General features: G+C 47.3%; 43 protein-coding genes and 1 tRNA gene (1 of these 44 running past the window's edge). 27 read left to right on the plus strand and 17 right to left on the minus strand.

What is annotated here, in order from left to right:
• Positions 1-585: 585 nt before the first annotated feature.
• From EIZ48_RS21065 to EIZ48_RS21075, 3 genes are all read left to right on the plus strand, one after another.
• Positions 586-1,776 (plus strand): potassium/proton antiporter, encoded by a 1,191-nt coding sequence (locus EIZ48_RS21065; protein ID WP_160655879.1) that lies wholly within the window; start codon positions 586-588, stop codon positions 1,774-1,776.
• Between the two features lie 189 nt (positions 1,777-1,965).
• Positions 1,966-3,150 (plus strand): maltose/maltodextrin ABC transporter substrate-binding protein MalE, encoded by a 1,185-nt coding sequence (gene malE / locus EIZ48_RS21070; RefSeq protein WP_160655882.1) that lies wholly within the window; start codon positions 1,966-1,968, stop codon positions 3,148-3,150.
• 150 nt (positions 3,151-3,300) lie between these two features.
• Complete coding sequence (locus EIZ48_RS21075) at positions 3,301-6,096, plus strand: amylo-alpha-1,6-glucosidase (RefSeq protein WP_160655885.1); 2,796 nt, start codon at positions 3,301-3,303, stop codon at positions 6,094-6,096.
• A gap of 268 nt (positions 6,097-6,364) precedes the next feature.
• Here EIZ48_RS21075 and EIZ48_RS21080 read toward each other — a convergent pair whose 3' ends face one another.
• The 3 genes from EIZ48_RS21080 to malK all read right to left on the minus strand — a co-directional run bounded on the left by EIZ48_RS21080 (position 6,365) and on the right by malK (position 8,810).
• A complete protein-coding gene (locus EIZ48_RS21080) occupies positions 6,365-6,544 on the minus strand; it encodes a hypothetical protein (protein ID WP_160655888.1) in 180 nt (59 codons plus the stop codon).
• Positions 6,545-6,726: 182 nt separating this feature from the next.
• A complete protein-coding gene (locus EIZ48_RS21085) occupies positions 6,727-7,602 on the minus strand; it encodes an alpha/beta hydrolase (protein WP_160655891.1) in 876 nt (291 codons plus the stop codon).
• A gap of 98 nt (positions 7,603-7,700) precedes the next feature.
• Entirely contained in the window at positions 7,701-8,810 is a 1,110-nt protein-coding gene (gene malK, locus EIZ48_RS21090; protein ID WP_160655894.1) for a maltose/maltodextrin ABC transporter ATP-binding protein MalK, read from the minus strand.
• A 629-nt stretch (positions 8,811-9,439) separates the two neighbouring features.
• On the opposite strand from malK, the gene malE (EIZ48_RS21095) reads away from it, so the two are divergent.
• The 3 genes from malE (EIZ48_RS21095) to malG all read left to right on the plus strand — a co-directional run bounded on the left by malE (EIZ48_RS21095) (position 9,440) and on the right by malG (position 13,165).
• On the plus strand, positions 9,440-10,621 hold the full coding sequence (gene malE / locus EIZ48_RS21095; protein WP_075766156.1) for a maltose/maltodextrin ABC transporter substrate-binding protein MalE: 1,182 nt from the start codon (positions 9,440-9,442) through the stop codon (positions 10,619-10,621).
• A 67-nt stretch (positions 10,622-10,688) separates the two neighbouring features.
• Positions 10,689-12,263: a maltose ABC transporter permease MalF gene (gene malF, locus EIZ48_RS21100; protein WP_160655896.1), complete on the plus strand. Its 1,575-nt coding sequence runs from the start codon at positions 10,689-10,691 to the stop codon at positions 12,261-12,263.
• Between the two features lie 11 nt (positions 12,264-12,274).
• Positions 12,275-13,165: a maltose ABC transporter permease MalG gene (gene malG, locus EIZ48_RS21105; RefSeq protein ID WP_160655899.1), complete on the plus strand. Its 891-nt coding sequence runs from the start codon at positions 12,275-12,277 to the stop codon at positions 13,163-13,165.
• Positions 13,166-13,708: 543 nt separating this feature from the next.
• Here the strand turns inward: malG and EIZ48_RS21110 are convergent.
• The 3 genes from EIZ48_RS21110 to EIZ48_RS21120 all read right to left on the minus strand — a co-directional run bounded on the left by EIZ48_RS21110 (position 13,709) and on the right by EIZ48_RS21120 (position 17,749).
• Positions 13,709-14,875: a GGDEF domain-containing protein gene (locus EIZ48_RS21110; RefSeq protein ID WP_240153047.1), complete on the minus strand. Its 1,167-nt coding sequence runs from the start codon at positions 14,873-14,875 to the stop codon at positions 13,709-13,711.
• A 162-nt stretch (positions 14,876-15,037) separates the two neighbouring features.
• The gene (locus tag EIZ48_RS21115; protein WP_160655904.1) at positions 15,038-15,595 is read right to left on the minus strand and encodes a DUF1415 domain-containing protein; all 558 of its coding nucleotides are present in this window, start codon (positions 15,593-15,595) and stop codon (positions 15,038-15,040) included.
• A gap of 144 nt (positions 15,596-15,739) precedes the next feature.
• Entirely contained in the window at positions 15,740-17,749 is a 2,010-nt protein-coding gene (locus tag EIZ48_RS21120; protein ID WP_160655907.1) for an exoribonuclease II, read from the minus strand.
• Positions 17,750-18,161: 412 nt separating this feature from the next.
• Here EIZ48_RS21120 and EIZ48_RS29970 point away from each other — a divergent pair, with 412 nt between their 5' ends.
• The 4 genes from EIZ48_RS29970 (at position 18,162) to EIZ48_RS21140 (ending at position 28,944) form a co-directional block, all read left to right on the plus strand.
• Positions 18,162-19,841 carry a diguanylate cyclase gene (locus EIZ48_RS29970; protein ID WP_160655925.1) on the plus strand — a complete coding sequence of 560 codons (1,680 nt, stop codon included), beginning with the start codon at positions 18,162-18,164 and terminating at the stop codon, positions 19,839-19,841.
• Positions 19,842-20,054: 213 nt separating this feature from the next.
• Positions 20,055-21,950, plus strand: a complete 1,896-nt coding sequence (locus EIZ48_RS21130) for a DEAD/DEAH box helicase (protein ID WP_160655948.1) — start codon at positions 20,055-20,057, stop codon at positions 21,948-21,950.
• Between the two features lie 340 nt (positions 21,951-22,290).
• A complete protein-coding gene (locus EIZ48_RS21135) occupies positions 22,291-22,896 on the plus strand; it encodes a class I SAM-dependent methyltransferase (RefSeq protein ID WP_160655951.1) in 606 nt (201 codons plus the stop codon).
• A 177-nt stretch (positions 22,897-23,073) separates the two neighbouring features.
• On the plus strand, positions 23,074-28,944 hold the full coding sequence (locus EIZ48_RS21140; protein ID WP_160655954.1) for a non-ribosomal peptide synthetase: 5,871 nt from the start codon (positions 23,074-23,076) through the stop codon (positions 28,942-28,944).
• Between the two features lie 29 nt (positions 28,945-28,973).
• Here EIZ48_RS21140 and EIZ48_RS21145 read toward each other — a convergent pair whose 3' ends face one another.
• Positions 28,974-29,930 carry a LysR family transcriptional regulator gene (locus tag EIZ48_RS21145; protein ID WP_160655957.1) on the minus strand — a complete coding sequence of 319 codons (957 nt, stop codon included), beginning with the start codon at positions 29,928-29,930 and terminating at the stop codon, positions 28,974-28,976.
• Between the two features lie 266 nt (positions 29,931-30,196).
• On the opposite strand from EIZ48_RS21145, the gene fabG reads away from it, so the two are divergent.
• The 3 genes from fabG to EIZ48_RS21160 all read left to right on the plus strand — a co-directional run bounded on the left by fabG (position 30,197) and on the right by EIZ48_RS21160 (position 32,864).
• Positions 30,197-30,931, plus strand: coding sequence for a 3-oxoacyl-ACP reductase FabG (gene fabG, locus EIZ48_RS21150; protein WP_160656124.1), 735 nt, complete (start codon positions 30,197-30,199; stop codon positions 30,929-30,931).
• A 470-nt stretch (positions 30,932-31,401) separates the two neighbouring features.
• Positions 31,402-31,611 (plus strand): transcription antiterminator/RNA stability regulator CspE, encoded by a 210-nt coding sequence (cspE, locus tag EIZ48_RS21155; RefSeq protein WP_075766136.1) that lies wholly within the window; start codon positions 31,402-31,404, stop codon positions 31,609-31,611.
• A 383-nt stretch (positions 31,612-31,994) separates the two neighbouring features.
• The gene (locus EIZ48_RS21160) at positions 31,995-32,864 is read left to right on the plus strand and encodes an SDR family oxidoreductase (RefSeq protein WP_160655960.1); all 870 of its coding nucleotides are present in this window, start codon (positions 31,995-31,997) and stop codon (positions 32,862-32,864) included.
• Positions 32,865-32,962: 98 nt separating this feature from the next.
• Here EIZ48_RS21160 and EIZ48_RS21165 read toward each other — a convergent pair whose 3' ends face one another.
• The 6 genes from EIZ48_RS21165 to rbsD form a co-directional block, all read right to left on the minus strand.
• On the minus strand, positions 32,963-33,967 hold the full coding sequence (locus EIZ48_RS21165) for a substrate-binding domain-containing protein (RefSeq protein WP_160655965.1): 1,005 nt from the start codon (positions 33,965-33,967) through the stop codon (positions 32,963-32,965).
• A 91-nt stretch (positions 33,968-34,058) separates the two neighbouring features.
• Positions 34,059-34,976 carry a ribokinase gene (gene rbsK / locus EIZ48_RS21170; protein WP_160655968.1) on the minus strand — a complete coding sequence of 306 codons (918 nt, stop codon included), beginning with the start codon at positions 34,974-34,976 and terminating at the stop codon, positions 34,059-34,061.
• Between the two features lie 180 nt (positions 34,977-35,156).
• Positions 35,157-36,035 (minus strand): ribose ABC transporter substrate-binding protein RbsB, encoded by an 879-nt coding sequence (gene rbsB / locus EIZ48_RS21175; protein ID WP_075766128.1) that lies wholly within the window; start codon positions 36,033-36,035, stop codon positions 35,157-35,159.
• Positions 36,036-36,116: 81 nt separating this feature from the next.
• Positions 36,117-37,100, minus strand: a complete 984-nt coding sequence (rbsC, locus tag EIZ48_RS21180; protein ID WP_075766126.1) for a ribose ABC transporter permease — start codon at positions 37,098-37,100, stop codon at positions 36,117-36,119.
• A complete protein-coding gene (rbsA, locus tag EIZ48_RS21185; protein WP_160655971.1) occupies positions 37,097-38,602 on the minus strand; it encodes a ribose ABC transporter ATP-binding protein RbsA in 1,506 nt (501 codons plus the stop codon). The genes rbsC and rbsA overlap by 4 nt, the downstream gene beginning before the upstream one ends.
• Positions 38,603-38,636: 34 nt before the next feature.
• Entirely contained in the window at positions 38,637-39,056 is a 420-nt protein-coding gene (gene rbsD / locus EIZ48_RS21190; protein ID WP_160655974.1) for a D-ribose pyranase, read from the minus strand.
• A gap of 397 nt (positions 39,057-39,453) precedes the next feature.
• Between rbsD and EIZ48_RS21195 the strand changes: the two genes are divergently transcribed.
• Positions 39,454-39,699 carry a hypothetical protein gene (locus tag EIZ48_RS21195; protein ID WP_160655977.1) on the plus strand — a complete coding sequence of 82 codons (246 nt, stop codon included), beginning with the start codon at positions 39,454-39,456 and terminating at the stop codon, positions 39,697-39,699.
• On the opposite strand, the gene EIZ48_RS21200 is transcribed toward EIZ48_RS21195, so the two are convergent.
• Positions 39,696-40,484 carry a TOBE domain-containing protein gene (locus EIZ48_RS21200; protein ID WP_192928674.1) on the minus strand — a complete coding sequence of 263 codons (789 nt, stop codon included), beginning with the start codon at positions 40,482-40,484 and terminating at the stop codon, positions 39,696-39,698. The genes EIZ48_RS21195 and EIZ48_RS21200 overlap by 4 nt on opposite strands.
• Before the next feature lie 125 nt (positions 40,485-40,609).
• On the opposite strand from EIZ48_RS21200, the gene EIZ48_RS21205 reads away from it, so the two are divergent.
• Positions 40,610-40,981: a DsrE/DsrF/TusD sulfur relay family protein gene (locus EIZ48_RS21205; RefSeq protein ID WP_369127485.1), complete on the plus strand. Its 372-nt coding sequence runs from the start codon at positions 40,610-40,612 to the stop codon at positions 40,979-40,981.
• Between the two features lie 45 nt (positions 40,982-41,026).
• Positions 41,027-41,530, plus strand: coding sequence for a peptide deformylase (gene def / locus EIZ48_RS21210; RefSeq protein WP_160655980.1), 504 nt, complete (start codon positions 41,027-41,029; stop codon positions 41,528-41,530).
• 113 nt (positions 41,531-41,643) lie between these two features.
• On the opposite strand, the gene EIZ48_RS21215 is transcribed toward def, so the two are convergent.
• Both EIZ48_RS21215 and EIZ48_RS21220 read right to left on the minus strand, forming a co-directional pair.
• A complete protein-coding gene (locus tag EIZ48_RS21215; RefSeq protein WP_160655983.1) occupies positions 41,644-43,119 on the minus strand; it encodes an oligopeptide:H+ symporter in 1,476 nt (491 codons plus the stop codon).
• Between the two features lie 28 nt (positions 43,120-43,147).
• Positions 43,148-44,545 carry an aminopeptidase gene (locus tag EIZ48_RS21220; protein WP_160655985.1) on the minus strand — a complete coding sequence of 466 codons (1,398 nt, stop codon included), beginning with the start codon at positions 44,543-44,545 and terminating at the stop codon, positions 43,148-43,150.
• A 965-nt stretch (positions 44,546-45,510) separates the two neighbouring features.
• On the opposite strand from EIZ48_RS21220, the gene trxB reads away from it, so the two are divergent.
• The 9 genes from trxB (at position 45,511) to grdB (ending at position 54,939) form a co-directional block, all read left to right on the plus strand.
• Positions 45,511-46,722 (plus strand): thioredoxin-disulfide reductase, encoded by a 1,212-nt coding sequence (trxB, locus tag EIZ48_RS21225; protein WP_075766112.1) that lies wholly within the window; start codon positions 45,511-45,513, stop codon positions 46,720-46,722.
• 10 nt (positions 46,723-46,732) lie between these two features.
• The gene (gene trxA, locus EIZ48_RS21230; RefSeq protein WP_075766110.1) at positions 46,733-47,059 is read left to right on the plus strand and encodes a thioredoxin TrxA; all 327 of its coding nucleotides are present in this window, start codon (positions 46,733-46,735) and stop codon (positions 47,057-47,059) included.
• A gap of 156 nt (positions 47,060-47,215) precedes the next feature.
• Positions 47,216-47,683, plus strand: coding sequence for a glycine/sarcosine/betaine reductase complex selenoprotein A (gene grdA, locus EIZ48_RS21235; RefSeq protein WP_160655988.1), 468 nt, complete (start codon positions 47,216-47,218; stop codon positions 47,681-47,683).
• A gap of 14 nt (positions 47,684-47,697) precedes the next feature.
• Positions 47,698-48,162, plus strand: a complete 465-nt coding sequence (gene grdA / locus EIZ48_RS21240; RefSeq protein ID WP_089153690.1) for a glycine/sarcosine/betaine reductase complex selenoprotein A — start codon at positions 47,698-47,700, stop codon at positions 48,160-48,162.
• Between the two features lie 72 nt (positions 48,163-48,234).
• Positions 48,235-49,767, plus strand: coding sequence for a glycine/sarcosine/betaine reductase complex component C subunit beta (gene grdC / locus EIZ48_RS21245; RefSeq protein WP_160655994.1), 1,533 nt, complete (start codon positions 48,235-48,237; stop codon positions 49,765-49,767).
• A 12-nt stretch (positions 49,768-49,779) separates the two neighbouring features.
• Complete coding sequence (gene grdD, locus EIZ48_RS21250; protein ID WP_160655996.1) at positions 49,780-50,943, plus strand: glycine/sarcosine/betaine reductase complex component C subunit alpha; 1,164 nt, start codon at positions 49,780-49,782, stop codon at positions 50,941-50,943.
• 176 nt (positions 50,944-51,119) lie between these two features.
• A complete protein-coding gene (selD, locus tag EIZ48_RS21255) occupies positions 51,120-52,166 on the plus strand; it encodes a selenide, water dikinase SelD (RefSeq protein WP_160655999.1) in 1,047 nt (348 codons plus the stop codon).
• A 167-nt stretch (positions 52,167-52,333) separates the two neighbouring features.
• Positions 52,334-53,626, plus strand: coding sequence for a glycine/sarcosine/betaine reductase component B subunit (locus EIZ48_RS21260; RefSeq protein WP_160656002.1), 1,293 nt, complete (start codon positions 52,334-52,336; stop codon positions 53,624-53,626).
• A 14-nt stretch (positions 53,627-53,640) separates the two neighbouring features.
• Entirely contained in the window at positions 53,641-54,939 is a 1,299-nt protein-coding gene (gene grdB / locus EIZ48_RS21265; RefSeq protein ID WP_083651928.1) for a glycine reductase complex selenoprotein B, read from the plus strand.
• Between the two features lie 470 nt (positions 54,940-55,409).
• Here grdB and EIZ48_RS21270 read toward each other — a convergent pair whose 3' ends face one another.
• Positions 55,410-55,835, minus strand: a complete 426-nt coding sequence (locus tag EIZ48_RS21270; protein ID WP_160656005.1) for a GrdX family protein — start codon at positions 55,833-55,835, stop codon at positions 55,410-55,412.
• A gap of 386 nt (positions 55,836-56,221) precedes the next feature.
• Here EIZ48_RS21270 and EIZ48_RS21275 point away from each other — a divergent pair.
• Together EIZ48_RS21275 and selA are read left to right on the plus strand one after the other, a co-directional pair.
• A tRNA-Sec gene (locus EIZ48_RS21275) sits at positions 56,222-56,313 on the plus strand.
• Between the two features lie 324 nt (positions 56,314-56,637).
• On the plus strand, positions 56,638-57,671 hold the 5' portion of the coding sequence (gene selA, locus EIZ48_RS21280; RefSeq protein WP_160656007.1) for an L-seryl-tRNA(Sec) selenium transferase. It continues 334 nt past the right edge of the window; only the first 1,034 of its 1,368 coding nucleotides appear in the window; it begins with the start codon at positions 56,638-56,640; its stop codon lies off the right edge, out of view.

Below are 57,671 nucleotides of genomic sequence, written 5' to 3' on the forward strand. Positions count from 1 at the left end.
TACCCAAGCTACCTCAAGATGCTCGTTTCAGCGAGAATTACTTGGCTTGTAGGCTAGGCACCGATTAGAAAATCTAGTGGCTCTAAATTAATAATCGGTAACAACGCATAGAAGCCAAGTAAACTCGCCCTTTGGGAGTGAGCCAGCGACCCCATTTCTGTGTCAAATAACGTTGAAAGGGAAAGCCATTCCTACCGTCATTTTCCTTGAACTGAGCTCGCTGGTCTCACTCTGAATCCTGCATCTTGAGGTAGCTTGGGTATACTGAGTACCGTGAAGTAATAAAACATATTATTATTTGGTTTCTGGGTATTTTATTGGTCTAAGTCCTTTTTTGTTTGCAAAATGTGTCTGCATGCCTTTTGTCTGTTGATCTTAATGAGCTAACTCATTACTTTTAAATGGCAGATTAGAGCGTGTCAGTCTAAGCTTTTATGAATTTGGCTGTATTTAGTTGAATCACCCCTGAATTAAATGCGATTTACGGTGCTTTCTTTAAATTGCTTCAGTCTTTGTTTGTCTTATAGCTGAATTATCGCTGCCTCTAGGTTATTTTCGTTCAGGGAACATTTTAGGAGTGTTGTATTGAGTACAGAGTTCACAATGTTGGGAATGGCCGTATTAACGGCAATAGGTATTTTGCTTCATCAGCCTTCAAAAACCCTTGGGTTGCCTTCCTTGTTGATATTTATTGGCGTCGGTCTGCTGTTTGGCAACGGCGAGTTCGATTTTGTGTACGATGATCTTGAGCTGACGTCTTTTATTGGATCTCTGGCTCTTAATGTCATTGTGTTTGTCGGAGGGCTAAATACCTCTAAGTCCAGTATTCTCGTTGCCTATAAAGAGGGGGGAATGCTGTCAACGGCTGGGGTCGTATTGACCACGGGTATTCTGGGCGGGCTTCTGTACTTTGTGCTGGATTTTGATCTTCTGACCTGCATGTTATTTGCCGCCGTCGTATCGTCTACCGATGCCGCCGCGGTGTTTTCTATTCTCGAATCGAAAAAGCTCAAGCTAAAAGAAAGTACCGATACCGTTCTTGAGTTTGAATCGGCCACCAATGACCCCGTTGCACTGTTACTGGTAGTGATCCTGACCGGGATGATTGTCAGTACCGGGCAGTCGATGGGAGCAGCCGACATTGGCATTAAACTGGTCCAGCAAATCGTCGTGGGGATCGGTGCTGGTTATCTGGTCGGGCTGGGGGGCGTGACCTTACTAAATAAAATCAAGCTTGAAGAATACGGGTTGATCCCGGTATTTATCTTGGCCTGTTTTGTCATTGCTGCTTACGGTAGTGATGTACTGGGCGGAAATATCTTGATCGCCTCCTATGTTTCCGGTGTCGTGATAGGCAATGGATTGAGACGGGGCAAGGAAGTAAGTAAACACTTCTTTAATAGTCTCTCATGGCTGGCGCAGGCATTGATGTTCATTATTCTTGGTTTGCAGTTTTTCCCCAAGGCGCTTATTGGTGACGTATGGATAGCCATTATTCCTGCATTGATCTTGATGTTAGTTGCTCGTCCACTGGCGGTCTTTATTAGCTTTTTGCCATTCAGGGCGGTCAGCACCAAGAAGAAATTCTTTATTTCTGCCATCGGGCTGAAAGGTGCGACACCCATTGTCTTTGCCTTGATCCCGGCGGCTGAAGGTGTCGCAGGGGCACTGCAAATGATGCATATGGTTTTCTTTATTGTGTTGATATCTGTGATTGTTCAGGGATGGGCGATTGAACCTTTGGCAAATAAGCTAGGGCTGAATCAAAAAGAGTAATCAGGTTTTTTATCGGTTAAGCAGGCGGCGGAGGATTACCTTCGCCGTTTGCGTTTTTGTCCAACAAAATGTGTTCAGTTTCACATAGTTGAGCAAAACAGGGTGGGGGCGTAGGGAGGGGGATGATGCTCATCTGCATGGGGGGGAGGAGAATGCCCCTGTTCACAAAAATTACAACGGAAATCGACTATGAAACGTGTTCTGAAAACTCTGACTCTTTGTTCTCTTACAACTGCGCTAGCATTTCCAATGGCAGCCTCTGCCATGCAGGAAGGTGAAATCCTGATTTGGATTAACGGCGATAAAGGTTATGACGGCCTTGCTGAAGTTGGCCGTAAGTTCGAAGAAGATACCGGCGTCAAAGTTAACGTTCAGTACCCTGAGTCTCTGGAAGCGAAATTCCAGCAAGTAGCAGCAACAGGTGGCGGTCCGGACATCATCTTCTGGGCTCATGACCGTTTTGGCGGATACGCTAAATCAGGCCTGTTGGCTGAAGTTAAACCTTCTGCAGAGTTTAAGGACAAGTTTGTCGATTTCAGCTGGGATGCGGTGACGTACGATGGCAAGCTGGTTGGCTACCCAATGGCTGTTGAGTCTCCATCTCTGATTTATAATAAAGACCTGCTTCCTGAGCCACCAAAGACATGGGAAGAGCTGTATGCCATTGAGAAGCAAATGCAGGCAAAAGGCAAGAAAGCTATCATGTGGGATGTGAAGAACGCTTACTTCACATGGCCGATGATTTCTGCCAACGGTGGTTATGCGTTTAAGAAAACCGAATCAGGCTTCGATGGCAAGCAGGTTGGTGTGAACAGCGACGCGGGTATTGCTGGTCTGAGCTTCCTGGTTGACTTGGCGAAGAAAAATGTTATTTCACCGGATATGGATTACGCGGTCTCTGAATCTGAATTCAACAAAGGTAATGTCGCGATGACCATCAATGGTCCATGGTCGTGGGGTAACCTTGAAAAATCAAACCTAAACTACGGTGTTGCTGTACTGCCGACGCTTAACGGTGGTGCTTCTAACCCATTCGTTGGTGTACTGAGTGCCGGTATCAACGCCGCTAGCCCGAACCAGGACCTGTCTGTTGAGTTCCTTGAGAATTACCTGCTAACCAACGAAGGCCTGAAGATGGTTAATGATGACAAGCCTCTTGGTGCGGTAACGCTGAAATCATTCCAGAATATCCTGGCTAAAGACAGCCGTATTGCGGCTACGATGACCAATGCCCAAAACGGTGAAATCATGCCTAACATTCCTGAAATGACGGCTTACTGGTTCGCTGAAGGTGCAGCTATCGAAAATGCACTGCTTGGTCGTCAGACAGTTAAAGAAGCGTTGGATACCGCGGCTTCTCAGATTAACAAGTAAGACGATTGTGAGCCTCTAATATGGCAATAGCAACGTTATAGCAATCAAATCAATGCGCAGCCTAGTCTGCGCATTGTGCTATCTGAATAAGACATTTCTGCATTTGATATCAAGTAAAAACGATATATCGCTTATTGATAAGGAATATATGTGAACGGGTTAGAACAAGCTCCGTATAAAGAACAGTTGTACGTAAAGGGGACGTTTAATGGCTGGGGAGATGATACTCCAATGGCCTATATGGGCGAGGGATGCTATCAGGCGGTCATTTGTCTGTCGGCAGATCAGCACAGCTTTAAGGTTTCGGATCAGCAAGGCAGTGAACAGCTGACTTTTTCTGCTGACAAATACAAGGCAGTATCATGCTTTGTCGATCAGTCTCAGCCGTTAATCGCAGCCAAAGGGATCGGCAATGATCTGTCATTCCTGGCCCCTGAGACCGGCCTTTATACTGTTTCGTTGACCGTGACGGCAGGTAAGCCTTCTTTGTTGATTGCGAAGGGCGGCGAAAATCGAGATGCCGAGCCGAGCCGTGATTTGGTTCAGGCTGATTTTTCCATCGTGGCAGAATCGGGTTCATTACAGGCGAAGCCCGAGCCAGTATTGGCTCCTGATGCATTGTTCGAACAACTGGCTATCACCGCCGATAGCAGTGTCCCGTTTGTTTTTGGCGATAATGTTGATGGTTATTTTGAAGGTGTCACCCATGGGTTTGTGGCAGCCGGTAAATACCGCCATAAACAAGGTTGGTATCTGGGGACATTTGCGTCTTTTGTCGATGGAAAGATTAATGACAAGAACGTTGCACCCGAAGCGGCGATTTTCCCTTATGGCGTCACTCATCATTATGACAATGGGGCTTCAGATACCTTTACGTTGCTGACCCAGCAGCGTGCAGCGGCAATCAAAGCTTGTTCAGAGCACGCGGCGAAACTGGCGATTGCGCCGCAGCTGAATCTTGCGATCAATGCTTCGACGGCCACCTGTTTTGATAACGGCGTGGTGTATGCGCTTGATCCGGCGCTGAGACAGGACAACACCCCGTCATTTATCGCGGTGACTGCCAACCGGGCTTTCCGCTTCAAGGAGTCAACGTTTGCAGATCTTCCTGCTTTGAACGATGTGGTGCACCTAAGTGGCAGCCATGTTAAACCTGTGATTGAAACCCTTGAAAAAGAAACCAGTCTTACGCTTTATCTGACATTTGCAGAAACGGAAGCAGAGGCGGTCGCACAGGCCAATAAGCTGTTGGAGCAGGACGGTTATACCCGCCACCAGCAAAAAACTTATAACATGTTGACGCAGTCGTACCTTTGGACATCGGACCTCGAGTATAACCGCGCGCTGATGTGGGCCAAGGCGTCAGGCAAGGTGTTTGTTTCCAACGAGTTTGGCAAAGGGATCTGGGCCGGATTACCGTGGTTTAAAGACTGCTGGGGCCGCGACTCCTTCATTGCCTTGCCGGGTATTACATTGGTTAACGGGGATTTTGATGATGCAAAAACCATCATCGATAACTTTGCCTCGATGCAGCTGACAGACGAGCAAAGCATCAACTATGGTCGGATCCCTAACCGGGTGACCAGTCTGACCAATATGATTTACAACACCACGGACGGTACACCTTGGATGGTGAGGGAGGTGTGGGATTATCTGAGGTACAGTGGTGATCTTGAGTATGCCAAATCGATTTATCCGGTAGTCCAAACTTATATCGACGGTATCGAGAAAAATTACCTTGATGAGCACGGCCTGATGACACACCGGGATCCCGATACCTGGATGGATGCCAAACTAGAAGGCAAGCTGCCGTGGTCTGCCCGGGGCAACCGTGCCAACGACATTCAGGCGTTGTGGTACACCAGCCTGAAGGTAGCTGTAGAGCTGGCAAGGCTGAATGACGATCTGGAATCAGCGTTGCATTATCGCACGCTTGCCGATAAGGTGCAGTCGAGCTTCCAGGCAATGTTCTGGGATGAGAGCAAAGAGCTGCTGGCAGATCGTTTGCGGGAAGATAACAGCCGTGACTTGCAGATACGTCCTAATCAGCTGATGACATTGACCGTACCGTTTGACGGTGGCCTGGTTGATAAAACAACCGGGGCGAAGGTGGTGAAAAATGCGGTGACTGAACTGCTGTTCCCGTGGGGGATCACGTCACTTTCTCAGTATGATCCCGACTTTCATCCTTATCACGCGAACCGTGAGGAATATCATAAGGATGCCGCCTATCATAACGGCACAATCTGGGGCTGGAATGCGGGCTTTACGGTTTCAAGCTTAATCGCTTACGGCTATGCTGACTTTGCTTACCAGCTGACCAAGGATCTGTCGCGACAGATCTTGTCTATCGGTCATCGAGGAACAATGAGCGAGAACCTGGATGCGTTTTTGGATACCGAAGGTGAAGTGACGACGACAGGTACCTATGCTCAGGCATGGTCTGTTTCCGAGTTTACCCGTAACGGCTATCAGGATTATATGGGCTTTGCTCCGAACTTAATGGCTGATAGAGTGACACTGTCACCTTGTCTGCCGTCGACGTGGCACTCAGCCCATGCGTTATTGCGCTTTGGTACTGATAATGCGCTGAACGTCGCTATTGATCGCACCGAAGGGGGCGTAGAGAGCTACCAGTTGAGTTATACACATGCATCCGGCGAATTGCTTGAGCTGCTCCTAACGGCTGATAACAAGGCTAAATACCGGCTTGAACTCGAGCTGGGGGAGGAGCCGGTTAATGTACGTTTTGACCCATTAGCCATTGAAGCCGAAGTAAACGGCAAATGTATGGCGCTGGTTTGTGTTCAGCCTAGCTACCAGGACCAAATGGGCCATCTGAGGTTCGCCAAGCCTGATCTTACGATCGGGTTCCCTGTGTTAAAAGGGCAGCACGTTTTGCAAAAATACGTAGAGGATAGTGGTCTCGTCAAGGCGGGAGACTAGTCATACGCCCCCATGATTACAGAGCCCCATGGTTCCCATAGTTACAGAGAGTAGTTACTGAGCCATAGTTATTGAACCATTGTTACCGAGCATGGTTCTAGCCGGTGCTTAGTTGGGGGAAGTCAAAAGGCGCAGCTTTATTAGCTGCGCCTTTCGTTTATGGAGTTGATGCTGAGCTAATCATACCGGTGAGGGTATCTAGCTTGGCTATAGGTTACTGGTATGCATAAGGTGCTGGGCACCGCTTGAAAGCCGGGTATGCCATTGTTTACTCATCGATAAATACTTTCCCTTCTATTGAATAGGGCTCGTTATCGTCATAGAGGTGTGAGTTTCCCTTGAGCCTTTTGACTTTTGCTTCAAGCGCTTTTGCCTCCTGGTAATTGCCTTCCTGATAAGCCATATAGATTAGCTGCTCGATATCTTCAATTCTGTCGTGGCTGCTCATGTAATGATCCTCCATCAAAGATACATCCAGATATCTTTACCGGTGTTATTTGGACCGGGTGTAATTTATTCCGGGTCATTATTTGCTCGTGTGTGCCTTGCGGCGCCAACAACCCCAGACTGTTTAAGTTTAGGTGTGAAGCGGGTTCCCCTCCACCAATTTACTGTTGAAAGGGCTCAGGTTCAGCGTGCAGAAAGTTGCCTCACCATATCAGGGAAACGCTGTGCCCAGGCACTTTCACTGTGCACGGCATCTTGTTCAACAGTAAGGCTACAGCTTAGCATGTTGCTTTTGTCCTGAAGCAACTGGTGAATACGCTTGGCACCGTTAAAATAGACAGAGGGAAATGCTGCAATCGAGTGGTCGCTGGTTTCTTCGGTGCCAATATCCATATAGATATTCAGCGGCAATAAGACAGCCGTTTGCTGGATAAAGTTTTCTATTGGTTTGTCGGCAAACCAGAACGCTGGTGAAAACACACCGGCATTGGCAAAGCTTTGCTGATAGCGAAGGGCAATGTATAAGCTGATCAGCCCGCCCATTGAGCTGCCGGCAACCGTCGTATATTCCCGTTCTTTTCGGGTACGGTAATGCTGGTCGATATAGGGCTTGAGGGTGTCGGCGATAAAAGCACCATAGGCTTCACCTTCGCCGCCGAGTGTGAGCTTGAAGTCATTCCATCCATCGAGCCCTGAGTCCAGCTCACAGGGCCATGGCGAGTATTCATTCATCCGTCCGAAGCCATTATGTAGCGGACTGTTATCGACAGCGACAATGATGACGCCATCCGTTTCACCGTTAGCCTGCATATGATCAAGTTGCTCGCCAGCCTGCCAACTCATGCCTGAAATACAAAGCTCCGGCTCGAAGACATTCTGCCCGTCATGCATATAGATGACCGGGTATCGCTTGCTGCTGGTTGCGTAGTCTTCAGGCAGGTAAATACGTACAAGTCGGCGGCGGTTGAGCTGAGGTATGTCAAACTCTTTTAGCAAGATCATGCGACTAGGATCATAGCTCTTTACTCGGGCATCGAAAGGGCTGGTGTGTGGTGTCATCGCGGGCTCCAACAATTGCTTAGTTTGTGTAACTGACAGGTACAAAAAAGCGCTGTTAGAATTTAACAGCGCTTTTGTCTAGGGGGAAAGAGTTTGGCTTATACGCCCGGCTCTTTGTATAGACGACGACAAGCTTTACCGTCGCTGTGGAACAGGTGACAGCGGTGGGCAGGAATACCCACCTTAAATTTGTCACCTGCTTCGAGATCTAGTGTATCCGGACGGCGGTAGATAAAGTCAGCATCCATATGCTCAAGGTGCAAGTAAGCTTGAGTCTCATAGCCTAGTTTTTCGATGACCTGTATCTTACCTTCGACACACACATCACCTTCTTCACAAGATACCAGATGCTCTGGGCGAATACCCAGTGACATACGATCACCCTTGTTAACAGTGCTGCCGTCAACCGGGATCCAGAATGTGTTTCCGTCGCCCATCTGGACCATTACACGTTCATCTTCGACCTGCTCAACGTTCACGCTCATGAAGTTCATTTTCGGTGAGCCGATAAACCCTGCAACAAAACGGTTCTGTGGGTAGTGGTAGAGTTCAAGAGGCTTACCAACCTGAGATACATAACCACCATCAAGAACAACGATTTTCTCTGCCATGGTCATGGCTTCAATCTGATCGTGTGTTACGTAGATCATGGTACAGCCAAGTTGTTTGTGTAGCTTGGCAATCTCGATACGCATCTGTACACGAAGAGCGGCATCAAGGTTAGATAGCGGCTCATCAAGCAGGAAGACATCTGGTTGGGAGACAAGCGTACGGCCGATTGCAACACGCTGACGCTGACCACCAGAAAGCGCCTTAGGCTGGCGATCCAGCAGGTGACCAAGCTGAAGAATGTCAGCAGCATGATCAACACGCTTTTTGATTTCTTTCTTGTCAGCCTTAGCCAGTTTCATACCGAACGACATGTTGTCGAACAGGTTAAGGTGCGGGTACAAAGCATAAGATTGGAATACCATGCCGACACCGCGCTCAGAAGGAGGAACATCGTTCATTCGCTCCTCACCGATGTACAGGTCACCTGATGTAATATCTTCCAAACCTGCGATACAACGAAGAAGGGTAGACTTGCCGCAGCCTGATGGCCCTACAAATACAACGAATTCGCCTTCGGCAATATCGAGATCAACATTTTTGGAAATCAGGTTATCTCCATATGCTTTACATACATTTCGTAAAGTGACACTCGTCATCGAGCCTATTCCTCTAAGTTTGTTGTAGCCTGTAAGGCGTGTTCATACGGCATGATATTCATGCCTGGCCTTACGGGTAAAGAATTTTTAGGTGTAGTGAAGAAAAAAATGGGTAGCGTGAGTATCACTCAGGCAGTGGAATGAATTGCTACCCTGACCAAATCCACCTTACTTACTTCCCCAAGAAGTAAGGCGGTGCTGTCGTTTCCAATTAAAGTGGTTACTACTAAAAAGTCAAAACTGCGAAATAGAACAGTAAAAGTCTCTTCATCTACCCCGTTGGGTATGAGGCTATTCTCACCCACCTGTCACGGTGAAACATCCTCCTTTGTCAGAATTAAAAAGGGGGATGAGGGGGGGAGGAGTGTTTAGATCACACTTTGATATTCCTGTTGCTGATGTGGGTATTTAATCGAAGTACTATGTGCGTTGCATCACATTCAGGTGTCTTTTTTAGATCTGCGTCACTAAGCCGGACGACGCAGATCACGCTTTTAAATCTCAGGGTCAGGGGGCGTAGGGCACAGGATGATGCCGAGTGCTGATTCCTGATAGATGATACAACCTGCAAATTGTGCTGCAGAGTGTCTCTGCGGTACGACATATAACAATCATGAAGGATGTTAAAAATGAAGAAAGTCCTCAGCACTGTAGCTTTTTGTACCCTTGCCGCACTTGGCTCTGTAAATGCACATGCCGCGATTGAAGAAGGTCAACTTACTATCTGGATCAATGGCGACAAAGGTTATAACGGCCTGGCTGAAGTTGGTAAGCAGTTTGAAGAAGACACAGGTGTTAAAGTAACGGTTGCTTTCCCTGATGGTCTGTCTGAGAAGTTCCCTCAGGTTGCTGCAGCAGGTGATGGTCCGGATATCGTATTCTGGGCACACGACCGTTTTGGCGGCTATGCTAAATCTGGTCTGTTGGCTGAAATTAAGCCATCTAAAGAAGTAAAAGACAAAATCATTGACTTCACTTGGGATGCTGTCCAGTACGACGGTAAGTACATCGGCTACCCAGTTGCTGTTGAAGCACTTTCTCTGATTTATAACAAGGATCTTGTTCCAAACCCACCTAAGAACTGGGAAGACGTTGAAGCACTAGACAAGAAGCTTCAGAAAGATGGCAAGAAAGCTATCATGTGGAACCTGAAAGAACCGTACTTCACATGGCCGCTACTATCGGCTGATGGCGGTTATGCGTTCAAGTTCACTGCGAGCGGATACGACGTGAAAGATGTGGGTGTGAATAACGCTGGCGCGAAACGTGGTATGAACTTCATCAAGTCTTTGGTAGACAAGAAAGTCATCTCGCCAGATATGGACTACAGCGTATCTGAAGCTGAGTTCAACAAAGGTAATGTGGCAATGACTATCAACGGCCCATGGTCTTGGGGCAACGTTGAGAAGTCTGGTATCAACTACGGTGTAACTGTTCTGCCTAAGCTGAACGGTAGCCCATCTAAGCCGTTTGTCGGCATCCTGACTGCGGGTATCAGCTCTGCATCGCCAAACCAGGATCTAGCGGTTGAGTTCATCGAGAACTACCTACTGACTGACGAAGGTCTGGGTAAAGTTAATGATGACAAGCCTCTTGGTGCGGTAGCTCTGAAATCATTCCAGAAGAAGCTAGACAAAGATGTTCGCATTGCAGCCACTATGGATAACGCAATGAACGGTGAAATCATGCCGAACGTTCCACAGATGGCAGCATTCTGGTACGCCCAGGGTAATGCAATCAAGAACGTTGTTGATGGCCGTCAGGACATTAATGGTGCGCTAGACGAAGCTGCGGGCCACATGCTTAAGTAATACCTTTTTGCGGGGAGGGGTAACTCTCCCCATTTTATTGTCATTTTTTTGCTAGCAAGGAGCTGAGATGCAGTCAGTTCAAGGTGCAGGACTTTTGGAACCACAACAGGAAAGTCCTAAATTAAATTATCGCAAGTGGCTGAAATGGTCGCTTCTGGGCATGATCGGCGCAGTTAATGGTTATGCTACCGTATTAATGTATGCACAAGGTGAAATGCCTTTTGCACTTCTTACCGTTGTCCTAACCGCACTTGCTCTTTATATTTTTGGAAGCAACAAAACTTACGCCCACCGTTACATCTTCCCTGGTATTGCAGGGATGCTTATTTTCATTATTTTCCCATTGGTGTATACCGTTGGGCTTGCTTTTACTAACTACAGTGCATCGAACCAGCTAACACTGGAAAGAACACAGGCTGTTCTGGAGCAGAGAAGCTTCCAGTCTGGTGAGAGTTACCGCTTTGATTTGTACAAAGTGGATAACGGCCACCAGTTGGTAATCAAGGCGAACGGTGAACTGCTGGCTTCTGACGTTTTTGACCTTGCCGCTCCGAGAGAGGACGCGATGAGCCTGCGCGCTGTTGACAGCGTTCAGGGTGAGAAAGAGAAGATCAAGGCGATCGTTCAAAACCGAGCCAGCTTGTCAAAAGTTGAATTGGTTATGCCAGGCGGCCATGAGATCAGAATGAGTGGCTTGCGTAAGTTTGCAGCCGACACTCCTCTGTTTACGCTGCAGGAAGACGGCCTGACTATGCTGAACAATCAAACTCAGCAGCTGTATAAGCCGAACATGGAGGTAGGTTTCTACCAGCCTGTCGACGCTGACGGCAACTTTGTCGGCAAGACTATCTCTCCGGGATTTGCTGTCGGTGTTGGTACCGCTAACTTCGAGCGAGTGATGACGGATGATGGTATTAAAGAACCTTTTATCGGTATCTTTATCTGGACTGTTGTTTTTGCTTTCCTGGCGGTCGCTTTAACACTGGCCTTAGGTATGGTACTAGCGTGTCTCGTTCAGTGGGAGCCATTGAAAGGCAGCAGTATTTATCGCGTACTTCTAATTCTTCCTTATGCGGTACCGGCGTTCATTTCCATTCTGATATTCAAGGGTTTATTTAACCAGAGCTTTGGTGAGATAAACTTGTTCCTTGAAGCTATATTCGGTATTAAGCCATCGTGGTTCTCTGATCCTATTATGGCAAGGGTCATGGTGGTGCTGGTCAATACCTGGTTGGGTTTCCCTTACATGATGATCTTGTGTATGGGCTTGTTGAAATCTATTCCGTCTGATTTATACGAGGCCTCTGCGATTGATGGCGCGGGTCCGATTCAGAACTTCTTCAACATTACACTACCGATGTTGATCAAGCCGCTGACACCGCTACTTATTGCGAGTTTCGCATTTAACTTCAATAACTTTGTAATGATTCAGCTACTGACTGCTGGTGGTCCGAACATGGTGGGTACTTCAGAACCTGCTGGATATACGGATCTGCTCGTAAGCTATACCTACCGTATCGCTTTCGAAGGCGGCGGCGGTCAGGACTTTGGTCTTGCTGGTGCAATCGCGACAATTATTTTCTTACTGGTGGGTGGTATGGCACTACTTAATCTTCGATTCACTAAGCTTTCACAGGACTAAGGAGAGACGTTATGGCTATGGTTCCATCAAAGTCATTGAAGTACAGGGTATGGGCAACACATATCGGCTTATGTATTTTCTTATCAATGATTATCTTTCCGTTGTTAATGATCATTGCGATTTCATTCCGTGAAGGTAACTTTGCCGGTGGTGAGATAATTCCAACTCATCCAACATTGGATCACTGGCGTCTGGCATTAGGTTTTGCGGTAACTAACAGTGACGGTACGGTAACACCACCGCCATTCCCTGTACTGCTGTGGCTGTGGAATACCGTGAAAGTTGCAGGTATTACCTCAATTATCATTGTTGCACTGTCGACAACCAGTGCTTATGCATTTGCCCGTATGCGTTTTAAAGGTAAAGACACCATCCTTAAAGGGATGATGATTTTCCAGATGTTCCCAGCTGTTCTGGCTCTGGTTGCCCTATACGCATTGTTTGACCGTTTAGGCCAGTACATTCCGTTCATGGGACTGAATACGCATGGTGGTTTGATTTTCTCTTACCTGGGGGGTATCGCTCTTCACGTCTGGACTATCAAGGGCTACTTTGAAACGATTGACGTTTCACTTGAAGAGGCAGCAGCACTTGATGGCGCAACGCCTTGGCAAGCATTCCGTTATGTTCTGCTTCCACTATCAGTGCCAATTCTAGCGGTAGTATTCATTCTGTCGTTCATCGGTCTGGTTGGAGAAGTACCTGTAGCATCGTTGCTACTAACGGATGTGGAGAATTACACCCTGGCAGTAGGTATGCAGCAGTACTTGTATCCTCAGAACTACCTGTGGGGCGATTTCGCGGCAGCTGCGGTACTATCAGCAATTCCAATTACTATCGTGTTCTTGCTGGCTCAGAAGTTCCTTGTAGGTGGCTTGACAGCTGGTGGCGTGAAAGGTTAACTGGTTATCATATAACAACAAAAGGCCTGTCTTCGGACAGGTCTTTTTTTATCTCTTAAGAAAGTCGCTGATTATCTACCCTTCCCGCATTTCAATTGCTCTCGTTCCAGGAAATAAACATCAAATACGATAATGCCGAAGGATAAGAGGATATCTCAATTCACTGCATTTTTAGTTTTAAAGCGCGGCATTGGCTGCTAGTATAATGCGCATAAGGTATTAATTTTCCTCGTGAGCTTATTGTCAGTTATTGGTCTGGGCTCGGGTGATTAGATTTCCACGGGAAGCTCTGAGATGAGAGTGCTTTCTGGTAAGTATTAAGAATAACAATAACGCTCATTTTGCTTATGGTGAGCGACTCCCAAGTGCAGTACCTGACAATGGTTTGGCCGCCGATCTGTTAGGGCTCTCTGTACTTAACCTTATATTGGCGTTGCTGCATAGCTGGACTTATTCTTCTGCTAGCAATAGGAAAAGATAAGTTTTATTGGTAACCGATACCCGATGATTTCATCGGGTTTTTTATTTCTGGTGAGAAGGTTGTTACTGACTGACTTTATTACGGCCTGATTTTTTGGCTTTATACAGTGCCTCATCGGCAGCCTTAAGAACGGCGGCAGGGTTGTGATCGGGAAAGCTGTCGGCAAGGCCGATACTCACTGTGACGGTAACAGTCTCCTGTTTAGACTGCTTTTTCCGCATTTTTACGCCTTTCTGGTTGTTTGAAGGCCGATCATCGTATTGGCGAATGACCATCTCATAGTTGGCAATATCTTGCCTGAGCTGATCGAGATGATCGATACACTCGTTACTTTCTTTCCCTTTAAATAGCACGGTGAACTCTTCTCCGCCATAGCGGAATACCTCAGCACCGCCTCTTACTCGCTGCATAAACTGGGCAACTAGCCGTAAAACATCATCACCTGTTTTATGTCCGTGTGTGTCATTGAATTTCTTGAAGTGGTCAACATCAAGCATCGCCAGCGTATAGGTTCGACCTAGGTGCTTGAGCTCAGTTTCTAGCGCGCGGCGGCCGGGGATCCCCGTTAACTGGTCGACATAGGCCAGTTCATGGCTACAGGTGATGAGGTTAAGCAGCAGCAGTACTGCTGCGACCGAGAAGGCCGTTGATGATATGAAGTCCTGGTCAAACGCACTGAAGGTGATACCGGCAAACAGCAGGCTGGTAAAGATGGCCTGATCGTAGCCATGATTACGTTTGAGGATAGCAGAGCCGCAGGCAAGTCCAACGCTCAGATAAAGCAAGATCAGCAGCACAGGGAGAGGGGAGATATCTGGCAGTGCATAGAGGTAGCTATCCCATAGCCCGCTGAGGTCCTGCCCGGCAAAATGATTAACAACCAACGCCCCCCAGGCAAGCTGGCAGACGAGAAAGATTAGGTAGCCCGTGCCAAAGCGGGAAAATAGCCGTCGTTCCGGGAGCAGGTGAAGTTGTAGCAGATTCAACGGCAGCAGGGTAGCCAGCAACACGTAGATAATACGTGTTTGGTTATCTGAGAGCGGAGACTGCAGATAGTTCTGGATGATGTAAAAGGCAACCATCATCAGTAAGGCTGTCAGCGCTGTTTTCCCCTGATTGAAGGGCTGACTCAAAAGAATAACGAGGCTTAGCAATACGTAAGGCAGTACCAGCAATAACCCGCGGTAAGGGGAAAAGCTAACCAGTACCGACTCTAATGAGAATATCATTAAAACAGCAAGTATTAACGGCAGTCCGAAGCGAACGCCTGCGCTTCTAAATATTGCAAATGAAATCGATGGCATTACAACCTGTTTCTCTAATTAGGGCACATTATCACGAATCGAATAATCATCGTCCTTTGGTTATCTATTTATCGTAACTAAATTGAATTACTTGATAAGAAAAGGAAATAATTTTCGAATCTGTTCCGGGGACAAACCTTCTACGCACTCAATATTTCGCTCCGGTATACCTTCCGGATCCGGGTAGTGTTTCAGCACTTTTTCCATGCTGGCTTCACGGATCAGGTGAAAGATCGGGTATGGAGAGCGATTGGTGAGGTTTTCGGCATCGTCCGGCTGGGTTCCATAGAAACAATAATCTGGGTGGAAGCTAGCAATTTGGTAGGTCCCTTCTTTTCCTGTCTGGATGATCAGGGCGTCGACCAGATCGAGAAATTGGTTGTAGTCATCAAAATGTTCAAACAGGTTTGGGGCTACAACTAGTGTGGTTTCAAGCTCTTCGGCCGATGTGTCGTCAAGGGTGACGATCTGCTGGTAGATATCTTCCAGTAGCTGCTCTTCTGATTTGGTTTCACAAACATGGATCTTGATCTGCTTGTTGCGGTTTGGCTTGGCGGCAAAAGGGCATAGATTGAGGCCTATGACTACGTCTTCCAGCCATTGTTGAACATGTTGAATAACGTCTGATTTTACTGCTTCTGACATTGCTGACTCGATGTACTGCTTAAAATAATTATGGGCTAAGAGTAACAAGATTGAGCCAGAAAGAAAGCGGTATAGGAGGTCGGCTTGGGTATAGATATAAAAAAGGGCCAGTAACGACTGACCCTTTGCACGATGAAAAAGGAATTATGCTTCTTCTTCCGACGGCTGAGCGGTGTTCTCGCCTTCGGCAACCGGAGCCGGGAACTCTTTCAGCGGCTTGGCAACCAGCTGGCGGGTTACACTACGCACTTCTGTCAGTTTCACTTCGAAAGAGTCACCGAGCTGATACTCTTTGACCTTATCGATGTTGATGATACCCAGATCACTGTTACATTCGATGCGCTGCTTGTTATCAAGGATAAGCGGAGCCGGGATGAATGCGGCAGCACCGTTCTCCAACAAGCGTACGCGCATACCAGCGCGGTTGATGTCAAAGATTTCGGCAGTAAAGACGGTTTCTTCCTTCACTGCATCTTTAAGCAGGCGTACGTATAGCCAATCTGATACATCACGCTCGGCCATACGATGGTGGCGGCGGTGAGTGGCAATCTCTTCACCAACAGAGTCATCCGGGGTCTGAGTCGGCTCGGTACCCGAAATCACTGCTTTAAGCAGGCGATGGTTAATCATGTCACCGTACTTACGGATCGGGGATGTCCATGTCGCGTACACATCGAGTCCCATTGCATAATGAGGAGCAGGCTTGTTGCCTACTTCACTGTATGCCTGGAACTTGCGAAGGCGGTTATCGAGATACGGCGTCTCCTGGGCATTTAACCAGCGACGCAGGGCACTGAAACCTTCCAGCAAAGTCAGTTCTTCTTTCTCGAACGGCGCTTCTGCGTTATTCAGGAAGTCCATTGCGGCATCCAGTTTTTCTGGATTGAAGCCATTGTGGTAGTTGAAGACACCCATGCCGAACTTCTCTTGCAGCACACGGCCGGCGCAAATATTCGCCGTGATCATCGCTTCTTCGATCATTCGGTTCGCGGTACGACGAGGATCGGTATGAATGGCAACCACGTCGTTATCTTCGCTAAGCTCAAAGCGATAGTCCGGACGATCCGGGAATACAACGGCGTTGTTGGCCCGCCACTCGCTGCGCGCGTTGGCAAAGCCATGCAGTGCATTGATCTGCTCCGCGATGATAGCGTTTGGTGCCCAGCCCTCGCACTGACCGTGTTCGATCAGATCTGATACTTTGTCATAAGCCAATCTAGCCTGAGACTTAATCCATGCCGCAAAGAAGGTAATATCGTCTTGGATAACACCATCTGCATTAATGGTCACACGGCAACAGATCGCCGGGCGTTTCTCGTTTTCGATCAGTGAGCAGAGTTCGTCACTCAGCTCTCTTGGAAGCATCGGGATGTTTCTACCCGGCAGGTAGATGGTAAAGCCGCGCTGGCGTGCTTCGTCATCCATTTTATCGCCAACGGAGATGTAAGATGTCGGATCGGCAATAGCAATCGTGATCTCAAAGCTGCCATCATCTTTGGCGACAGTATAGAGAGCATCATCCATATCTTTGGTGGATTCACCGTCGATAGTAATGAAAGGCAGATCAGTAAGATCCTGGCGTTCCAGCTCTTCGTCGAGCATGCTCCAGCTGTCTTGAGGGGCTGGCTCGGCGTTCGGTAGCTCATGACGGGCCAGTGTTACCCACCATGGCGCAATTTTGTCGTTGCTGTCAGTGATTTTTTCTTTGATTTCACAAAAGAAGGTTTTGTTGTCGCCGACCAATGGATGTCGGGTCAAGTTAGCGACAACCCAGTCGCCTTCTTTCAATAGTTCCGGATTGAGGCCTTTGATGGTGCGTGCTTTGATCGCATCTTTTAGTTGCGGGTGATCCGGTACTACATTCAGGCGGTCGCGGATCAGTTTTACACGGCCAATAAAGCGAGTCATGAACTGTTCAACCAGCTCCTGAGGCTCAGCAACTTCCCGCTCTTTTTCAGTACGGATTACTGCCACAACACGGTCGCCGTGCATGACATTTTTCATATAAGTTGGCGGAATGAAGAAGCTTTCTTTGTTGTCTGTTTCCAGGAAGCCAAAGCCACGGTCTGTTGCTTTGATATTGCCTTCTTTTTTCGGAAGGGTTTCCTGAATTTGTTTTTTAAGCTGTGCTAATAATGGATTGTCTTGAAACATTATGCCCGGTCTCAGATTGTGAACGAACACACTATAAGGCCTTCATGCGCTAAAACCAAGCGCTATACCCGCCATGCTCCTACCAAATACTGTATTTCGGGAAAGTTTTAACGAGCCTGAGGCTGCAAGACCATTCACTTTGCCTACTCTCTACTGAGAGTCAGGATATATCTGGAAATGTATGACTAATAATCCGACATTTGGGGTAAAACTGACTGTTTTGTTATAGGCCGAAGGATAATTCGCCTAATGGGCTGATATTCGGTTGGTTCTAAGTGTATCGAGTCACAGTCCTGGAAATAATGGTTACACCATTTGTTACTTTCTGGTAATTAAGGTACTTGTTATAAAGAAAAGATGTGTTCAGCACACCAGTCACCCGAGGAAGGTTCGCGTAGTTATGGTTGTAAGAGTGAAAAAGACGTTTGATCAGCTCGTGGATGTGCTGGCTCGTGAGGCAGACATGGAGCAGTGGTGCCGATGTTTGTTATCGACCTTAAGCCGTGAGCTTAAATTTAGCTATATTACACTGATGGTCGAGCAAAATTACCAGACAAAAGTGCTGTCGAGCTTAGTGGATGAAGACTTTAAGTACTACCTCACCACGCTTTCCCTTGATGACTACAACGGTGTACCGAAAAAGCTGCTGAAACAGGCCAAAGACCAAGGGCGGTTTGTTAGCGCGTATGTTGATAAGCCGTATAAAGCGATCTGGCGAGAAAGTGATAGTGAATGGTTTCAGCTGCTATTGCCGATCACGATGCATGGTAGCAACATTGGGTTTATTTATGCAGAAACTCAGGAACCCCACTTTTTCGAAGCGAATGAAGACTACCTCAATAGCCTGTTGCTAATACTCGCATCAGATATCAGTGCCCGTGTGCTGCGAAAGGAGTCGCTCGATCACCACCTGACCCGGCGTAGTGTTGAAGCCGAGCTGGAGGTTCGGAAACACTCAATCAGTGAATACTTGTCATTATTGAGACGTTTGCAGGAGCTGACACTGGCCTTGTCGAAAGCGAGCGATCTCGATCAGCTCTATCACGATGCCATTATGCTGGGAAGGACGAACCTGTCCATTGACCGGATGGCGATCTTCCTGACTGACTTGAGCAAGAACACGATGCAGGGAACGTATGGCACGGATCCGGACGGTAACCTTGTGCAGCGTTTTGATTTTACCAGCCCCATTCCGGATCACCCCTTGGTGAATGAAGCGCTGAGCCGTAAAGATCATGTCGTCGTAAAAGAAAATGCGCCCCTCTATTTTGGTACCCAGCAGGTTGGCACGGGCTGGAATGCGATGATTGCGATGTGGAACGGCGATGAATGTATCGGCTGGTTGGCGGCAGACAACCTGATAAACCAGCGTGGGTTAACCGAGCACCAGAAAGAGATACTCAAGTTGTTTGGTGTTGCATTGGGACAGCAAATAGTTATTAAACGCAACCATGAGCAACTTACCAGCTTAAATGCTCAGCTGGAAGAGCGGGTGTTAAAGCGAACAACCGAGCTACGGGAAACCAACCGGGCACTTGGCGATGTCAACCGGCGCTTGGAACAATGGTCAATGCAGGATGGATTGACAGGCGTCGCCAACCGGCGCTTGTTTGATTTGACGCTTGCTCGCGACTGGAAGAAAGCCCTTGAGAATCAAGAGCCACTCAGTTTGATCATGATAGATGTCGATCATTTTAAGCTATTTAATGATACTTACGGACATCTGGAAGGGGATCATTGCTTAAGAAAAATCGCTATTTCTCTGGAAAAGCTGATGGAAGCGTATAAAGAATCACTCTTTACTCGCTATGGTGGTGAGGAGTTCGCCTGTTTGTTGCCAAATACGGATACACAAGGAGCAAGGGCCGTCGCGGCTGAGCTGCAGGCGGCTGTTGGTCAGTTGGCACTTACCCACGAAGGTGTTGATAAAGGGAAGGTCACAATCAGTCTTGGCTACCATACGCTCACTCCAGATGGGCTATCCGAGGCTGACAGATTGATCGAGGGGGCTGATCGCGCCTTATATATGGCCAAGAAATGCGGCAGAGATCAGTTTTATCAATGGGATGAACAAAATGTAGACCCTAAATAATGTGAAACATGTTTAACTGACAAGCTTATTGTTCAATAAATAGGTTTTTGAAAGTTAATTTGTGACAACGCTCAATTTTTTCTGGCATTTTATCGAGTAATAGCGCACAATGCGCGCCTCAAATCGTCGAGGCCCATGCTTGTGGTTGCTGTTGCAGAACCGTTTAAAGTTAAAGGGGCCCCGCTTAAAGTTAGATTACATATTGGGATCCCAATGCAAGAATCTGTTACAGAATTTCGCCAGTTAGAACTGGCCGACACACTACTATCCGCACTTGACTCAATGGGCTTCGTTGCGCCGACCCCTATTCAGGCGGCGTCAATTCCTCTTCTACTAACTGGTACCGATGCGCTAGGTAAAGCTCAGACAGGTACTGGTAAAACAGCAGCGTTCTCTCTACCGCTACTGAACAAGCTTGACCTAGGTCAGCACAAGCCACAGGCAATCGTTATGGCTCCGACCCGTGAGCTTGCGATTCAGGTGGCTGCAGAAATTAAAACGCTAGGCCAGAACATCAAGGGCCTGAAGGTACTGGAAATCTACGGTGGTGCATCTATCGTTGATCAGATGCGTGCGCTTAAGTCTGGTGCTCACATCGTTGTTGGTACTCCAGGTCGTGTAAAAGATCTAATTACTCGTGACCGTCTGCACCTTGACGAAGTACACACTTTTGTACTTGATGAAGCTGATGAAATGCTAAAAATGGGTTTCGTTGACGACGTTACCTGGATCATGGAGCAAGCACCAGAGTCAGCACAGCGCGTACTGTTCTCTGCAACTATGCCTCCAATGGTTAAAGAGATTGTTGACCGTTTCCTTCGCAGCCCGGCTCGTATCGACGTTGCAGGTGAAAACCGCACTGTTTCTCAGGTAGAGCAGCAGTTCTGGGTAGTGAAAGGTGTCGAGAAAGACGAAGCAATGAGCCGTCTTCTTGAAACTCAAGAAACTGATGCGTCAATCGTATTCGTACGTACTCGTCAAGATACCGAGCGCCTGGCTGACTGGCTATCTGCACGCGGCTTCAAAGCGGCTGCACTACACGGTGATATCCCTCAGTCGCTACGTGAGCGTACTGTTGACCATATCAAGAAAGGCGTTATCGATATCCTGGTTGCAACTGATGTTGTCGCGCGTGGTCTTGATGTGCCGCGTATTACGCACGTATTCAACTACGATATCCCGTTCGACGTTGAGTCGTATATTCACCGCATCGGTCGTACAGGTCGTGCTGGACGTACAGGTAAAGCTATCTTGCTTGTTCGTACAAACCAGATCCGTATGCTGCGTACTATCGAGCGCGTAACTAAATCTCGCATGGAAGAAATTCAGCTTCCGCTACGTGATGCGGTTGCCGAAGCTCGTCTGAACCGTCTTGGTCAGGAGCTTGCTGCTCAGAAAGAGCAAACAAGTGTAGAAGCGTTTGTTGAGCTTGTAGAAAAGCTACAAGAAACAATCGAAGTTGATGCGGCAACGCTAGCGGCTATGCTGCTTCAGCGTCAGCAGGGTAACCGTCCGCTGTTCTACAAAGGCCCGGACCCAATGATTGCTGCTATCGAGCGTGACAAGCAGCGTCGTGAGCGTCGTCGTGACGACCGAGGTGGTGAACGCGGTGAGCGTCGTGAACGTCGTTCATACAACAATGCTGACTGGGATACTTACCAGCTTCAGGTTGGCCGCGAGCAAGGTGTACAGGTTAAAGATATCGTTGGTGCTATTGCGAACGAACTAGGCCTGAGCAAAGAGTTCATCGGTGCTATCAAGCTAGCGCCAGAGCACACTTATGTTCAGCTTCCTAAGAAGATGACTGCAGAAGTGTCTGCTCAGCTTAAGAAGCTACGCATTCGCCAAAACGACGTGAAAGCTGTTGTTGTCGAAGGCGAGGTACTTCGTGAGCACCGTCGTGGTGGCGGTGGTGGTCGTGACGGCAACCGTGGTGGCTACCGTGGTAACCGTGATGGCAACCGTGAAGGTGGTCGTGGTCGTCGTGAAGGCGAGCGTCGCTTTGATCGCAACCGTGGTGGCGACAACCGTGGTAGCTTCCGTGGTGAACGCAACCATGGTTCAGCAGACCGTCCACGCCGTGACCGTAAGCCTCGTTACGAAGCTTAATCACTAGCGTATTAAAGAAAACCGGGCTTTTGGCCCGGTTTTTTGTATTTGTGGAAAATGAAAGTGGCAGTTCTCCTTTTGCTAATGCTTTCGTACAGAAGATGACCCTCTCAACGCTTTAATTTCCTGGTTGTTACAAGCTGATGAAAATAACAAGGAAATATTGTTATTTTGATTGTTTGCTAATTGTATGCAGTTAATTAGCAATAATTTTAGCTTATCAATAATTTTCATTGTTTGCATGAAATGACTCGCAAATATATAAAACTGTCAAATCAATCGATAGTGAATTGTGCATAATTGAATGCTCATACGGATTATATTTAACATTGGTGGAGTCATGAAAATTAAAGAATTCATTCAGACATTATTCGGTATGAGAGGTTTTCAGCCGGAACAAAAAACATGGGAAGAACAATATAAAAACAATCAGTGGAATCATCTTCATCAATTAGATGAGTTAGCACACTACAATGTTATTCGTGGTTATATAAATTTCTTTAAACCTAACGCTGATATTTTAGATGTAGGTTGTGGCGAAGGTGTCCTTAATCGAGAACTGAGCTCGTCGGACTATAACTATTATAAAGGCATTGATTTTTCAGATACGGCAATAGAGAACGCCAGGTCTAACAGGGAGGATGAGAAAACCTTCTTTGAGCAAGCCGATGCGCATGCCTACCAGCCGGATAGAAAGTACGACTGTATTGTTTTTTGTGAGAGCCTTAACTGCATAAATAACCCGGACAAGCTTGTTGAACGTTTGACAGAACACTTAAAGCCAGATGGGGTTGTCATCATATCATTGTTCAAGCAACTTTGGATTGACAAAATAATGTGGAACAAGGTTCAAACCAGTTTTGAAATTATCGACAAAACCACAGTTAAAAATGGAAAGGGAAGTGCTTGGCAATGCAAAGTGTTAAAACCTACTAATAATAGTTAAAGCATTATGGCTTCGTGCTTATCTTATATTTGTATTGGATGATGGCGTTTAAGTTTATCTGTTGCGAGGCCAATGTATTCTTTTTAATAATAACTATTAATTGCTTGACGGTATTTTTTAATTAGTGGTATTGGCGTTAATAGTTAATTTCCGGTAAAGGTAATAAAGGGAGTTGACGTGAGTAAGTCGGAATTATCCAATATCAATGAACATCACCTTGATGGTGATGTCTTTCTTTTGCATCCAGCTCAAGAGACGGTTTATTTTGATCAGCAACTTCATCCTGATAACCCAATGTACAATATCGGTGGATATCAGGTCATAGAAAACGCCTATGACCTTAAAACAATGCGTCAGGCATGGCATTATCTCTATGAGAAAGTAGATGCGCTGAGGTATTCATTGACTTCAAGCGATGATCACTTACCCCGCCAATATATCCTAGACTCTTCGTCAGACCGTGTTGCTGTGGAGTACTATGATTTTTCGGAATCGTTATCACCACATGATTGTGCCGTACACTGGGTCCGTGAGCAGTTCGACACGCCTATGGATGTTATTAATGGTGAAAGACATCAAGTTGCCTTATTGAAAGTTGAAGAAAAGAGATACTACTTAGTCTTGCGGTTTCATCATCTCTTTATCGACGGGCTAGGTGTCTACCGCTTGTTTGAGCGGTTCCACCAGGTGTACGATTGTCTTCGTCACGATAAGTCGCTTTTGTGGCTGGACTATCTGCCTCAATATCGTGAGCAAGTCAGTAATATGCGGGAGTTTCTGGACTCTTCACGCTATCAAAGGAGCAAGGAATACTGGCAGCGATTGTTAGATAGCAACGAAGTGACTCGCCTTCCCCGGTATTATCAAGAAGCGGGTAGCGGTGAGTCTCGCTGTGAATTGGCTGCCTGCCTGTCCCGTCATCTGGAGCACTATTGTGAGGATCAGGGCATTAGCCTGCTGGCTTTGCTAACTGGCGTTGTGAGTATTTATTTCGGGCGAACTCTCGGAAAAGAAGATGTCGTGTTGGGCACCGCAGTCCATGGCCGTACCAATAAAAAGAGTCAGCAAGTAATTGGGATGTTTTCGAATATTATTCCGATGGTTTGCAATATTTTACCGGGCGAGCGTTTTAACGACTATGCCCGTCAGGTCGCCGGACAACTGACTAAAAGCTTTCGCCACAGTCGTTTCCCGGCTAGCCATATAGCCCGCCTGTCAGATAATGAAGGCGGACACCTGTCAGACATTCATGTGCTATATGAAAAGTTTGAAAATAGCCCTCAGGGCAGCAATGTCCCTCACGGCGCGGTTCCCATCCCTGATACTGACCACTCGATGGATATTATTTCGATAAGTAGCCGGTATGATATTCAGCCACTGCAAATTCGGTTAATAGATTTCCAGAGTAATCATAAGCTTGCCCTAAGAGTTAACTACCTCAACCAATGTTTTGATCATCAGGAGATAGCCCAGTTTATCTCTAGAGTGATCAACATGCTTAAAGTCGTCGTGGCTGACGAAAATGTCAGGGTTGAAGATATCCCCTTGCTACTCAATTCTGATATTGAGTTTGAGCTTAACAAACAGCCGCTGGTAACGGGGGCATTGCATCAGTATTACTGTCTGCACCAACTTGTCGAGTGTCATGCGAAGGCGACGCCAATGAATACAGCTTTGATTGTCGAGGGGGAGCGTCTTTCATATGATGAGCTGAATAAAAAAGCCAATCAGTTGGCAAGACGGATCAGAGATACGTATCAAGCAGCAGGCGAACCACTATCACCCGATACCTTGATAGGCCTTTGCATTGAGCGCAGTATCGACATGGTAGTGAGTATACTGGCTGTGCTCAAGGCCGGCGGTGCCTATTTGCCAATCGACCCTAAAGCGCCGGTTGAGCGTACCCAGTTCATGCTCGAAGATGCCCGGACCGCCCTGGTGCTAACCCAACGAATCCAGTTTGGCAGACTGGATGGTATCATTTCTTCGCTTAATCACCCGCCGCTGCTGATTGCGGTTGATGACGTCACTGGCTGTGAATTTTCCGATGATAATTTATCTTCTAAGGTCAATAGCTCTCATCTTGCTTACGTAATTTATACCTCTGGGACTTCAGGGCAGCCAAAAGGCGTGTTGCAAACCCACCAGAATGTTATGCGCTTGTTTGAAGCAACAAGGAATGACTACCAGTTCAATGCTGATGATGTCTGGGTTTTATATCATGCTTACACGTTTGACTTCAGCGTTTGGGAACTATGGGGAGCGTTATTAAACGGTGGTGCCTTGTTCATTCCGACGGCAGGTATGGTTCGCGATTTACCGGCTTTTATTGAGGCCTGTGCGCAGTATCAGGTGTCGGTTCTTAACCAGACGCCAGCTGCTTTTTACTCGTTTGCCGGGCAGGTAACGCGGTCTAGCTTACTATGGCCACAACTGCGGTATGTGATTTTTGGCGGAGATAAGCTCAACCTTGCACAGTTAGTCCCGTGGTGGCAGCAATACGGCGACAAGCACCCACAGCTCGTCAATATGTATGGTATTACCGAAACGACAGTTCATGTTACCTATAAACCATTGCGTTTAAGCGATGTCCACGGGGTATCACATATTGGCCGCCCGCTCCTGGACATGCGTTGTTATGTCCTTGACGACAACTTGCAGCCCGTCCCGCCGGGTACGCCGGGCGAGCTCTATGTCGGCGGAGCCGGTGTAGCCAGAGGTTACCTGAACCGGCCGGCGTTAACGGCCGAGCGGTTTGTCGAGAATCCATACGCAACCGGGCAGGAACGCCGTTTGGGTTATGATCGGATCTACAAATCGGGCGATCTGGTTCGCAGGCTGTCTGACGGCAATCTTGCGTATCTGGGGCGAAATGATTTTCAGGTGAAGATCCGAGGATATCGTATTGAGCTGGGAGAAGTTGAGGCGGCTCTGGTCGCCTTGCCTGAGATCACGCAGGCGGTGGTTATCGACCGTGAACGTGACGGACACAAATATCTGGCGGCCTATTTGGTCTTTGAACCTTCGTGTTTACAGAACGCTGTTGAGCTGCAAGTTACGTTGGCCACTGTACTTCCCGACTATATGATACCGGCCACTTTCTCTGTTATTGATGCAATTCCGCTTACTCAAAACGGTAAGCTTGATAGGCAACGTTTACCAGAGCCTGAGTTTATCGATAAGGGCAGTTATCTGGCTCCCCGCTCTATGCTGGAAGATCAGTTATGCAGAATCTTCCAGCAAGTGTTAGGGATAGAAAAAATAGGTATACGGGACAATTTCTTTCATATCGGTGGAGATTCGATTATCGCTATCGAGCTGGTTTCAGTGATCCGTCGGGAAGGATTACGCGTAACCACGAAGGATATTTTTGATGCACCAACCATCGCCCAGCTTGCCGTGAGGATCTGTCGAAGCGATGTTGAGAGAGAGGTGATCACGGAGCAGGGTGAGCTTGTGGGCGAGTTTGGCCTGCTGCCTATTCAGCAGCAGTTTTTTGACAAATCGCTTGCCCGACCACATCACTGGAATCAGGCATTTATCGTTGATATTCCGACTGCGATTGAGGGGACAGTTCTCGCTCAAGTGATCGAGAGGTTAATTGCCCAGCATGATGTGTTGCGATGCCGCTTTAATCAAGGTACCGATGGAACCTATCGGCAAGTCTTTTTGTCGGTGTCCGAGGTGGCGGTGACGCCTTTCAAATTAGATACATCATCGCTGAGTGATGATGAGTTAGAAGATAAGCTAACTTCTATTCAAAGCAAGCTGAATTACTCGACAGGGCCGTTATGGCAGGTTGCTCATTTAACCGGATACAGTGATGGAGTAAATCGGTTATGGTTTGCCTTCCACCATCTCATTATTGATGCGGTGTCTTGGCGTATTCTGGTTGATGATATTCGGTATATGTTAAGCGGAGGGCAGCTTGGAGATAAAACAAGTAGCTATCGCCAGTGGGTGGCAGAGATAGCCGATTACGCGACTTGTCATAAGGATGAGGTTAACTATTGGCAGTCAGTGTTGGATGATCTGGTGGTCAGAACAGCCTCCAATGAACTCAACCAATACAGGTTGTCATTGTCTGAAGGTATGACGGCATCGCTGCTGAGAGAGGCAAACTCCGGCTATAAGACAGAAATCAATGATCTCTTATTGAGTGCGTTGGCGATAGCGCTGAACCATATTTTCAATACTCCTGTCTGTCACATTGTCCTTGAAGCTCATGGTCGGGAAGGGGCTGATACCTCTTTTGATGTGAGTAGAACGGTAGGGTGGTTTACGACCCTCTATCCTGTACGCCTGAAGGACAAAGGCGATATTGGGGCAACGATTATTGGGATCAAGCAGATGCTAAGAGCGATCCCGAATAAAGGCGTTGGCTACGGCGCTCTGTGGCAGAGTGGCAAAGACCTCGGCGGCCCACTGCCTGACATCAGCTTTAACTACTTTGGTCAGTTCAATAATCGTCAGAGTGATACCGGGAACGCCGGATGGACTATCCGCTCGGAAGGCTGCGGCCAGACAATTGCCAAACTGAATTGTAAACCAGCCTTGCTGGATATCAACAGTGTGATAAGTGATGGTGTCCTCGAGTTCAGGATAGAGTCTGGCTTGGCTGATGGACAGGGAGAGATTTTTGTTCAAGCCCTAGAAAAGGCACTGATTGATGTTATCGAGCATGCGAAATCAGTTGATGCGCCTATGCCTGTAATCGATGAAGCGAATACCCGGTTGAGCGAAGGCTATAAGTTGCCTGGAAACCGCCAGTGGTATTTCCAGCGAACGAAGGAGCTAGAGTGCTGGGGGCCGTGTGCACTGTTTGAGTTTAGTGGTAATGAGAACTATAGCCAGCAGATACAACAGGTGGTAGAAGCGGTTGTGAATCATCATCAAGGCTTGAGGATCAATATTATCGATGATGGTGATAATAGGCTCGAAAGGGTAAGACCAAGTGCTCGCTTTGAATGTTTCGATTATTTAGATTGCGCGGCTATGTCAGAGGAAGAATTTGAAAGCGTGTTGGCGCAATGTCGGCATGGCCTCGACTTTTCTCAGTCATTGCTTCGCTTTCTGTATTGCGACCGCGGAGCGGACAGGCAGGATCAGCTTTATGTTGTTATTCATCATTTGACGATGGATCGCTATTCATTGGGCATTTTCTTCCGTGACCTGATAACTACCCTTGAGCGCATTACACAAGGTCAAGCGCCCGCCTTGGGTCGGGCAGGTTCAAGCTTCGGTGATTGGGTGGAAGAAAGTTCTCGCTGGTTAAGCAGTAATGAAGCCAGCGATAGTCTGCAATTTTGGCGGGCAAAGCTTGAGCAGCAGGTTGTACCCTTGCCAACTGACTACCCATTTAGCCATCAGGCAAACAATATAGGGACCCGCAGGGAGCTTGAGTATGTGCTGTCCAGAGAGGCAAGCAGAAGACTCAAGAAACGGGCGGCCTCTTACGAGCTTAATGAGTACTTCTTTGCGATTACGGCAATTACCAAGGGACTCTCCGAGTGGTGTAACGGAGGGCAAGTTTGTTTTGAGGAAGTGCTGGTCGGGAGAGAACATTTCGACAACTTGGATTTATCGGACACGGTAGGCTGGCTAAATGACTACCTGCCAATTTTTGTCACGCCAGATCCGGCTAAAACGGGTGTGGAGTTTGTACAATCAGTTCGTGAGCAGGTAATGGCGTGTAAGCAATTTGGCAAAGGGTTTAGCGAGCTTAAGTATAATCGAGACACGCAGTCCGAGGGCAGCATTGCAGGGCTGATTCAACCTGAAATTGATATTAACTTTATTCCGGAAACCTTATCGATTGATCAAGGTGTATTGGATCATCGTCTTATTAAGCTTGTCCGTTACGATGAAATGATTGGCCAGGAAAGGGAGGCAATGCACAAGCTGTCGTGTACTGTTTCATTTGCAGAGGAAAAGCTGGTATTTACCTGGGAGTATGGGGAATTGATATATAACTCAGCAACGGTTGAAAAGTTAGCAGCATCTTGCGCCGAGCATTTGCTGGCGCTAGTGGCGTCAAGTTGTACCTAACGCATTAGGGAGTGTTTATTATCCTACCCCTATTCAGCTACCAAAGTGGGTTGCTGGGTATGTCTATAAGCACTCCATTTTTTTTCCTTTTCAATTTCACCGACTCGTTGGATAAGGTAATCCTTAAAGTTCGCACAGCGTGCTGGCATATATTTTCTTGGTTTGAAGTAAAGGTTCAGTTCAAACTCACTACTGACATAGTTTTTTAATACGGGAACCAAATTGCCTTTCGCTATTTCTGAACCTATCAGGCTATAGGGCAAATAGGCGATACCACCATGGGCCAGGGCAATATTTCTTAATACTTCGCTATCATCGGCTTCAACGGTCTGAGATATTTCGACTGAGTTATATTCACCGTCTTGTTCAAAGATCCACTTGTTACCCCCAACCAGAGTAGTCGCGTACAGGCACAAGTGCTGGGTAAGATCATTGGGTACAGTCGGCTCGCCAAATTGCTTGATATATTCCGGTGAGCAGCAGGCCGTCAATGGCTCACGCAACAAGGAACGCTTAACCAGCAAACTGTCCTTGTCCTGAAAGCCGCGATAGGTCGCATTGGCTCGTATTGCAAAGTCGACATCATGGACGTGATCAACTTCAAAAGCGGTTTCGAGCACGACAAAGTTAACGGACGGATGTTCCTGCAGGTATTCACCGATGATTTGGCTCAGATAGTGCTTGGCAAACAAAGGAGTACTTGCAATTTTGATCGTCCCCTTATCGCCGTTGCTCAAGTTTTGGACTTCATTGAAAACATCATCAATTTCAGTATGAATAAGACTGAAGCGATCATAAAGACGCTGACCTGCCTGTGTCGGGCTTATTTTTCTTGTCGTGCGCTTTAATAAGCTTACTCCCATATTCTCTTCAAGTTCGTTTAACCAGCGACTGGCAGCAGATGCAGAGATTCCATTTTTTTTGGCCGCTTCGCTGATGGAGCCTGAACGTATCACATGAAGAAAAAAGACAACCTTGTCTAACATTTCCTTTCCTGATTAATAATTAGCCACATACAATTTATAGCAAACTACGCCATTGGAAACCAATGAAATAGAGATGACACAAAGATTACAGGGTTATTTCCTTTATTCGCAAATGTGAATTGCAACAATGTTGGTAATAATTTTTCATCATTCATCTAAGATATGTAGACATGAAGTGAATTAGTGGTGATTGTGTTTCCCAGCACGCTAATTGGAACCATTTTTTGTATTCATACCTGTTATTGGTATTAAGGATGAGGGAAATGATGTTAAAAGATAAGATCTGCGTTGTTACCGGTGGTGCGCAAGGAATTGGGCGTTGTATTGTTGAAACCTTTGCGTCTAACGATGCAAAGATGGTATTCGCTTGCGATATGAATGCCGCGGTTATGGCAGAACTTGAGTCTCAGTATACAAATGTACGTGCTGTTGAGCTAAATGTGTGTGACCGTTCGAGCATTGCCAACTTTGTCGAGAAAGTGAAAGCAGAGTTTGGTCATATAGATGTATTGGTAAATAACGCGGGTATTACTCGTGATAATTTGATTGATAAAATGACTGAGGATGACTGGGATCTAGTATCAGACGTTAACCTCAAAGGTGTTTTCAATATGACCCAGGCTGTTGCACCTGTCATGATGGAAGTTGGGGCTGGTTCGATTATTAGCATGTCTTCTGTTGTGGGGACAGACGGTAATGTCGGACAGAGTAACTATGCGGCCACCAAAGGCGGCGTGATAGCCATGACTAAAGGCTGGTCGAAAGAGTTTGCCCGCAAAGGGGCGAAGGTTCGTGCCAACTGTATTGCTCCCGGCTTTATCGAAACCCCGATGACTGTTGATTTACCTGAAAAGATACTGGATTACATGAAGAAGAAAACGCCGTTGCAGCGCATGGGGACACCTGAAGATATTGCCGAAGGTGCCTTGTTCCTTGCCAGTGATCGTTCCTCGTTTATCACGGGCCAGACATTGAAGATTGATGGCGGGTTGGTAATTTAATTCTCGTGCTGTTAACAGTAGCCACTGGGTAAATACCCGGTGGCTTTTTGGTATGAGCCACAGTTTAGTCGTTTTACGCGTACCGCTTCCCATTTCATCATTGGGGCTGGCTATAAGAGGGGGCCTCTCTACAGCTAATACTGATAATTAAGGTAGTAAAACAGACAGAGAGCTTAGGGTGTTGGGGAAGTTATCTGTTTTGCGCTAAGTGACTGAACAGGAGCTAAACAAAGCATGAAATAAATGATAAAAACACTATACAAAGCGTTAAATGCTGGTAGTATAAACCCCGGCCTGTAATCAGACCTATTTATATGAAATACAAATTATGCTTTTAGAACGCTTCTCTACACCTGCTTACCAGCTAGTTTCATGAAGTTTCCATTCATAATTATTCCTCACATAAGTAATTCTTTTCCCGGCTATACACGCATTATGCGAATTATTTGTTAAAAAATTAGGATATAATCATGTCTAAATCTACTGGTACCGTTAAGTGGTTCAACGAAGAGAAAGGTTTCGGTTTCATCACTCAGGACAACGGCGGCGCTGACGTATTCGTTCACTTCCGTGCTATCGCTTCTGAAGGTTTCAAGACTCTTGCTGAAGGTCAGAAAGTTTCTTTCGAAACTGAGCAAGGCCAGAAAGGTCTTCAGGCAGCTAACGTAGTTAAGCTGTAATTTAAAGATTATTCTTTAAATGACAAAATGCTGGCCAAGGCCAGCATTTTTTGTATCTGGTGAGTCCAACCCGCTCTGCGGCAACATACTCACTTCAGCTTTCAATAGCCTCTCTTTGTAAGTTATTTGTACCTGGCACCTATCGTCACCCAGTCTCCCTTCCCAAAATGTGATTTACGTACTGTAGCTGTCTTTTTCACCATTCCTGACCATCTAATTAAAGTCACCCGTCGTTTTGTACCTATGTTGGTTGTTATCTTGTGCTGAATGTCTTTTTGGTCCGGTTGGTCTAAAATATGTTGATGTTGTTGGGGCGGGGTGATAGTTTAATGGTCCACATGGTCTATTAAAGTGTTTTGGCGAGGGTGTAGGGGGGAGCTAGAATGAAAAAGGTACTTGTAGCAGGAGCAACGGGCTATCTGGGGCGCTATATCGCCCACGAGCTGCAGAGCAGAGGTTATCGGGTCACTGTAGCCGTTAGAAATTCAGCAAAGCTTACCGCTTTCGAGAAAGCACATTTCGAGATCATAGAGGCTGAGGTGACAAACCCAGACTCATTGGCGGGCTGTTGTGACGGTGTAGGTGTTGTTATCTCAACGGTTGGTATCACCAGGCAAAAAGACGGCCTGACCTATATGGATGTTGACTATCAGGCCAATAAGAATTTATTACAGCAGGCTAGGCTGAGCGGGGTAGGGAAGTTTATTTATGTTTCCGCCCTGAATGGAGAAAAACTGAAACATCTGAAAATTTTTCAGGCCAAAGAAGCTTTCGTCGATGAGCTTAAAGCTTCTGGGCTTGAGTATTGTGTTATTCGTCCGAATGGTTTTTTCTCTGATATGGCTGAGATCTTTCATATGGTGGAAAAAGGGCGTGTGTACCTGTTTGGCGACGGCTCACTGAAAGGGAATCCGATACATGGCGAGGATTTGGCTGAGTATTGCGTTAATGCGATTTCAGGAACCGAACAGGAGCTTAATGTTGGCGGGCCGCAGACGCTGACACAAAATGAGATAGCGAGTATTGCCTTTGAGGCTTTGGGGACAACACCCCGGATAACCCATATTCCAGACTGGTGCCGTGTTGCGATTTGTAAATTACTTACTACGTTTACCAGCAGCAAGTTTTATGGGCCGTTTGAGTTTTTCCTGACGGTAATGGGGCGCGAGATGGTTGCACCGCAGTACGGCAATCGTACGTTGAAAGAATACTATCAGGGCTTAAATGACAAGACGCCAGAGAGTACTTCTTAGCCGCTATTTTCAGGTAGGTTCAATACCGCTGGAAACGGAAAATCCGGACAGGCGTCCGGAATTTATCGTCTTGTTGCCGTCGGTTACCCGTTCGTGAGCTACTGCAGCTGTTTGACGCTGTCGCGCTCTACCAGGGTCGGCTCAAGCTGAATGACCTGATTGCTCTCGCGTTTGTTTTGGATCTTATCCAGCAACGTATCAACGGCTTGCTGACCAAGTCGGTGTTTGGGCTGGTGGATGGTGGTCAGAGACGGCGTGATGTATTTGGCCAGCTTGATATCATCGTAACCGACGATGGAGAGATCCTCAGGGACAGAGAGGCCTTTTTTGTGTGCCGTGTTGATCACCCCCATTGCCATCATGTCATTACAGACAAACAGCGCAGTGGGAAGCGGGCCACGCTCGTAGAGTTTGTTAAAGGCTATTTCTCCGCCTTCACACTCAAAGCTACCGCTAACAATCCAGTCTTTGTTGATTTCCAGCCCGGCTTCTTCCATCGCCTGTACAAAACCAGACAGTCGCTGCTGGGCGGGAAGCTTATCCAATGGGCCGGTCAGGCAACCAATCTTCTTGTGACCCTGCTCGATTAGGTGCCGAGTTGCCAGGTAGCCTCCATGGTGGGAGTTATCCTGAATTTTATCGCTCGGAAAATCAATTGGCCCCCAGTCCATCACCACTGTCGGTACAGGTTGATGGCGAGTAAACAGATCAAACTCTTTGCCTTCTACTTCGCTGCACATCAACAGCAGGCCGTCGACACGCTTTTGCAGCAAGGTGTCGAGGTTGGAGTGCATACGCTCGACATCACCTTCGGTATTGCAAAGAATTAGGTTATAGCCCTGCTGATAGCAGCGGCGCTCGACGCCTTTGACCACTTCACCGAAAAACGGGTTGGTCGAGGTCGTGACAAGCATGCCAAACGTGCGAGTATGGTTGACTTTCAAGCTGCGGGCGAGGGCTGACGGGGCGTAATTAAGCTCTTTAACAGCAGCCTGCACCCGTACGGAAATATCCTCGCTGACAAAACGGGTCTTATTCAGGACGTGGCTGACTGTGGAGGTGGATACCCCGGCATGCTTTGCAACATCTTTGATTGTCGCCATTGAGTTCTCCCTGACAATACCAGATATCTGGTACAGCCTATATAGCCGCCCCGGTCAGTGACATGGGAAGCTATACAGGCGATTGACTAAATTAGTGCTCAATCAGAAAGCGTTCCACTTCTCTACGGTGTGGAATGGAAGTCTGAGCACCCATACGTGTAACTGAAATTGCAGCGGCTGCATGTGCAAATCGAATTGCCGGCTCTAATGCTCGCCCTTCCTGCAAAGCAGTAAGCAGTGCGCCATTAAATGTATCACCGGCAGCGGTCGTATCTTTTGCCTCAACACGGAAGCCCAGAACTTGTTGCCCTTCACCATTCTGGCTTAGCCACACGCCCTGACTGCCGAGAGTGATCATTACTTGCTTGATACCTTTAGTATGCAATACATTCGCAGCCTTTTGTGCCGATGCCATATCTTCGACTTTTACACCGGTCAGCAGTTCTGCTTCAGTTTCATTTGGTGTAATCATATCAACAAGTTGCAATAAGTCATCTGATAATGGCTGTGCAGGGGCTGGATTGAGAACCACGCGCGTACCAGACTGCTTGGCAACCTTGGCGGCAGCTTCAATAGTTTCGATAGGCGTTTCAAGCTGCATTAACAGGGTATCGGCATTTTCGATCAGGTGATGGTGCGGCTGAATACGGGCCGGGCTGAGGCAACCATTGGCCTCGGCAGAGATACAGATACTGTTTTCGCCGGTGGCGGCAACCTGGATCATGGCGATACCTGTCGGTACACTTTCTTCGATCATTACTGCTTCGGTGTTCATGCCTTCTTTGGCGAAGGACTCACGCATCTCGCGACCGAAGCTGTCGTCGCCCACGCTGGCAATAAATGCGATGTCTGCGCCAAGGCGCGCTGCCGCAACTGCCTGATTAGCCCCTTTGCCGCCGGGAATAACACAATAGCTGTGGCCATGCAGAGTTTCTCCCGGACGCGGGAAAGAGGCTACTTGCAATACATGGTCGGCATTGACGCTACCAAGAACAACTAATTTATTCATATCGGGACCTTTTATCACTAACTGCCGTTTTTATCTGGCCAAAATGTATGGGTTAGCATTGCGGGATAGAGGCTGCTAAACGATGCACTTTGGGATAGAGCCGAGGAAGAGCAGGCCCTAGTTACAAGGAAGAGCAAAAGCTTGTATTAATTAAGGCTTAAGCTCTTCCTGTAGGAACTATTACTTAGTAATGACTTTTAGAGGAACAGGAATGTTTGCCTCTACAGATTCACCCTTAAGCATCTTGTCAGCTGTTTCTACACCCAAAGCACCAATCATATCAGGCTGTTGGGCAATTGTAGCGCCTAGTTTGCCACGCTTAACTGCTGCAATACCGTCATCTGTACCATCAAAGCCAACGATAAGAACGTCTTTGCCTGATGCCTGTACCGCACGCAGGGCACCCAGTGCCATTTCGTCGTTCTGGGCAAATACCGCCTGAACATCTGGGTTAGCCGCTAGCATGTTTTCCATAACGTTCAGACCTTTGGTACGGTCGAAGTCAGCAGGCTGGCTGGCAAGCAGGTCCATACCGTTTGCTTTAACTGCATTCATGAAGCCTTGGCCACGCTCACGGGCAGCTGATGTACCAGCGATACCTTCTAGCTGGATAACGCGCGCTTTTTCACCCACTTTTTCCATGATGTATTTACCGGCCATTTCACCACCGGCAACGTTGTCGGAAGCAATGTGGCTAACAACTTCACCACGGCTTGCACCACGGTCAAGTGTCAGGACAGGGATCTTAGAACGGTTAGCCATGCGAATGGCGTTAGAAACTGCATCGGAATCGGTTGGGTTGATAAGGATGGCCTTCACACCGCGAACGGTAAGGTCTTCGATGTTAGATAGCTCTTTGCTTGGGTCGTTCTGAGAATCAAGAACAATCAGCTTATAGCCTAACTCTTGTGCTTTCGCCTCTGCACCTTCCTTCATGGTGACGAAGAATGGGTTATTTAGCGTTGAAACAACCATTGCCATAGTGTCTTGTGCAGCAGCTGTTGTGCTGAATGAAGCGGACAATACAGCGGCAGAGATTAGAGTTGCTAACTTTTTCATTCTGTTTTCCTTTCTACATATGTCGGGTTGGTTGCGGGCAGGGGAGCTGCCCGCGTTACTAGTTTTACCTAGCTACAGAGGTTACTTATTTTTGTTATCTACCAAGACGGCCAGCAAGATGACGACTGCTTTGGCAATCATTTGGTAGTAGGACGATACGTCCAGTAGGTTTAGCGCGTTATTTAGGAAGCCGATGATAAGAGCACCAATCAGGGTACCCATAATACGGCCCTTACCACCTGCCAGGCTGGTGCCACCCAGTACTACAGCAGCAATTGCGTCCAGTTCGTATCCCATACCAGCCGTTGGTTGTGCCGAAGAAAGACGAGAGGTGACGATGATGCCAGCCAAGGCTGCTAACAGGCCGCAGATTGCGTAGACGCCAATCTTGACGCGATCTACATTGATGCCCGAAAGACGAGTTGCTGATTCGTTACCGCCTAGTGCGTAGATATAGCGGCCGAAGCGAGTATGGTTTAGTAGATACCAGACTGCAGCGAATACGATAACCATCAGCCAGATTGGAACCGGAATACCCATAGCATAGCCAGTACCGAACCAGGCAAAGCTGTCTGCTACGTCAGTAAAACCGGTAGAAATAGGACGACCGTCAGTGTAGACCATAGTGACACCGCGTAGCAGGGTCATGGTCACCAAGGTTGCAATAAAGGCCTGGACCTTACCCTTGGCAATGATCACGCCACTGATTGCTCCTAGTGCCGCACCAGCCAGCAAGGCGGTTGGTACTGCAATGATCACCGGAATCTCCATGCCGATCATAGTGGCGGCAAAGGCACCACAAAGGGCCAGTACCGAGCCGACACTGAGGTCAATACCGGCTGTCAGAATAACCAGTGTCATACCTACTGCGATAATCGCGTTCACCGAGGTCTGGCGCAGGATATTGAGGATGTTATCGACGGTAAAGAAGTTAGGGTTAAGGAAAGACACTACCACGATAAGAAATACCAACGCGATCAGTGATTTTTGTTCAATTAACCATTCTTTGCTAAATAGCTTGTTGCTACCGGTTTCTTGTGTTTTGGCCATAGCGTTGGTGCTCATGCTGCTACCTCGTTGATTTGTTTACCCACAGCGCAGGCAAGTAATTTTTCTTGATCGGCATCAGTGGCCATAAACTCACCGCTGATTTTACCTTCATGCATAACCATAATGCGGTCACTCATACCGAGAACTTCTGGCATCTCTGAAGAAACAAGGATGATGCTCATTCCTTCTGATTTGAATTGGTTAATTAGCTGATATATTTCTTTCTTCGCACCGACATCGACACCACGGGTAGGTTCATCGAGGATTAGAACCTTAGGCCGGGTCATTAAGCCTTTGGCAATAGCCACTTTTTGCTGGTTACCACCAGAGAGGTTGCCAATGATCTGATTACGGCTTGGAGTCTTGATGTTAAACAGGCGAATAAAATCTTCGACAGCTGTGACTTCATCATAGTGATTGATCTGCACGCCTTTCGTCAGGTGATCGAGCGAACAGATAGACATATTCTCTTTGACTGAAAGCCCTAAAATCAGGCCGTCGCCCTTGCGGTCTTCGGAAATATAGGCGATGCCGTTGGCAAGACCATCCTGTGGACTGACTGGGTTGATGGTATTTCCATCAAGAATGATGTCGCCAGATTCACGGGCAAGGGCACCGTAGATAACTTTCATCAGCTCGGTACGACCGGCACCCATCAGGCCGGAGACCCCCAGGATTTCACCGCGATCCAACGTAAAGCTTACGTTGTTAACGCCGGAGCCTGTCAGGTTTTTAACTTCGAGGCAGGTGGTACCATGCTTAACATCGATGCGTGGGTATTGCTCGTCCAGACGGCGGCCTACCATCATTTCAATCATGGTATCTTCATCGATATCGGCAACCTGGCGTTCGCCAATGAACTTTCCGTCACGCAGAACGGTGATGTCATCGCAGATCTCGAAGATTTCTTTCAGACGGTGTGAGATATAGACAATGCCACACCCTTCCTCGCGCAATTCATTAATCACCTTGAACAGTGATTCTGTCTCGGTATCTGTCAGGGCATCTGTCGGTTCATCCATGATGATAACCTGCGACTTGAATGACAGCGCTTTGGCAATCTCGACCATTTGCTGTTCGCCCAGACTCAATTCACCCAGCAACTGGCGTGAGCTGTGCTTGACGTTCAGGCGCTTGAGCAGAGTATCGGCTTCGCGGTACATCTCGGACCATTTGATACCACCGAAGGCATTGGTTTTCTCACGGCCAAGAAAGATGTTTTCGGCGATCGTCAGCTCGGGGATCAGGTTGAGTTCCTGGTGGATGATGCTGATACCCGCTTCCTGAGAATGGCGCGGGCCGTTAAAGTTAACTTGTTCGCCCAGGTAGCGGATTTCACCGGCATCCATGGCGTAAATACCGGTAAGTGCCTTCATTAGGGTCGACTTACCTGCGCCGTTTTCACCCATCAAAGCCATTACTTTGCCTGGGTAGACATTCAGGCAAGCGTGGTCGAGGGCCTTTACACCCGGAAACGCTTTATCAATGCCTTTTAATTCTAAGATTGGCTGTTTCATGTCAGTTCCTTGCAACTAAGCAGAAGTGTGAGGTTTAGAACACTACGCCGGACTGAAAGATCACATTGGCATATGGGGTACATTCACCGGTACGGATCACTGCTTTGCTGTTTTGGGTATGGACCTTGAATTCTTCGTGGCTGACATAGGAGATGTTGATTGACTTACCGCACAGCTCTTCTTCGTTACGGATAAGCTCGATCAGAGCATGGTGATGGTCCGGGCTTACGTGCAGGAATTCTTCTGCCAACACAATCCCTTCAATCTGCATTTCGCCAAGAACGGCTTTCACTGTATCAATGAAAGCAGGTACACCAGGAATAAGTGCGAGGTCGATACGTTGGGTTTCATCAGGAATCGGAAGTCCGGCATCACAGATAGTGATCTCGTCGGTATGACCTAAGGTCGCGACGATGTAAGACAATTCAGCATTGATGAGTGCGCTTTTTTTCATGGGTTGCACCTTATTAATTCATGGTGGTGATGCGTTGTGTCAGCCAGCCTTGGCTATTCTTCCTTGCTGTTTTTTTATACATCGAAACGGTTACGCAATCGTTTCGATGGCTGTAAATGTAAAAGCAAACGTTTCGATGCGCACCTGTAAAGATAGCAAAGTGTGACTTGGGTCAGAACAAATATGCTTTTTCTGAATAAATGGCGGAGTGGATCACATTAAAAAATATGAGAGTTCATATTCTTGGGATATAGTTATTGCACAACGTTTCATAACGTGAATGGTTACGTCAAGTTTATGTAATTTTATGCAAATTACGCCTGAATGCTTTGAATTAGGAGCAGAATCAGGCTTATCATTTGCTCCTGCTCTTATTCAATGAGGTATGGTGCTTGATATGTCACTTTCGGCAGTGAATTTCTTCCCGTTTTCCCTACTGCTTGCGCCGGTATCGGCATTGTTGCTGTGGTTTGCGCTGAAAAAGAAAAAAGTCTGGCTGATAAGGCTGGCGATGGTTGGTCTGGTATTCGCCGCACTGCTTTTGGTTATTTTCCAGTACCTGGATTTCAAGCAGTTCGAGAATTGCCTGTCACAAGGGGCCAATTACGGTGTTTTCCGCGGTTCTTGCATTCAGTTTAACTAGCATAGTGTTGCGATAATAACCTGAGAGGAAGAAAAACAGGCGAGGGCATTACAGCCTGGTTTCAACTGCTCAACGCTATTCTCGTTCTTGTTGATAAGCGCACATACTTCCTCCCCGCCATCAAGTCTTACAGATATTTCCGCGGTGCTGTCTCCGTTCTGAATATCGCCGATAGTACCGTACAGCCGGTTATCCAGTAGCGGATCATCAGGTTGCTCGCGACAAACTTGAATGGACGGCCCTTTTACCAGTGCCACAACATCCTTGCCGGCACTTAGCTGTAAGCGCGTCGTACTGCCGTGGGTAACGGTTGCGATAACCTGTTGCTTATTTTGCAATGAGATAAATACACGATCATACAAGGCGTGGTTTTCGATGCTGCTGATGGTACCGAAAAACTGGTTTCTAGCACTGGTCTGCAACGAGAATTTTGCCATTACACCAAGCAGGCTATGAAGCGGTGCATCTTTATCATTCAGAGCCTGGAGCCCCATGTTCTGAATCGTATCCAACAACTCATACATTTGGAGGATACGCTGACCAAAATTGGTCAGGGATGCACCACCGCCGCCTTTTCCGCCTTTTTCGCTGGTGATCAAGGGGGTTTCAGAACGTGTATTCATATCCTTGATGGCATCATAGGCGGCTTTATAACTGATCCCTGCCTGCTTGGCTCCCTTGCTGATAGAGCCCGTTTGCTGGACGGCCTTGAGTAAAGCTACACGGCGGGGATTGGCAAAGACCTTTCCATTTTCCGATAGGGTGAGCAGGGCGTCGAAATCCATAATTGAAGGGCCTGTGTAAGCGAAAAGTAGAGCTAAATCATGAGTGTAATAGCATATTTGGCGTAGAGTATAGCGGATTATTCTTTCAGGCATAAGGTTGCCTCAGCATTCATCAGGACATAGCGATGCTAGATATGGCTAAACAAACGTTACTTTTTATTCTCAATGATGCCCCTTATGGCTCAGAGCGATCGTTCAACGCGCTGAGACTGGCAATTAATCTTAATGAACATGAGAAGACAGAGATCAGCATCAAGATTTTCTTGATGTCTGATTCGGTTTCCTGTGCCCTTGTTAAGCAGGCTCCTTCAGAGGGCTACAACATTCAGCAGATGATTGAAATCTTGCTTGCCCAGGGGGCAGAGGTAAAGCTGTGCAAGACCTGTACAGATGCTCGCGGGTTAACGGCGCTGCCGCTGATTGAAGGCGCAGAGATAGGAACGCTGGATGATTTGGCGACATGGACGCTTGCATCAGATAAAGTTGTTAGTTTTTAGCACAAGATTTTAGGTTCACCTTCTTACATTGTAATTTGAGGCAAAATGGCAATATTAGACATACTGACTGTTCCAAATGAGAAATTAAAGCGCAAAGCATCACAAGTGGAAGACTTTGCTGCCGTGCAACCACTCATTGATGACATGCTTGAGACTATGTACAGCACGGATAATGGTATCGGCCTTGCAGCCACTCAAGTAGGGCGAACAGAAGCTATTGTTGTAATAGACATTTCTGAATCCCGCAATGAGCCTCTCGTGTTGGTCAACCCGCGTGTTGAAGGTGGCGAGAATATCGCTGCCGGTCAGGAGGGCTGTCTGTCAGTGCCTGGCTATTACGCCGATGTTGAGCGCTTTACCAAGGTCAAGGTATCAGCGCTCGATCGTCATGGTAATGCGATCACGATTGAACGTGATGATTTCCTGGCGATTGCGATGCAGCATGAGATTGATCATCTCCAGGGGCAGCTGTTTATTGACTACCTGTCGCCGCTTAAGAAGCAAATGGCGCTCAAGAAAGTGAAAAAACACTTGAAGGTAAATGCTTAAATATCTTTATTTATGGGGAGGCTACCCTGCTCGAATAGATAAAGCGCAAGTCAGTAAAAAGCGAGAACCCTTGGGTTCTCGCTTTAATTATAAGTAAAGGTTATGCGTGTAATTTACGCTGTTTGTAGCTCTTCTTTGGCTTCCTGCTCTGGATCGGCCTCAATCAGCTTGTTCAGGCGAGGAGCCAGGATAACGCAGACCACACCGACAATAGCGGATGCAACGGCTAGGGCGTAGAAGTAGTTACCGTAAGATACCAAGCTTTCTACTGGTGTCATCTCAGCTTCGCCGGATGAAGACAGGCCTGCCACCCAAGCACCTGCTACGGATGCCAATGCCAGTGTCATGTTCCATGCGCCGTAGATAAAGCCACGGATACGGCTTGGGAACAGTTTGGCGATAGCCGATAGGCCCAGCGCCGAAATCAACAGCTCACCGATGGCAAACAGGAAGTGAGGAGCGGCAATCCAGAATGGATTGAGCATACCTTTCTCGTCGCCAAAGTACTGAGAGAAACCTGCACAGGCAAACGCCGCCGCACAAATCAACATACCCAGTGCGAATTTACCCGGCATCGACAAGTCTTTGCCTTTTTCGCCCAGTGTCGTATAGATGTGAGCAAGAATCGGACTCAGGAAGATAACCCACATCGGGTTCAGGGACTGATAGGATACCGGGTTGACAGCGATACCGAATACTTCAGGGACAATATTGTTGATTGCAAAGAAGTTAAGCGATGTTGGCATTTGGTTGTAGAGAATAAAGAAGGCCAGTGCCTGTCCCATCAATACCAAGCCCACAACCATACGCTTGCGGCTGGTTGGTTTTTCTTTCTTCATTTCTTTGGTTATGAGGAAAAGAATAACCAGAGCAGCGATGGCCAGAACAAACTGCGCCAGTGGCAGGTTGGTTAGCAGGTAGCTGGCAGCGGCAACCGCGAGCAATGCACCTGACAGGAACAGGCTGTTGGTCTTGAACGGAACCACGCGCTTGTCGGCTTCGGTTGCCTGCTTGATTTTCTTGTTCAGTAGCAGGTAAGTCACCACGTTCACAGTCATACCCACGGCCGACAGAATGAAAGCGGATGTCCAGCCAATGCTGTAGGCCATGATTGGTGCACCCAGTTGCGCAAGGAAGGCACCTATATTGTTGACCATGTAGAACAAGGTATAGGCCCCATCAAGACGTGGGTCGTTCTTGTCATAAGAAGCGGCAATGATAGTAGGAGGCGCAACACTACCAATACCACGACCGACAGCGACCGTACCTAAACCGATAAATACGAAGTGTGGTTGTGCTGTTATCGCCGAATAGGCAATGATGAAATAACCAAGCCCCTGGAAGAAGAAGCCCCAGACCAGTGTTCGCTTGGCGCCAAGGATCTTATCGGCAAGCCAGCCACCGACGAACAGCATAGCTGCGCCCAGAGCGGCAAAGGCACCGAAGGTGGCAAACGAGGTTTTCTGATCGATACCCAGCTCGTCGCCCAAGAAGACTGGCAGGATAGCCCATAGGCTATAGAAAGACAGCGCCCACCAGAACTGGCATGAACATAGGATATAAAAGGTCAACGGATGACGTTTTTTCATTGTTTATTCTCCATCACAGCAGAGGACGCTACAGAGCTTCGGTATAGAATGTCTTGTAGGCACGGTACAATTCGTAAATATCGAACTTGGAGGCCAGTTCGAATGGCGAGTGCATAGAAAGTAAGGCAGCTCCGGCATCAATGGTATTAATGCCATAGTGCGCAAGGTATTTAGCAACAGTACCGCCGCCGCCTTCGTCCACCTTGCCAAGCAGGCCGGTTTGCCAGGTGATTTCGTGGTCGTCGAAAATACGGCGAAGAGCCGCGACATACTCGGCATCGGCATCATTCGATCCTGCCTTGCCGCCATGGCCGGTATATTTGGTCAGTACAAGCCCGTAGCCCAACTTGGAGGCGTTTTGTGCATCATGCACAGATTCAAATAACGGGTTAAGCCCGGCATTAACATCTGAGGACAGGGCATAAGATTTCCACAGACAGCGACGAAGCATCTGGTCGTTATACTGTGCGCCTGCCTGACGGATCAATAACTCGCCAGTGAAGAATTCAAGGTAGCGGGACTCGAGGCCTGTTGCACCAGACGAGCCAATTTCCTCTTTATCTACCAGGAAGCAGACTGCTGTTTGTTCCGGTGTCGGAATTTCCAGGATGGCTTCGAGTGACGTATAGGCGCAGATACGGTCGTCCTGGCCATAGGCACCAACGATACCCTGATCAATACCAACATCACGTGCATCACCGGCAGGGACTAGCATTAGCTCGGCCGAGATGAAGTCAGGCTCTGTGATTTCATACTTCTCATGCAGTTTGATAAGAATGTGCTGTTTGACCTTGTCTTTGATCTTTTCGTCATCGAAGGACATAGGTACAGAGCCGACGATGATTTGCAGTTCCTCACCTTTCAGGACTTCTGCAGCATTTCGTTCGCGCTGAACTTTTTTGTCCAGGTGCGGTAGCAAGTCCGGGATGGTGAAAACAGGGTCTTGAGGATCTTCACCGATAACAATATCTACGGTACGGCCCGACTTGGTCACCACAACACCGTGCAAGGCTAACGGGCGGGAAGCCCACTGATACTTCTTGATGCCGCCGTAATAATGAGTACGCATTAGCGCCAGCTCATTCTTCTCGTACATCGGGTTAGGCTTAAGATCCAGGCGAGGGGAATCGATATGGGAAACGACAAATCGAATGCCTTCACAAATAGGACGTTTGCCGACAACAGTTAACACAACGTTCTTATTGCGGTTGATGAAATATACTTTATCCCCAGCGACTAATTGTTCAAATTCTTCAATAGGGCGGAAGCCATGCTGCTTGGCTTCTGCAATCGCTGCTTTCACGCATTGGCGTTCTGTTTTTCCTGCATTGAGAAAATGTTTGTAGTCTTCACAGAAATGATTGATCTCATCGATTCGGTTATTTTCAAGATTGAGCCAACCATTAGTGTATTGCAGTGTATCCATTGCGTAACTCCAAATGTCTATATGAACTTCGGAGCGGAGATTATCATTCTATCAAACAGGGGTTTTGTGAGCATTATCCTCTTATCAATCAAAATTGACGTGGAAGATTCTGCTGGCATTGATCGGGTGTGTAGTTGTTGCTTTGCATTATTGCTGTTTTTGATGATAGGTGCTTTAAATTTAAATGAAATGATTGTTTAACTAAGTTATTTGCTTGCAGGCAGTGAATTTACTGAATTTAAAACTTACTATTTATAGTCGGAATAAATAAAAATAAAACATATTTCATTAGGTAATCATAATAATTTGAGGTGGAAAATTAATCTTTCGTGCTACTGCTTTTTGATGTGCAACTGGTTCACTATATTTTTTTAACCTAAGCATTAGTTATTCTAATGGTAAATGTTATTTGTCAGCTTTGTTAAAATTTATAAAATATTGGTAATTAAAGTGTCAGATCGTAGAAATTTGAGGGAATTTGACACTATAGAGGTATGGTATTTCTTATAGTGTAACAAAATTTCTCATTTTAATTACTTTTTGTGCTTAAAGTAACCCTAGTTATTCAAAGTGCTTATGGTTGAATATGATCTATGTATCATTAGCAGTTCTATTTCAGTGTTTTATCCTGTAATTGGGCATTGCTCACAAAAAAATAAACATTACTAATTATAATCGCCTACAAGTTGTTAAGGATGAGAGCCAATCATCTATATATAGGTAAAACTAATAAAATTAATTACTTGCTTATATAGAGAATACAATACCTTTTACTATCTGATTTTAAATGATGAGAGTGGCGATTAGTTATCTCGCATTGTTCGTATAAACCGTAGGGCTTATAAAGCTTGCGTCGAAAACTGATTTATTTTGAAGTGCCATAGATATTCGTAACACTTATTAAAAGTGAATAAGTGCTAGGTGTAGATGGCATGTGGTAGTGAAAATAAAAATCGGTGATAAATATGTCAGAACTATACGATGTCATCATTATTGGTGGCGGCTCGGGCGGTATGTCAGCAGGTGTTTATGCAGCCCGCGGCAAAATGAAAACGCTAATTCTTGAAGATAAGCGTAATACCGGTGGCCAGGCAGCAACAACAAGCGAAATGGAAAACTATCCGGGAATTCTTGAAGCAACCGGCCCGCAGCTCATGGATATGTTCCGTGACCACTGCAATAAGTTTGGTGTCGAGTTTGCCCGTGGTTTGGTTACGGATATCAGTATTGCAGAAGATGGTTTCATCAAAACACTGAAAACCAATAAAGGCGAAGAGTTCCAGACCAAGAGCATCATTATTGCAACCGGAGCAACGCCTCGCATCCTGGGTATCAAGGGTGAAGCAGAATTCCGTGGCAAAGGTGTTTCTTACTGTGCAACCTGCGATGCAGATTTCTATGAAGAGCTGGATGTTGTGGTTGTTGGTTCAGGTAATACGGCAGTTGAAGAGTCCGTCTTCCTGACCAAGTTCGTGAATAAAGTGACCATGATTGTCTTGCACGATCAGGGCATTCTGGATGCGGACCGTACGGCACAGGAACAGGCTTTCGCCAACGACAAAATCGAGTTTGTATGGAACTCAGTGGTGGAAGAAATCTGTGGTGACGAGCTGGTTGATGGCGTGAAGCTGAAGAACCTGAAAACAGGTGAGATCACTGAAATGTCGACCGACGGTGTGTTCATGTTCGTTGGTACCGTGCCGAAGACTGAATTCGTCAAGGAGCTGATTGAGCTGACACCGCAGGGCTACGTGATCACCAACGAGAAGCAGGAAACGAGCGTTCCGGGCATTTTCGCAGCTGGCGACGTAACCGATAAGTTCTTACGCCAGGTAGTAACAGCGGCAGGGGATGGCGCAGTTGCAGCAGTAGCAGCCGACCGCTATATCGAAGAAGAAGAGAGTTGGCGTAAGTCTGTTGCCGAGTTTGACGGCACAGCAATGGTGGCATTCTGGAACCCGCTGAGCAAAGAAAGCCTGGATGTTATCAACGAACTTGAAGTGCACTGTAAAGATCAGCCGGATCAGCGTGTCGTGACTATCGATACCTACAAGAGCCAGAACATTGCCAACCGCTTCAATGTGAAAGAAGTGCCCGTAGTAATCAGATTTGACGCTGGGCAGGAAGCCAAGCGAGTAGATGTGAAGGATATCGCTGAGTTAGAAACTCTGTATTAAGGGAAACGCAATGATCGAATTGAACAAAGAAAATTTCGATACTGAAGTTAACGTCGACGGTGTTGTCTTGGTTGATTTCTGGAGCGAAAACTGCGGCCGATGCATTGAGCTAATGCCTGATGTCATCAAACTGGCTGAGCAATACGGCGAAGAGATCAAATTCTGCAAGCTGAACATCCAGGGTAACCGTCGTTTGGCAATGGCGCAGAAAGTGATGGGTCTACCTTCAATTGTGTTCTACAAGAACGGCGAAAAAGTGAAGCACCTGTCAGGTGAAGAGCTTGAAATTGAAGAAATTGCACAAGAAGTCGAAAGCTTCATCGCTGAAAAAGCGTAAGGCTGACTGAAAAGAATTTGTATTGAATAGGTTATCTAACCTGTTGAACAAATAGAAAAACAACGTTTCACACTGAAACTGCGTTTTTAGAAAACATGTTGTACCGGGTGACTGGCAACAACATAACCTTAGTAATCTGTACCCTTGGAGTGAACAATGCTCAAAGATAAGAAAGTTATTATCTTGGGAGACAGAGACGGTGTACCAGGACAGGCTATCGAAGCTTGTATCAAAACTGCTGGCGCACATGTTCTTTTCTCTACAACTGAGTGTTTCGTCTGAACCAGCGCAGGTGCTATGGATCTGGAAAACCAAAAGAGGATTAAAGGTTTTGCTGACGAGTTCGGCCCAGAGAATCTGGTTATCGTACTTGGCGGTGCCGAAGCAGAAGCTTCGGGCCTAGCATGTGAAACCGTGACAAACGGCGATCCTACTTTTGCCGGACCATTAGCCGGAGTCCAGTTAGGACTCTCTTGTTATCATGTGGTTGAGCCGGAAATTAAAGACAATGTGGATTCTGACGTCTATGACGAGCAGATAAGCATGATGGAAATGGTACTTGATGTCGATGCCATCGTGGCAGAGGTCAAAGAGTATCGTGAGCAATTCGGAAAGTATGTTTAATCGGGAGAAAGATTGTGTTCGCTAATAAAACAGTGATCATTCTTGGAGACCGCGATGGCGTACCTGGTCAGGCAATCGAAGCTTGCATGAAGACCACAGGTGCTCACGTTGCTTTCTCTACTACAGAATGTTTCGTTTGAACAAGCGCAGGCGCAATGGATCTTGAGAACCAAAAGCGGATTAAAACCCTTGCCGAGGAAAAAGGCGCAGAGAATCTCGTTGTGATTCTTGGCGGCGCAGAAGCAGAAGCTTCTGGCCTGGCATGTGAAACCGTCACCACCGGCGATCCGACTTTTGCAGGACCATTGGCGGGAGTCCAGTTAGGACTTTCTTGTTATCACGTGGTTGAAGACGAAATTAAAGAAGCCGTCGATCCGGCAGTCTATGACGAGCAGGTCGGAATGATGGAAATGGTACTTGATGTCGATGCGATTAAAGCGGAAATGCAACAATACCGCAGCGAAACTGCATTAGCATAAGTATATCTCAATGCTGGTTCGGGTCAGGTCTCTGGCTCGAACCTACTATCCGGCTCGGATGCAGGAGTAACAATGGGATACGCAGTAATTAAAGGTGTGAGCTATGTGCTCGCCCATACCCCAGATGTATTGATTCAACATGGTTCGGTACAGGTGCAGTCTCGGGCTAAAGACCCGGCAGACAGCTATTTACAGCAGCTAAAAGACCACCTTCGCCCATACGAAGACGTGGTTTCTTACCCGGCCAACCAGTGTTATATCGGTAACCTTACCCCACAACAGTTGGCAGATATTCCCCAGCCATGGTTTGAGAACAAAGAACACACTTCTCACGAAGGCAAGTTCGGCGAAATTTATAGCCAGGAAAGTTTCTATGCCATGTTGAACCACGTAGACGTGTTCAACCTGGTTCATTTTACTCAAGAGTTTATTGACACCTATCAGCCAAAGGTAGGCCAGCATGCCCTTTATGGCGATGTTGACCTGTTTGCCGGCCATCAGCTTATCACCAAAGATGAGATCCTGGCGCTGGTTGAAAATCATCAGGCGGAAGTGCTGATGATGAACGGTGAGCTGGTCGGCTGTGTGAAAGCCGCCCACGATGAAGACGAAAACCTGTCTGCCCATATTATGCTTGAAAACTTGTGTACCAAGGCATCAGGCGTGATGGCTGCAATGCACCTGAAACAGCAGGGCATTGAGCTAGACAAGGTTGATTACCTTATCGAATGTTCGGAAGAAGCCTGTGGTGACATCAACCAGCGTGGCGGCGGTAACTTCGCCAAGGCAATTGGTGAGGTCATCGGCTGTAATAGCGCAACGGGTTCGGATGTACGTGGTTTCTGTGCGGCACCTGCTCACGCGATGACACTGGCTGCCGCTCTGGTTAAATCCGGCGTATTCAAGAACGTGATGGTGGTTGCTGGTGGTGCCGTTGCCAAACTAGGCATGAACGGCCGCGACCATGTTAAAAATGACATGCCGGTACTGGAAGACTGTCTGGCTGGCTTTGCTTGTATGGTGACAGAAAACGACGGTATCAGCCCTGAAATCAATACTGATATCGTTGGTCGCCATCAGATCGGTACCGGCTCCTCCCCACAGGCTGTAATGACAGCTTTGATTGCCAATCCGCTGAAAAATGCCGGTATGGCGATGACAGACATTGATAAATACTCTGTCGAAATGCAAAACCCAGAAATTACCAAGCCAGCAGGCGCCGGTAATGTTCCGGAGTCAAACTATAAGATGATTGCGGCGCTAGCGGTCAAAGAAGGCCAGCTAGAACGTACTCAGCTCCCTCAGTTTGTTGCTGAGCATGGTATGACAGGCTTTGCACCGACTCAGGGCCACATCCCGTCAGGCGTTCCATTCCTGGGCTTCGGTCGCGAAATGATTGTCAGCGGTGAAATCAACAACTTCATGATGGTCGGCAAGGGCAGCTTGTTCCTGGGCCGTATGACCAACCTGTTTGATGGTCTGAGCTTTGTGGTTCAGAAAAACAGCGGCAAGCAGGAAGAAGTGTTTGATGAGGCTCAGGTCAAGCAGGTTGTTGCCCAGGCAATGCGTGATGTGGCTGAGAACTTGTTAAATCGCGAACAGTAATCGGAGGTTGCTATGAGTAACATCAATCAACAACTGTCCGATACCTTCAACGCCATGGCTGATGGTCTGCTTAGCGGCCAGTTTGGCAAGAAGACCCGCATCGCCCTGACATTAGTTGGCAGCGAGCATGGTCCTCAGGAGTTACTTCGCGGCGCTCAGTTGGTCGCTCGCCAGTATAGCGATATCGAACCGGTACTGATTGGCTGTGACGATCCTGAGTGCGGATTCGAATGCTATCCGGCAGCTGATCTTCACGAGTGCCACAAGGTGATGGAAGGGCTGTTCGCTGACAAAAAGATCGATGGTTGTGTGACCTTGCATTACGCATTCCCGCTGGGTGTGAGCACCATGGGCAAAGTGGTAACCCCGGGAACAGGTCGTGAAATGATCATCGCCTCGACAACGGGTACCACTGATACCAACCGCCAGGCAGCGCTGCTGAAAAATACGATTTACGGTATTGCACTGGCCAAGGCGAGCGGTATCAAAAAGCCAACAGTCGGTGTGTTGAATATCGACGGTGCGGCACTGTGCGAGCGTAGCTTACGTGAACTTGCCGAAGGCGGCTATGACATCCACTTTGCGGAGTCTGGTCGTGCTGATGGCGGTATCGCAATGCGAGGCAATGACCTGCTACAAGGCACACCGGATGTCATGGTGACAGATAGCCTGACCGGTAACCTACTTATGAAGATGTTCTCTTCGTTCACCACTGGCGGCAGCTATGAAGCATCAGGCTTTGGCTACGGTCCGGGGTTGGGTGAGGGCGCTTCCGACAAGCTGATAAATATCATTTCAAGAGCCTCAGGCGCCCCTGTTGTTGCCGGCGCAATGAGACTGTGTGCAGATGCTGCAAAAGGGAGTGTTATGAAGCGAGTCGATGAAGAGTGGGAAGCGGCGTCGTTGGCCGGGTTGAACAGCGTGCTGGCCAAGTATCGCCAGCCCAAGCAACCGGTAGAGGCCAAGACGGAAGTGATTGCGCCACCGGAGAAGGTTACTGACGCAGAAATTGGCGGTATTGATATCCTTGAGATTGAAGATGCCTGCCAGGCGCTGTGGAAGGCTAACATTTTTGCCCGCACAGGCATGGGCTGTACCGGCCCGATAGTGTTAGTGGCGAGAGACGATTTGGAGCAGGCACGGGCACAGTTAACCGAAACTAAGTTTATCGGTTGATGGTGACAGTCGCCAAAACCTCCAGCCAATCTACTTCGATGGCAAGAGAAGTCACACACTAGGAAATTCGCGAGCGCGAAATCGGCAGCAATGAGAGTAGCGCCATGCCATCCTGAATAAGAACACTTGATTTTTGTTTAGGGTGGTATCCACCGTCCGTTACTAAGGATATAGAGATGACAGAAACAGTAGTGCGTCTTACGCAGATGACCAAAAAAGCTGGGTGAGCGGCGAAAATTGGCCCTAAGGCCATGGCGCAGGTTCTGCAGTCCATTTCACCCCTATTTCCCGAACAAGCGTATCCCGATCTGATGGTTGGGTTGACGGTAAGTGATGATGCTGCCGTCTACAAAATCACTGATGATGTTGCCGTCATCCAGACATTGGACTTCTTTACTCCAATCGTCGATGACCCGTATGACTTTGGCGCCATAGCTGCTGCAAATGCACTCAGCGATGTTTACGCCATGGGCGGCCAGGTAACATTGGCAATGAACATATTTTGTGTTCCGAGTGATCTTCCCCAGGAGATCGTTGGCCAAATCCTCAAAGGCGGTGCGGAGAAAGTCCGTGAGGCCGGTGCGGTATTGGTCGGTGGTCATACCGTCGAAGACGATGAACCGAAATTCGGTTTGTCGGTAATGGGTACGATCCATCCCTCTAAAGTGCAAACCAAAGCTGCTGTCGACAGCGGCGATATTCTGGTACTCACCAAGCCGATTGGTACAGGCTTAATTTCAACCGCAGCAAAACGGGGTAAGGCGAGTCAGCAGGCTATTACAGCCTCAACCGACAGCATGAAAAAGCTTAACCGTAAAGCTGCTGAAATTTTCGCCCGCTATCCGGTGAAAGCCTGTACCGATGTTACTGGTTACTCGCTTCTTGGCCATGCCTTGGAAATGGCCGAAAAGAGCGATGTATGTATGCACTTTAACGCAACCCAGGTGCCGTTTCTGATCGAAGCCGAAGACTACGCAGCCCAGGGGCTATTCCCCGGTGGTGCCAAGCGTAATCTGGATGCTTACCGAGACGAGATTGAGTTCGCACCGGATCTTGATGAAAGCTGGCAGCGCAAGCTGTGTTGTCCGGAAACCTCCGGCGGCTTGCTGGCAGCGGTACCCAAAGATTGTCTGGACGCTTTATTAACTGAATTTAGCAATAGTGAAGAACCATGTTGGGTTGTCGGGTACGCCGAGGAAGGAGCCGGCATAAAAGTCAGCTAGTTAACGCCAACCTCATTGTTATTTGGCTCAATAACTGCATCGAAAGTGCTCATTTATGTTCATAAACTCCGCGCTTTCTCTTTGCTCTAGAGCCTAATACCTTCGAGGTAAACGTTAGACTTTTTAAAGGATTACCCATCCCAATTGACGCTTGTTTGGAGATATAAATGAAACTCGAACTAGGCAATATTCATGTTCGTGATTTGGCTTTCGGGCCAGTGAGCGAAGTAAAAGAAAATACTGTGGTGATTGAACAGCAAGCACTTTTGAACCACCTGTGCGAACTGGATCACCGTATCCGCTCGATTGAACTATCAATCGCAAAACCAGGCGATAGCATCCGTATCATGCCGGTCAAAGATGCTATTGAACCTCGAGTGAAAGTCAGTGGTGGTGGCGACATCTTCCCTGGCCGTCACTTAGGTGAAGAAGCTATGGTGGGTGAAGGTCGTACGCATGTGCTGAAAGGCATGGCGGTGATCACTACCGGTGAGGTTGTTGGTTTCCAGGAAGGCATCCTGGATATGAGCGGCCCAGGTGCGGAATACACACCATTCTCTTCAACCATGAACCTGGTTATTCAGTGTGAAGTGGATGACTCATGTAACCAGTACGACCACGAAGGTGTCCTTCGCTTGGTAGGCCTGGAAGCAGGTCGCTGGATTGGTCAACTGGCTGCTGATGTTGAGCCGGATGAGATCCACACTTATGAAACGAAACCGCTGCTAGAGCAGGCGGCTGAGTATCCTAACCTGCCAAAAGTCGGTTATGTTTACATGCTGCAAAGCCAGGGCCTATTACACGATAGCTACTATTACGGCGTTGATGTTAAAGGCATGCTTCCTACACTGATGTACCCAACAGAAGTGATGGATGGCGCAATTATCAGTGGTAACTGTGTATCTGCCTGTGACAAGAACACCAGCTATGTTCACCAGAACAGCCCGGTAATCTACGACCTTTATCGTCACCATGGTACGAAGTACAACTTCATGGGCGTAATCGTGACCAACGAAAACGTTACTCTGCGTGACAAAGAACGCTCATCTAACTTCGTAACTAAGCTTGCCAAGCAAATGGGTTGGGATGCAGCCATCGTGAGTGAAGAAGGCTTTGGTAACCCTGATGCCGACCTGATGATGAACTGTGCCAAGCTAGAAGCTGCCGGTATCCAGACTGTCTTGCTGACAGATGAATATGCCGGTCAAAACGGTGAAAGCCAGTCACTGGCGGATTCTCACGAAAGTGCGAACGCTGTTGTGACTAACGGTAATGCCAACCAGCTAGTGACACTACCTGCAATGGACAAAGTAATCGGTCACGACCGTTATGCAGATATGGTTGCTGGTGGCTTCCAGGGTAGCTTGCATGAAGATGGCTCTATCACGGTTGAAATTCAAGCGATTCTTAGCGCAACCAGTGAACTTGGTTACCATCACCTCACCACTAAAGCAAGCTAAGCGAGGATACTCACATGACATTGAAAGTAGTTTATTACTTGAACCAGTTCTTCGCCCAGAAAGGTGGTGAAGAGATGGCCCACACTCCAATGGAGGTGGTTGAAGGTACAGTTGGTGTTGGTTCTCAAGTGAACACAATGCTACAGGACAAGGCAGAAATCACACATACCATTATCTGTGGTGACTCCTATTTCAACGAAAACGAAAGCCAGTGCTGCCACGGACTGCAAGAAATCCTAACTCAGCTGAAACCGGATCTCATCATTGCGGGTCCTGCTTTCAACGCCGGTCGTTACGGTATGGCTTGTGGTACGGTTGCCAAAGTTGCTCACGAAATGGGCATCACCACAATTTCGGGTATGTATCCTGAAAACCCTGGTTATGAACTGTTCCGTCAGTATGCGTACATGGTTGAAACAGGTAACAGTGCAGCAAGCATGCGCAAAGCCGTTCCTGCAATGGTTAAGTTGATTAACCGTTATGTAGAAACTGATGGCGAAGTAGGTTCTCCAGAAGAAGCGGGTTACATGCCTCGTGGCATCCGCGTGAATTTCTTTGCAGAAAAACGTGGTTCTGAGCGTGCCGTTGACTTACTGATTTCCAAGATTGGTGGTCAGGAGTTCACAACTGAATACCCAATGCCAGTGTTTGACCGCGTTGAGCCTCAGCCTCCGGTTGAAATGATGAGCACAGCTAAGATTGCGCTTGTTACTTCAGGTGGTGTGGTACCTAAGGGCAACCCAGACCATATCGAATCTTCAAGTGCATCTAAGTATGGCGAATACAGTATTCGTGGTTTGGAAACCTTGACGGAAGAGACTCATGAAACAGCGCACGGCGGATATGACCCAGTTGCTTGCAACCAGGACCCTAACCGAGTTCTTCCAGTCGACGTGTTGCGAGACATGGAACGAGAAGGTGTTATCGGAAGCCTGCATGACATGTTCTACACCACGGTCGGTAACGGTACGGCGGTCGCGAAGGCGAAAGAATACGGCGCAGAGATTGCGATGAAGCTACAGAAGGCAGGGGTGACAGCTGCTATATTCACCTCCACTTGAGGCACTTGTACTCGTTGCGGTGCAACGATGCTCAAAGAAATCGAAAGAGTAATGCCTGTAGTTCACGTTCTAACTGTCGTGCCTATTTCTAAAACGGTTGGTGCAAACCGTATCGTTCCTGCGATTGCGATCCCTCACCCACTGGGTGATCCAACAATGCAGCCGAAAGAAGAGAAATACGCGCGTCGTCAACTAGTCGAAAAAGCACTAAGTGCACTTCAGACTAAGATTGATGAGCAAACCGTGTTCTAAGTATTAGAAAACGATAGAACAAGAAGCACTCAAGCCAGCCGGTTTACCGGCTGGCTTTTTTAGTTTTTACGTCCCTACGAAAACTCTTGGTTATTTGTTAACTGTGAGAGTCATTTGCACCGAGTTCTCAACCCCCTCCAACTCCCCCTTCTGGTAACAGTTGTTGCCAAGTTAGAACTTCTTTTAAGGGGGAGAGTTATCCTCAGTGCCTGTAGGTTCTTCATCAGTAGGAAGCTAGTCATCACCGTTAACAGCTACGACTGTATATGAGTGGTGATAGTTCAACATCAGAGAAAGTCCTTCCCCTTGTTCAATAAATTATTGGGATCGAGAGAGTTTATAAAAGGGGAAGTTAGATGGGGTCGGTAATTCCTGGCTCAACGATGGTTTAATAACCTGAAGCTGGAGATAGTAAGCTGGTGAAAGGATCCCCGCCATGGCGGGGATAATGATTTGGAGAAAGGGGAGGGCTAGTAAATACCCTTGAAGCCAAGAGAATCGAGGCAGGATTTGATCAGCTGCAGATCGATGAAACGAAAATCAGTTTGTTGTTTTTCGGGGAACCGGGTATCAATCTCTTCATCGGTTAGAGTCAGGTGTGTTGGGTTAGCTTTGCATAGCGCCTGGTAACGTTCGATGGTCTGCTCGATAAGGTTTAATGATTCCATATCCAGCTCGTCATGGTTATTAAGCACGATGATACTGCGATAGGGTGTTTCATGCGGTTTAACACTTCCTGCGAGAGGGTGGGAGATAATTTTCCCGCCAAGATGTACTTTGTCTCTGGTAAGCATCAATACATCTTCAATATGATTTCTGGATGTGCATTGTATTTTGGTGTTTAGCTCAGCAATGCTTGGGTTGTTAGTAATTATTTCGAGTCTATCGTATCTCATGCTTATCTCCCTAAATAACCAAGCCAATGAAAAAACAAAGCTTTATTGGTTATAAATTGTTCTGTTGGTAGCGGTTATTATAATAAAAAGATCAATTCTAATAGCAGGCAAATATCTTGTTTTTGTTATTTGTTAATCAATATTAGGATATCTAATGACACTCATTAATTTGTTAAAGGCTAATGTGAATGGTTTGTGATTTTGCTGTTCTATTTCTGGGTAAATAAATGTGTTACTAGCGGGATGTGACGGCAAAAAATGTTAGCTAGTTAACCAAAATAGAAATAAGTTTCATATAAAATCATCTTTGCCGGAAAGGTCACAGAATGACTGTTAAACACTTTCAAATCATAATCTTATTAGGTACATTACACCCATCGAAACGCGGAAGTGGATGGGGTCTGGTGGCCCTCCCGGTCTTCAAAACCGACGTGAGCTGAATAGGCTTTGGCAGGTTCGATTCCTGCTCCTTCCGCCAACTCTTTTTAACGTTACAGTCAGTTGATTGTCCATTCAAAAACGTTATAGAGACTAATTTTTTAGAACGAGTATATATAATATTCATATACTTGTTTACTCAGGGTTAGAAGAATGACGGTGACAACGTTACTCGCCAACTAATAATAGAAAATTAGTTTTTATCATTATACTTGTCCCTGAAATCTTCCTTGTGTTGCCCCCTGAAATAATCAAAACATTTTCTTTAATGGTTTCTTGGTTAATTATCAAAAGTTTATCAGTGTGGTCTGCTTTTATTATTAGTTAAGTTTCTGTTTTTATTAATTCCAATCGGGGCTTGATTATGACAGTAAGCACCTTATCTTCCATTCCACAAGTTGAAAAAATACTTCAGCAGGCTTTTTTGTCACCCTATATCGAGCGGTTGAGCCGTCCGGTCGTGACGGATATAGTCCGTGAGCAGGTACAAGCTTATAAAAAGAAACACTTAAGTGACCCAGATGGTGTGCCTTTTTCGGTAGAGCAGCTGTACCATTATATAGAGCAGGGCTGTTGGGTTATGAACCAGCAGCGATTGCAGCGGGTTGTCAACGGCACCGGCGTGATCGTTCATACCAACCTTGGGCGTTCGCCGTTAGATGCCGAGATCTGGCAGAGTGTCGGCGAGGTCAATACGCACTATAACAACCTTGAAATCGACCTTCATACCGGTAAGCGAGGAAAACGCAAGGGGATGTTGCAGCAGTTAATGCAGCATCTGGTGAAAGGCGAGGATACGCTGGTCGTCAATAATAATGCGTCGTCAATCTATCTGATGCTGCATGAGTTGGCGAAAGGCAAAGAGGTGATTGTCTCCCGCGGTGAGCAAATTCAGATCGGTGGCGGCTTCCGTATTCCAGATATTCTGGCGCTCTCTGGTGCCAAGCTGGTGGAAGTTGGCACGACGAACATCACAACGGCACAGGATTATCTTGATGCCGTAACCGAAAATACGGCGATGGTGCTGATTGTCCATACCTCCAATTTCAAGATCCGAGGCTTTACGGAATCTGCCGATATTAAAGAGCTGGCAAGGGATCTCCCGGATCATGTCGTGCTTGCCGTCGATCAGGGCTCGGGAACCACGACTGAAGATATGCCGGATGAACCTACCGTTGCCAGCTATATCCAGGCCGGTGCTGATATCGTTTGTTTTTCTGGTGACAAGATCCTCGGTGGTCCGCAGGCCGGGTTGGTTACCGGTAAGCAACCGTTGATCAGGCAGCTTGAGAAAAACCCGATGATGCGTGCGTTCAGGCCAAGCCGTATTGTGTATTCATTGCTTGAAGAGCAGGTGGTTCGCAAGCTTAACCAACTGGAAAGCGGTCATGGTGTTGC

Origin of the sequence: Photobacterium alginatilyticum (assembly GCF_009910675.1) — a bacterium.
In the GTDB taxonomy this organism is placed as follows: Bacteria; Pseudomonadota; Gammaproteobacteria; order Enterobacterales; family Vibrionaceae; genus Photobacterium; species Photobacterium alginatilyticum.

Bases quoted from the DNA above. Each gene is read 5' to 3' on its own strand.
- malE (WP_160655882.1), top strand. From the start codon at position 1,966: ATGAAACGTGTTCTGAAAACTCTGACTCTTTGTTCTCTTACAACTGCG.
- EIZ48_RS21080 (WP_160655888.1), bottom strand. From the start codon at position 6,544: ATGAGCAGCCACGACAGAATTGAAGATATCGAGCAGCTAATCTATATG.
- EIZ48_RS21085 (WP_160655891.1), bottom strand. From the start codon at position 7,602: ATGACACCACACACCAGCCCTTTCGATGCCCGAGTAAAGAGCTATGAT.
- malK (WP_160655894.1), bottom strand. From the start codon at position 8,810: ATGACGAGTGTCACTTTACGAAATGTATGTAAAGCATATGGAGATAAC.
- malE (WP_075766156.1), top strand. From the start codon at position 9,440: ATGAAGAAAGTCCTCAGCACTGTAGCTTTTTGTACCCTTGCCGCACTT.
- malF (WP_160655896.1), top strand. From the start codon at position 10,689: ATGCAGTCAGTTCAAGGTGCAGGACTTTTGGAACCACAACAGGAAAGT.
- malG (WP_160655899.1), top strand. From the start codon at position 12,275: ATGGCTATGGTTCCATCAAAGTCATTGAAGTACAGGGTATGGGCAACA.
- EIZ48_RS21110 (WP_240153047.1), bottom strand. From the start codon at position 14,875: ATGATATTCTCATTAGAGTCGGTACTGGTTAGCTTTTCCCCTTACCGC.
- EIZ48_RS21115 (WP_160655904.1), bottom strand. From the start codon at position 15,595: ATGTCAGAAGCAGTAAAATCAGACGTTATTCAACATGTTCAACAATGG.
- EIZ48_RS21120 (WP_160655907.1), bottom strand. From the start codon at position 17,749: ATGTTTCAAGACAATCCATTATTAGCACAGCTTAAAAAACAAATTCAG.
- EIZ48_RS21130 (WP_160655948.1), top strand. From the start codon at position 20,055: ATGCAAGAATCTGTTACAGAATTTCGCCAGTTAGAACTGGCCGACACA.
- EIZ48_RS21135 (WP_160655951.1), top strand. From the start codon at position 22,291: ATGAAAATTAAAGAATTCATTCAGACATTATTCGGTATGAGAGGTTTT.
- EIZ48_RS21145 (WP_160655957.1), bottom strand. From the start codon at position 29,930: ATGTTAGACAAGGTTGTCTTTTTTCTTCATGTGATACGTTCAGGCTCC.
- fabG (WP_160656124.1), top strand. From the start codon at position 30,197: ATGTTAAAAGATAAGATCTGCGTTGTTACCGGTGGTGCGCAAGGAATT.
- cspE (WP_075766136.1), top strand. From the start codon at position 31,402: ATGTCTAAATCTACTGGTACCGTTAAGTGGTTCAACGAAGAGAAAGGT.
- EIZ48_RS21160 (WP_160655960.1), top strand. From the start codon at position 31,995: ATGAAAAAGGTACTTGTAGCAGGAGCAACGGGCTATCTGGGGCGCTAT.
- EIZ48_RS21165 (WP_160655965.1), bottom strand. From the start codon at position 33,967: ATGGCGACAATCAAAGATGTTGCAAAGCATGCCGGGGTATCCACCTCC.
- rbsK (WP_160655968.1), bottom strand. From the start codon at position 34,976: ATGAATAAATTAGTTGTTCTTGGTAGCGTCAATGCCGACCATGTATTG.
- rbsB (WP_075766128.1), bottom strand. From the start codon at position 36,035: ATGAAAAAGTTAGCAACTCTAATCTCTGCCGCTGTATTGTCCGCTTCA.
- rbsC (WP_075766126.1), bottom strand. From the start codon at position 37,100: ATGAGCACCAACGCTATGGCCAAAACACAAGAAACCGGTAGCAACAAG.
- rbsA (WP_160655971.1), bottom strand. From the start codon at position 38,602: ATGAAACAGCCAATCTTAGAATTAAAAGGCATTGATAAAGCGTTTCCG.
- rbsD (WP_160655974.1), bottom strand. From the start codon at position 39,056: ATGAAAAAAAGCGCACTCATCAATGCTGAATTGTCTTACATCGTCGCG.
- EIZ48_RS21195 (WP_160655977.1), top strand. From the start codon at position 39,454: ATGTCACTTTCGGCAGTGAATTTCTTCCCGTTTTCCCTACTGCTTGCG.
- EIZ48_RS21200 (WP_192928674.1), bottom strand. From the start codon at position 40,484: ATGGATTTCGACGCCCTGCTCACCCTATCGGAAAATGGAAAGGTCTTT.
- EIZ48_RS21205 (WP_369127485.1), top strand. From the start codon at position 40,610: ATGCTAGATATGGCTAAACAAACGTTACTTTTTATTCTCAATGATGCC.
- def (WP_160655980.1), top strand. From the start codon at position 41,027: ATGGCAATATTAGACATACTGACTGTTCCAAATGAGAAATTAAAGCGC.
- EIZ48_RS21215 (WP_160655983.1), bottom strand. From the start codon at position 43,119: ATGAAAAAACGTCATCCGTTGACCTTTTATATCCTATGTTCATGCCAG.
- EIZ48_RS21220 (WP_160655985.1), bottom strand. From the start codon at position 44,545: ATGGATACACTGCAATACACTAATGGTTGGCTCAATCTTGAAAATAAC.
- trxB (WP_075766112.1), top strand. From the start codon at position 45,511: ATGTCAGAACTATACGATGTCATCATTATTGGTGGCGGCTCGGGCGGT.
- trxA (WP_075766110.1), top strand. From the start codon at position 46,733: ATGATCGAATTGAACAAAGAAAATTTCGATACTGAAGTTAACGTCGAC.
- grdC (WP_160655994.1), top strand. From the start codon at position 48,235: ATGGGATACGCAGTAATTAAAGGTGTGAGCTATGTGCTCGCCCATACC.
- grdD (WP_160655996.1), top strand. From the start codon at position 49,780: ATGAGTAACATCAATCAACAACTGTCCGATACCTTCAACGCCATGGCT.
- EIZ48_RS21260 (WP_160656002.1), top strand. From the start codon at position 52,334: ATGAAACTCGAACTAGGCAATATTCATGTTCGTGATTTGGCTTTCGGG.
- EIZ48_RS21270 (WP_160656005.1), bottom strand. From the start codon at position 55,835: ATGAGATACGATAGACTCGAAATAATTACTAACAACCCAAGCATTGCT.